Source organism: Candidatus Lariskella endosymbiont of Epinotia ramella (assembly GCF_964019805.1).
Classification (GTDB): Bacteria; Pseudomonadota; Alphaproteobacteria; order Rickettsiales; family Midichloriaceae; genus Lariskella.
In genome coordinates this window covers 1,326,445-1,384,115 of record NZ_OZ026472.1, presented here as the reverse complement: position 1 = coordinate 1,384,115, position 57,671 = coordinate 1,326,445, and the positions used below count along the sequence as shown (strand labels likewise).

Genomic DNA, 57,671 nt, shown 5'->3' with positions numbered 1-57,671 from the left:
ATTATACCAGGATTTTGCTATATGTGGATATCGTTTACTCCATTTCTTATCAAAAGATTCTAGGGCAAGATGCGCTTCATCTTCAGTAGCAGAGCTATAAATAAGCTTTAAATCTGATGCCAATAATTTTCTGTCTTTATATGATACATACTTCAGGCTATTTCTAATTTGATGTACTATACAAAGCTGATGCTCAGTTTTGGGATAACTTGCGCATATAGCTTCAGACATACCAGTCAGGTTATCACTACAGGCAATTAATATATCTTTTAATCCTCGATTCTTCAATTCAGTAAAATTACTAAGCCAGAATTTAGATCCTTCATTCTCACTTATCCATAATCCTAAAATATCTTTCCGGCCCTGTAAATCTATACCCAGCGCAACATATACTGATTTATTAATTATCTGTTTATCTTGCCTTACCTTAACTATTAAACAATCAAAATATACTATAGGATATAATGGTTCAAGAGGTCTACTCTGCCAAATTCTAACCTCATCAATTACATCATCTGTAACCCTACTAATTAAACTCTCACTAACTTCTGCTCCATATAATTCTTGTAATTGGATCTTGATATCAGACAAACTCATCCCCTTGGCATACAGAGATATTATCTTTTGATCTAAACCATCTATTCTTGTTTGATTCTTGGAGACAATTACAGGTGCAAATTTACCTTCTCTATCTCGCGGAATATTTAACTCGATACTGCCATTCTCAGTAATCAAATTCTTATTATAATGACCATTCCTGCAATTCTCAGTTTCAGACCTATCATATTTGTTATAACCTAAGTGTTCAGACATTTCTGCCTGCAAGGCTCTCTCCAAAATACTCTTCGTTAATTCCTTAATCAATCCATCCTGCTTCAGTACTGTCTTTAAATCCGCTCTTCCTTCTATCAGTAAATCTATCGCTTCATTTATTTTCTTATTCTTTTCTGTCTTCATTCTAATTACCTATATTCTTTATTAATTCCAAATATAGGCTCTACTATAATTTACACAATCTTTGATAAAGACTCTCCTTTGCTGCATATTGACCACTACTTTCTGTATATTCAGCGTTGCAAAGAGAAGTAAATGCTTTGTGCATATCAGTACCATGATCTGTATATTGATCGCCCTTTTCAAAGTTGCTGCTGGCTAAAGTTTTAAATACAGTTTTTGCTTCGCCATGCATTGCTTTGTCATACAATTTTCTCTTTGAGCTTTCTATAATTGACTCAAACAATTTGCCAAAATCAATAATGCTTTCTCCTTCTTCTCCTTCCTGTCCCTTTCTCATCACATTTTGTACTAGATCTGCAATTTGCTGATCGAATTTCTGTCCAGAAAATTCATCTTTATCTAGCGCGCTTTCATATGCGCCTTTAAATGCTTTGGAAAAAGTGCCAGCTAGCTCTTTAGCTTTTTGATTCTCGCCTCTGAATGTTGCTTTTGTAGATTTTACAGTGTTAAGCGCGGTTGTAACACCTTGATCTTTAGATAAAACTTCAAACATCCCAAGGAATGATTTGATATCATCAGCCAGTGAACTTGTGCTTGCTATTTTGTATGCGGCTGTTGCATTTTGCATAGACTTTTGCATGAGCGAGTTTATTGACTTGAAGTGCTGAAATGCATCAAAAACTTTTTTGTTAAATTCAACGCTTGCTTCAGCTTCTTGCATTAAATTAGTTTTGCAATGTGAAGAGAGTGGGAAATTTGCTGTTTGTCCATTGCAACTAGGTAAACCTACTTCGTTTTTCATGTCTATATTCTCTTTTTTAGTGTTATGTTGAGTTGAAAATTCTTTTTGTACAGAATTACTTGTAATTTTATCGCTTTTTCTATGATCATCGCTGTATTGTTGCTTAAACTCTTCTGCATCTTTAACGCTGCTAGCTGAATCGCTATTTGTTTCGTTATCGTTATCGTAGCATTGCTCTCTCCGGCTCTCTTGAAGAATGCCACCATTATAGCTAAACATATACTTCTCTAAATTTTATTTATTAATACTACTATTGGCTGCTCTATAATTCTATAGATTGATAATACAAACATTGCCCTGGTAATAGACTTACTACACATCTAATTTTAAATTAAACGAAGCGCATGCTATATTTTGCTGCAAAAATTGCCAATTAAATCAAAATTCGCCGCCAGCTTTTTTGCCAGGCATCGCCATCCACTCTTTTTATCGATTTATCTGATAAATACTGAGAGCTTTAGCCTTAAGTTTGTGGAGAAATCTTTTTAATAAGCAAAAATCGCGATCCCAATGCGAAATTGTAAAGTGAATTATAATACTAAATGCATTAATATTCAAATGATAGAATATGAAGAATACAGAGGAAGCAGTATAAAATCACCATTTTATTGCATAAATATTAACAATATGAATAATCTTCAGAAAAACAAGCGCTAAATTTTTTGTAATTTCTTATTGCGCTGTTAACAAGATAATATGCCCGCAGCATCATAAACATAAATTTTATTTGAATGATAAGCTAAATGATATCGTTTGCAAAGCGAAACAAGTAATTGACTTTTATATGAGTAAAGCAGATAATTAGCACCTGAAAATCATGCGTTCTATGCTGACTCTGCAGTTTTTGCATATTTTTCTCGCTAACGCATATATAGGTATTTAAAGTTAGTTAGCTTCTCAGAAAATTTATGTAATATGTCGCTTTAAACATGTTGCAGTGCTGCGCTTCTAATCATTGCGAATGAATAAGTTTGATAGAGAAAAATGTACTTTCAAGATATAATACTCACTTTGCAGCGTTTTTGGGCTAATAATGGTTGTGTAATCCTGCAGCCATATGATATGGAAGTTGGAGCCGGAACGTCGCATCCTGCAACGACATTGCGTTGTTTAGAAGATAAACCTTGGAATGTGGTATATGCACAACCATGTCGCAGACCAACCGATGGAAGGTATGGTGAAAATCCTAATAGAATGCAGCATTACTATCAACTTCAGGTTATATTAAAGCCATCACCAGAAAATATACAAGAGCTCTGTATAGAGAGTTTAGAGAGCATAGGTCTTTCTAAGCATAAGAATGATATGAGGTTTGTAGAAGATGACTGGAAGAATCCTACAATTGGTGCTTGGGGGCTGGGCTGGGAACTTTGGTGTAATGGTATGGAGGTTCTGCAGTTTACCTATATGCAGCAGATAGGCGGCATAGAGTGTAAATCAATTCCAGCCGAGTTAACTTATGGACTTGAACGTATTGCTATGTATATCCAAGGTATAAATAGCGTTTGGGATCTTGCCTGGAATAATCGCGGTGTGAAGTATTCAGATATCTTTTTGCAATCAGAGAAGGAATACTGTCAATATAACTTTAAAGATGCAAATATAAAAATGCTTTCGTCACATTTTCATGATTATATATCTGAAGCTGAAAGGTTAGCTGGATTGGATCTTGCGCAGCCTGCGTACGATATTTGTCTAAAGGCCTCTCATCTTTTTAATATCCTTGAAGCAAGAGGCGCTCTTAGCATAGTTGAGAGAGAGTCTTTTATGGCAAAGATAAGAAATGTAGCTAAAGCTTGTTGTCAAAATTGGGTTCGAAATTCAACAGCTTCTTAGGATATATATTTTACGCCTTTAAAATGCTCCTTATGTATTTTGTATACACGCGCGCACAATTCTTCCTAGCTCTTTTTGCAGTCTAATTTCGTATGCGCGCAAAAGTTAAAATCAACTCTGCGCCTGCAGTATAGATACGTTGCAGCGCTCACTAAAGTGATAAAATAGTATGCGTTATTAGATAAGTCATTGTGTAAGTTTTTCTGGCCTGATTTTCAAGTATTACTTAGCGTGAGTTGCCAATGAATTGATTGTTGTATGATAGATTTGTAGGGAGCTATATGTTGCTTTATGGTTTTGCAAATGAACAAAAATAACATGTGGAAAAGGTTTTTGCATCAATGTGCTGTTTTTTTGATGATTTTATGAAAGATCTATTTATCTGCATTACCTGCAATTAGTGGCTTAGATGCTTAATTTTTAATTGGCAACTCGCGCTACTCAGTTAATTTCTTTGCAACAATATGTAAAAGTATTAGACGCAGAAATTAACTTGCACTCTAAGATAAAAAATCATGCACTCAAAATCCGCGTGCGCCTACTGATGAAGGTAGCGCCAATATATTCTTCTCTTTGTATTGCAGGAAAATCTGCTGCACACCCGTGTTATTAATCATCAACTCGAGTTTGTTTAAGTAGCCGGTTAATACAATGAAAACCGCAATCACAACCATATTATCGCATTTTGCAATAGACTTCTTCTTTTAAATATTTGCCCCGCACAGCGGCTAATTGCTTTGTCGCATCCTTAGCCTTCAGGATGCTTATGTGCTTCTTTGTGCACTGTACGCTCCATTGTGTTTGTCTCATTGGAACGAGTGTTGAAAGAAGAAGTCTAATACGCAGTACTATTCGATATTATAAATTGCTATCATTTTTGCTTGTTTGAAATTAGCCAGCAATTTTGTTACACTTTGATTTTTTTATAACATATAAGGCGATATAAAGAAGAAATATGCGATATTGGTAAAATATTGCACATCATTGTCATGATGTTATATATATCGCGTGTATAGATTCAGTTCAACGACATTTATATATCGTAATATATAGCCATTAAGATTTCTATAAAATACATAAATATATATTTCTAATAGTTAGTTTGTTATTTACTCCACGCGTTATAATTACTAAACTCTCCTTATAGCTGTGATAAGTTTTAACTATTAATGGGTGATTGCTGTGTTAGGCTTTCTAGGAATGATTTTTACTTTTCTGTGTGTTTTTGGTGTTTATACGATAAGTGGTGGAAGTATAGGAGTTGTTTTAGGATCACTGCCGCATGAGACAATGTTGATTGGAGGTGCTGCGCTAGGCGCGTTTTTGGTTAGTAATAAGTTGACGACAATCAAGAAGACTATGAGTCAAGTACGTAGCAGCTTTAAAGGATCAAAGTGGAAAAAGCAAGATTATACGGATCTTTTATGCCTTCTTTATGCAATTACAAAGACTATAAGAACTCGAGGTATTCTTGCGCTTGAAAATCATATAGAAAATCCTGAAGAAAGCCCATTATTTGGGCAATATCCGAGGATCTTAGAAGATAATATTGCAGTTACGTTTATTTGTGATACATTGCGTCTTATAGGAATGCATCTTGAGGATGTAAACCAAATCGAAGATGCGATAGAGCAAAAACTGACAAAAATGCATCATGAAAAGTTAGCAGTTGCTGAAGCGCTTACCACAGTTGCAGATGGACTTCCAGCTCTTGGTATTGTTGCTGCTGTGCTTGGTGTAATTAAAACTATGTCAAGTGTTGATAAACCGCCACAGATTTTAGGTGGTATGATAGCAGGAGCGCTTGTTGGTACTTTCCTTGGAGTATTTTTGGCATACTGTATTGTTGGGCCCATAGGGAAAAAGCTTGAATCTATCGTCGATGAAGATTATCATTTCTACCTTGTGATTCGTGATGTGATACTTTCACACTTGCGTGACAATCCGCCGCAGATCTCTGTAGAGATAGGTAGGGCTAACGTTCCTACCTGTTATCAACCTACATTTGTAGAGCTTGAATCTGTGGTTAGTACAGTGCAAAACCTCGTTGAAAAAGAAAAAGAGTGATAGAAGGAAATCCCATAAATAGGCTGAAGGCTTTTGTGTCTAAAGACATAAGAGGGGTTGATGAGTACATGATAAATTTAGCAAAAAGCCATGTCACTGACTTGATACCTGATATTATATCATACATAGCAAATTCTGGTGGAAAGAGGCTCAGGCCCATTCTGACACTTGCATGTGCCAAGATTTGTCGTTGCAGTACAGAAGATCACGTTTTGCTTGCGGCAGCAGTTGAGTTTATACATACTGCAACTCTATTGCATGATGATGTCATAGACCAAAGCAAGCTCCGCAGAAATAGAAAGACTGCAAATAATATCTGGGGTGATAAAGCAAGTATATTGGTTGGTGATTATCTGTTTAGTCAAGCTTTCAAATTAATGGTAAAGACAAGTTCTCTTGAAGCTTTGGAAACACTTTCTAATGCGGCTGCTACGATAGCAGAAAGCGAAGTGTGGCAACTTCAATTAATAGAGCAAGTTGGTATTACTCAGCAGGACTACATGAATCTTGTGACATCTAAGACTGCGGCCCTTTTTGCTGCTGCCTGTAAAGTGGGAGGAATAGCGGCAAATGCAGAGCAGGATATAGTATCTGCATTTTATGAATTTGGCCTAAACTTTGGTATTGCGTTTCAGATTATAGATGACTTGTTGGACTATTTTGGAAACTCAAATGAATTTGGTAAAGAAATAGGAAATGACTTTCTTGAGGGAAAGGTGACTCTGCCTATAATACTGGCGTTTAGTGAAGCATGTGATGATGAAAAAGAGTTGCTGCACAGGTCATTTAGTGGAAGCGTGAGAGATATGACGAGCTTTGCAGCTATTATAGAAGTTTTAGTACGTCAAAATATTTTTGAGAAGATTCAAGAGGTTGCAGCATTCTATGCGCAGTCAGCGCTTAGTGCGTTGAACAATATTAGAGAACTGGAGCATGTCTCTTTGCTGCAGGATATAGTTTTATACACGCTGCGCAGGAGAGTTTAATGTTGTTATGAAGTACATATTTGCACCGTAAATTATATGACTTGTTCACAATGGGATTTGGTATTAATAATAATGTAATTAGCGAGTTCATCCGCTAAAAGTTGATTTGCCTGCGCAAATAAATTTTTGTGGAGAAGTGAAATGCGCAAGAATTAGCCCAGGACTTAGTCCCATGCTAATTTTTGGATATATTAATTGGCCCTGCGCCTAAAAAAACACTACTTTCATAAAATCCGTAAGGTTTTTGCGTTTATTATGACATTTTATTACGGATTTAAAGCGCTATTTTGACACTCAGGAGGTCTATTTGCGCACTTTCGAGACTTTTGGCGCATACTAACTTGCGTTTTATAAGAAGCATTTTGACGACATCAATTTTGAAAAGTATGACGAGCGTATAGTAGACGAGATAATTGATGGATCAAAGGTTCTCTTTATGATTTATAGCTTTTTCGAGCAATTTTTCTTTAGAAATGCTAAAGTTGCTGTCTATCCATAATTTCTTTAAGTGTCGCATTGCATCTCCTATCTCTTTTCCTGTCAGCCCTAAATTTTTTATGTCATAACCATCAACTGGAAAGGTTGGGATAATTTGATCTTTCATTAGGTTTATCAATGTATCTAATTTGAGTTGATGATTCAGCACTAAAGTTAAAGATAGCATTTTCTTATATAATTGTTCCCCGAAGATATATAGGCATTTTTTATGTAGCATAATGTCAGAGCTGCAAAGTGCGTTGCCATATGTCATATATTGCTCATATAAAGATATCATAGTCCTTTTCTCATTTTCAGATAGTTTCCATCTATCTGCAATTTTCAGTATATCTATTTTGTGTGAGTCAGAAAGTATAATAAGGGCTGCAATGTCGACCAGTCTATCACCACTAAAGTGTACTCTGCTTAGTAGGTCTATATTGATATCAGCAATACCAATAGCACGATTTACTTTGTGACTAAAAATTAACTTCACCACATCTTTTGCATATTTCGCAGAAAGTATTCTAAAAAATTCAGATCGGATTCTTTCTCCTGATATAGAAGAAAGTTCAAAAGAAAGAGTGGCTGCAGCAGCAAGGCTGGCTTGATCTATATTTGATGTTCCAATATATGCGCAGAATCTAAAATATCTAAGAATTCTTAAGTGGTCTTCTTTGATCCTATTTATAGGATCTCCAACAAATCTAACGATGCGATTTTTTAAGTCTGCAAGTCCATTAAAATAGTCATAAATATTCCACGACAAATCCATAGACATCGCATTTATTGTGAAATCTCTGCGCGCGGCATCTTCTTCCCAGTTATCTATGAACTCTACGTCCGCATGTCTTCCATCACATTTTACATCTTTTCGTAATGTGGTGATTTCACATCTGATATTATCTAGCGTTGCTAGTACAGTCCCGTGTTTCGCACTTATCATGCGTGCTGAGATATTAGAAGAGTGCAATATCTTAATTAAATCACATGGTTTGATTGTGGTGCTCATATCGTAATCCATGTTTGATGTCTGATCTGCTGGAGGATTTTGCTGATTTTTTACTGCTTCATCGGAATGATTGAGCAGTGATTTGCCATCTCTCAAATCGCTTGATTCGTATTGAGCTGCTTTGTTTATGCTTTCAAATATTATATCTCTTACACATCCTCCAACCAGGCGGACTTCTCCATAAGAAGATATCGCATCAAAAATTTTTGCAAGCTGTTTAATTGGCAGCTTTTGTGCGATTTTTCTGGTATATGCCGGTGTCATTGAACAATAAATTTAATTAATGCAAAGTGTGTATATAGTAATCATTTCAAGGAGTTTAAGTCGTGTTATAGTGCTATTTGCGAGAAAAATAATAAAGCTTTAGGAAGATAGAGTCAAACTATCAATGCTCATAATGCTTTTGAAATTAGCGCATTACAGACTAATGCTTACTAACTCTTTTTGAGGTATAGCTGATAAAAAATTATCTGGTGTTAAAGTGAAGTAGTTTTGAGCAAATAAATATCTTTATATAATATAACGAGAATGGCATTCTTTTCTTAAATAAATTATTTTATTAACAGTGCTGTCGTCAAATAGAATTTAGCTGAGTATTAAATGCTATATAATATAGATAAAACTTTAGGTCATGTCGCTGTCAGCGCATTTTGACGCAAAATTTCTGTAATTTTCACTATTTTTCTAAATGTTATTTGGCATCCAAAAAAATAGACTTGCTGCGCAAATAAATTTTTGCGGAAAATAAAATGTACAAAGGTGAGCCTGAAGCCTCTGCTCTGCGCTAATTTTCGGATATACAATTTGTCCTGTCCATAGTAAACGCTACTTAACAAAATCCATAAGGTTTTTGGCAAATTTGCTACTTTTTCTGCTGGAGTTATGTGCGCCATCATTGCTTGCAGGTCAAGATAAATTCTCAGTTTCAGAGTGATGATGCAAGGACTATTTAAAACGAGGATATATTAAAATCACAGATATAATGTTTTATGTATTATCAATGTAATTAGATTCTATTTTGCTAGAAAATTCGTTCAAATGGCAGGTATTATGTTTCAAAATTTTCTAACGTTTTTGGGATTTTATATGCAGTATATAAGCATTAAATAATGGAATAAAGCTAGATTTATGTCTTCTGCATACATAAAATATAATTAGTGTTAACACCGTTTGTGCTGCGCCAGCTTTGAGTAAGTATACTAAATTCCAATCCTTTTATATCTCTGAGCGAAAAGCCCCTAGTTTCTAAATGTTGTACAATTTCAGAGGGTTTTAGGAACTTTTTCCAGGAGTGCGTGCCGCGTGGAACAATGTTTAGCGCATATTCGGCAAAAAATATTGCCTTAACAAAGGAATTCAATGTTCTGCTGATAGTAGATAATATAAATATGCCCCCATCTTTCAATAGCTTAGCTACTGAATCTAAAATTAGTTTGAAATCAGCAACGTGTTCAATGACTTCCATACAAAGCACTATATCGTAAGATCCTATATGTTTTTGAGATTTTGCAAGCTCTTCCGATGTAGTATTGATATAATCTATTGCAATTTTCATATTTTGTGCATGCAAACGTGCAGCTTTTATATTGTCAATTCCAGCATCAATACCAACTATTTCTCCGCCAAGTCTCTTGAGTGGAATGCTGAGTATGCCGCCTCCACACCCAATATCTAGGATTTTATATCCATCAAGCGGAAGATAATCGCAAGATCCTGCTTCAGCTTCTATAATTTGGTAAGAGTTGATTATATCAATACAAGTGTTATCAGGTATTTTGTATTTGTTGTAATACAAAGTGTGGTTTATGCATTGAAGGTATAAAGCTGCACATTCCTTGATATACTCAATTCTCACGGGATTCATTTTATGTAGTAAGCTATATTCTCCGGTTTCATCCCACCATTTTTCTGAGGATTTGTTAAACTTTGCAATCTCTTCCGTGTCAATAGTCGTTTTAATCATCATTATTTCTTCCAGGAAGTTGGTTTTGAATATTGTGGCAGTTTTTGCTATTAGTGAATTATATATCAAAAAGACATATTATATATAGAAATGGATTGTAACATTAGCTAAAATATAAAGCAAAGTATAGATAATTTTTAGGGATTATGTAATAGATGTGTGCACTCACTATATTTAGTGTTAGAGATGTGGTTAAAAGCATGTAAGTATATATCAGTTTGTCGTTAGAGATTTTGAGTTTTTTATGTGTGGCGCGCTATTTATTGCAAATTATTTCTTGTTGAGCTGCATTTGTTAAATTTGCAATTTTCACTACTTAGCCTGATTTTAAAATAGGAACCTTTATGCTAACGAAACCAGATCCAATCATGATTCTAGAAAAAATGTCCGATTTTCAAAAAGAGTCTTTGAATGTGGTGTTTATGCAGATGCTGCGGCATCTGTATCAGTATAATTGTTTAAAGCCATTGATGGATCTGAGTGCGACTAAATGCCAGCAAGAGTTGCTGAGATTCAAAGTGCAAGATAGACAGTTTTTTGATCTTGATGAAGGTAATTGTATGACTATTGAGTCAGTCTCAATAAATAATTTGCTAAATAAATTTAAGCAAAAAAAGAGATATGTAATTACCATCAAAAAACTTGGGTATGATGTGATTATTCATGAGATTGCACATATGTTGGAAAGAGAAGTTGAGCTGCCGCTGCATGATTTTTCAAGTGTTTTATTGAATAACCTAAAAAGAGCAGAGGTGAGTAATATCACACTGAAAGCTACTATAAAAAAAGTCTTATTTGAGGAAGTGTCACATTATCAGAAATCTCATGTTCAATCTGAGTTATTTGCTAGGTATTTTCAAGTCATCGCAATGTCGAAAGATATATCAGGGTTCTCTTCTGTTACTGGATATAGAGTCAAAGATGTGTTAGAAGCATTATGTGATACACAAAAGTGGCTTGAAGAAAATATATATGAGCTTATATCAAGCAAGGTAGATGCTGCAATTGAATGGGCGTCGAGGTGTTATATCAAATCGATTGATGATGTAGAGCATAGGTGGTCTGAACAAAAGGTAGGGTCTATACATGTTGCTGGAAAAGCTTGGAAGAAAACTATTCAATCTATAAAAAATTGATTGTTAATCCAATTTCTCGATATTGCTATTGCGAGTTGCCAATGATTTTATAGAATTTGTGTCTAATACTAGTAAATTATATAGTTCGTCCCCCCAAAAATTTATATACGCAAACAAATCAATTTTTGTGGAGAAGTGAGATGTGCAAAAATTAGCCTAGGATTCGGCGCTGCGCTAATTTTTGGATACATTAATTGGTCCTGCGCCGCGCACAAAAACACTACTTGCACAAAATCCGTAAAGGTTTTTGCACTGACTTATAACCTCTTCTTACGGATTTAAAGCGCTATTCTGACACTCAGGGGCGCTATTTCATGCGCACTTTCGAGACTTTTGGCGCCATACTATATATCCGAAAATTAGCGCATGGCCGCTTCTTTAAGCTAATTTTTCATGGATAGACTACATTGCTCTATCTCTGAAGCCATGGAGAGAAATTATGTCGAATGTTGCTGGTATTTTTCCATCATGCGTTTGATATTGCTCTTTATAAAATTTTTCAGCGGTCTTGAAAAAAGTCTTGGGTGGAATATCATTTGCGCGGTTGTACATACAGTTACTTTGTCTGCTAAATCTAATGTCGTTCAGAAGTTCTTTGATGCTGCTGTAATATACAGTGATGCGGTTATTTTGTATAATGGAATTCGCAAAACCAGATCTTTGCATTAATTCAGCAGCAGACTTCGAGCTTATCATAGGTGAGATTCTAGGAAAAACGCCCCCATAGTATTCTAAATCAGCAAGCCCAAGTGCATTTCTAAGTTCTTGTAGTGTAAAGTCACCAAACAAATTTGCTATAAAAAGACCGCCAGGTTTTAAAGCGTCAAGATAACATGTTAAAACTCCAGGAACATCATTAATAAAATGCAGTGAGAGGTGGGATATTATAAGATCAAATTTTTTGCCATGAAGATTTATATCTTCTTCATCGCATATAATAGACTCCACTATATTGCGCTTAGTTGATTTTGCTTGACATTCAATGAGGTTGTATAATGTTATATTTTTCGCATTTATAAGTGAAGTATTCGTGAAAAAACCATAGATAAGGCAGTCAGAAAAATCTGCGCTTATGTCGTTAAGAAAGTCTAGCGTATTTGCTGAAACTTGATCGAAAAGGAAGGAATGATTTTGAAAGTGCTTTATATTTTTTGAAATAAACTTTTTATGCAAGGCTCTATCAAAAATGGCAGGCAACTTTGTTAGACTAGAATTCACTTTTTACACTATTTTATTTATAGATAGTTCATCCGCTAAAAATTTATTTGCTATGCAAATCAATTTTTGTGGAGAAGTTAAATGTGTAAAAATTAGCACAGGATTCAGCACTGCGCTAATTTCTGTATATATTATTACTCATGTGCCTAAGCAAAACACTGCTTTCACAAAATCCGTAAGTTTTTTGCGTTTATTATAACATTTTCTTACAGATTTAAAGCGCTATTTTGACACTCGTGGCACCATTTCATGTCTCTTCTGAGACTTTTGGCGCACGTACTAGATAAGCAGCTTTGAGCATTATATAATGTTAGATCAGAAACTAAGGCATAGCTAGTTTAAGTTAAAAGATGGTGTGAAAAGTCTAGTGTTAGCGAAAGTTATTCACATAAGGCTTTATTATTTGTTTTCTATCATTATGTTGCAGCACATCATACTCTAAGCCTTCTATGGTTTTTGCATATGTTACGGCTTCATCTTTACTTGAAAATTTCAATCTGACTTGAGATTGTTCCATATCAGAATTAGCATCCCACCCCATCAATGGGTCTTTAAATCTAGTATTTTTAGGTAAAAACTCTAGTATCCAAAAACGTTCCCCGCATAAGCCAGATTGTGTGGCAACTTTTGTGGGCTTATATATTATTGCTTTTGTCATGATGCCGTAATACAAGAATTAATCAATCAGTTGTATAAAGAGAACGATATGGTAATTTGACTTATATAGTATGTAAGCGTAGAATATGTAACTACTTTTTGTCCAATAGTTCCTAAATAATATCATGGCGCAATCTAGTATAAAAGAAAAAGTAAGATCAAAGGGCAATAAGAGCAATGTCTTATCAGATTCTTTAGACCAAGAAGTGTCAAATATGTCATTTGAAAGTGCAATGCAGGAGCTTGAGACTATTGTGGAGATGTTGGAATCAGGAGATATTCCGCTAGATAAAGCTGTGTATATTTTTGAAAGAGCATCTATTCTATACAAATATTGTGAAGAGCAGCTTTCTGCTGCGGAGTTAAAAATATCCAAGGTAAATTTTGATAAGAAAAGTGTATAAGATTTTGCAAACAGATTAATTGTTATTTTCTATTATGTTAAAGTTAAAAGGATATACAGCAGGCATAGTAATGAAACTATTGAATTTATGCTTGTTTACCTGCATGTCTATATTTTCTCTGCATTTATCGTCTAGTATCTCACTAATACAAGCTTTTTTCATAGTTGCATGCATAGCTTGTTTTTTTATGCTGCTATTCTTGCTATATATGTTTTTATTGTATGGCAATAAAGAAATTTTCAAGTTACATGATGTAAAATTAAGTGTGATTAGATCTTTATTTAACGTCATAGGAATGCTTTATTGGCTTGAAGCACTGAGATGTTTGGGAGGGAATGATGCCACTGCAATCGGTTATATGACGCCGATATTCACATTGATTCTTGCATATATCTTCTGTAATGAAATTCCAACTTTTGAAATAGTTGGAGCTATATTAGTTGGGTTTCTTGGCATGTATATAATTGTACAGCCAACTTTAAGTCATATAATCTCATATGGAGCAGCTTTTGGTATTATATCTGCTCTAGGCTTTGCTATGCATGATGTACTCTGTAAAAAACAGACATTAAAAGAGCATTATGCAACTCAAAGTTTCTATCAGTTTTTGAATATTGCAATTATTACAGCGCCGTTTGCGCTATATAACTGGACTACAGTATCATCATCTGATGTATTATATATTACGCTCATGGCGTTTGTTAGTGTTTTTAATGTTATAGTACTGTTCTTTGCATACAAACTGGCTCCAGTAATGGTGTTGATGCCATTTAGCTATTGTAGATTAATATTCATGGCAGTTGCTACGTATGCATTGTTTGGTGATGTTCCATCACAAAACTCGATAGTTGGAGCTGTAATAATATCTATCGCATCTTCATACATTTTTTATACGCAAAGTAAGATGAAAGTAACCAAAGGTATAGTTTCTCAAGAGAATGTATGATGCAATGTGACTTGAGCATATTAGCAAATTAGTTATGACGTTTAGTGGTTTGATAGCAGAAAGCGTTTTTACATAGTATTTGTATGTTCTGCATTATAATCCTATCAGTGTTGCTATGATAGACTTCTTCAAACGCTTGTTCTAGCGGCCAATTGTTTAATCGTATCTTTAGCTTTCAGGGAGATGCTCATGTACTTCTTTGTAGACTTGTGCCTTCCACTAAGCTCCGTATTCTCCTTGCACTTGCCTCACTGGTATTTAAGTTTAAGAAGAAGTCTAATGATGCGTTTCATATTATGGCTATACTAATTTTAATGTTCTATGCCTTGAGATATAAAGATGAAAAAACTCATCACTCCTTTATTAAGTTGCTTACTGCTTTTTGCTTGTACGACTATTTCAACACAAGACGTTTATAAACAAAAGCCAGGGTTTTATTCATATATAATAGGTGATATAGCAAGTAACGAAATTTATGAGGAGCATTTGTCTGCAGCATTTGTTACACCTGCAAGTTGTCAAAAAGTTGTAACATCACTTGTTGCTACCAAGACTCTTGGATCTAACTATAGTTACAAAACAAATTTATCTGTTAAAAAGCGAGGCGAAATTATCGATGATATAATGATTTCGTTTTCTGGAGATCCAACTTTGACATCGATTGATATTGAAGAATTACTCTTGCCCATTAGAGATTCTAATATTTCAGGCCGCATATTCTTGGATGTATCAGCATTTAATATATCTCCTTACTCAAGAAATATACTATTGGATGATTTAGGACGTGCTTATGCTAGACCAATATTTCCAGCAAGTATAGATGAAAATATTATGAAATTAACTATATTTGCTACTAAAGATGGTGAATATGCTGATATATTTGATGAAGATTGGCATAAAATCGGCATACAAAAAGTAAGTAAAAATTTCGGCCCTTATCAAGAGATAGACAATCATCTTCTAACTTCAAATGAAAAATCAAAAATTGAGCTAGAGTGGAATGGAAGTTGTATTGTAATCAGTGGCACTATTAATAATTCTGAAGTTGCAAGAACGTTATATGTGGCACCGATAGATGTAGAGTCCTACGTCATGTATAAAATCAAGAAAATACTCGCAAAATTAAAAATCAAAGGTCGTGTGAAATTTTTTCATAATGATGTTTGCTCAAAAGATGGGTTTTCGCTTGTAAATACTGTAAAATCTAAACCTATCAAAGAGATCATGGTTAGTGCACTTAAAACATCTGATAATTTTGTGTTTGATAGTATATATGTAACAACCTTGAAGTCACAAAAACAATCGAAATATCTAAAGTGGAACGATGGCAATGAAATTATAAAAAATCTTATAGCGCAGCATTTTGATATAGATTTTGGCAATGCAATATTTGTCGATGGCTCTGGTCTGTCGCGTTATAACAGGCTTCAGCCAGCGAAACTTTTGGAATTATTGAAAAAAGGATTTTTTGTAGAAGGATTTGTGGATTCTCTGCCGAAATCTGGTGAGGTTGGTACTACTATGGAAAAAAGAAAGCTAGATATTGACATTGTAGCTAAAACTGGCAATCTATCTGGTATAAGTTGTCTTTGCGGATATAAAAATAACTCAATTGTTTTTGTAATGAGTGTTAGTGGTTTTTGTTCTCCGCAAGGTGAAATGCATGGAAACATGGATAGCTTTCTTAATCATCGTCTTGCAATAGGTAAGAAAAGTTGATTTGCAATACACTTAAGCGCAAGTTATAAGTGTAATTTTATCAAAGTGATGAGCGGTAATATAATTTAATGAATCAGATATTTTTTATGATTAATATATACCTATTTAGTCGCCTGCTTTGTCACTCTTAAAGCAGATGGTTTATGTTGATTGCAGGCAATTATGATATGCCGAAAGTCCAAGAGAAAGAGTGGCAAAATTGTTAAAAATCTTATGGACTTTGTTGGTAATACCTAAGTAGTATTTGCTAGATACAGGATAAATGATATATCAGAAAATTAACGCAGGGCCGCCTCTTTAGGCTAATTTTTGTACATTTAACTTTCGGTAAAAATTGATTTGCGCAGAAAATCAATTTTTACAGACAGACTATCTACTTTAAAATAAAATCTTTGTTTATGTTTATTATTAATTATAGATGTAAAAATATTATGCGATTTGTGTTGCTCATTAATTTTTTATTTTTGTATATCAGTTTTAGTGAAGCAATTGCAAATGAAAAAGCACAACCCAAAGCTTTGACATATGGCAATAAGCCAATAGAAGCATATTGTATTGCAAAGATTTTAGGTGGTACAGATGATGATAGAGTAGATTTAAGACAGTGTTATAAGGAGATAATAAAAGAAAAAATAGAAAGGCAACCTGTGAATACAGATGTGCCAAGTGGATTTCAGGGTTACGATTACAAGAAGGAATACTGCTGTGAATCTATGTATTGGCAGTATTTAGGTTCTCCTTGGCTTAATCACTTTTTAATATATTCGTTTTATAGCGGTGGCGGTAGTGGAAATTTTACGTCAATAAGCATGTTGAAAAGAGAAGGTGACATTCTTATTAAAGAAAGAGTGCTAGATGATGGTGACCGTGCTATGGGTGGGATTAGTGAGCCAATACTCAATGCAAGCAAGCTAACTTATTATAAATCCATTAGTATGCAAGACTTCTTTTTGCTTGGGTTACACCATTTGGGTAATGAATGGGAAAGTTATAAGAGAGATGAAAAAGAATCTATAAATTCTCTGCCGTTTTGTGCTGCTTGCAGCTTTGCCGAAGTTGGTTATCTGATAGACTTCTCTGCTCAAAACCCTGAAGCTAAAATGATCAATGTAATACTACCACAAAATGATGAAAGCTTTCAGGAGAAAGATCAGCAAGAAGAGGTTGAAGAAAAGAGTTTACAAGAATGTATATTAAGTGTTGTGCAGCAATATAATGCAGCTGGTATGAATCAAATGACACAAGATCAATTCAAGGAATTTACTCAAAATGTTATTAGTGTGTTTAGTAAAAATGCCAGTAAATCAAATATAGCTGTACAACAATAAACAATTAAATTATAGTTAAGTTATTAAAAAGCTTGTAAAAGAGGTGGTGTGTTCCTAGCGATAGATGTAGGTAATACTAATACAAATTTTACTATTTTTAGGGCGGAAAACAGCTTAGGTTTGCAGCTGCATTCTGTCGAAAGTTACGGTTGTTCACCTGATGAAAATATGGACCAATCTATAATTGGTACTTTTAAGCTTCAGACTGATTATAAGAGAGAATGTGACGAATATATGGCGTTACTTTCTACGCTTTTTGATAATGCTAAGATTGATTTGAGAAAAATCGATGCGGTTGGGGTTTCGTGCGTAGTTGCGCCTGTATTAGACAAGATTATTACATTTATTAGCAAATATCTAAAAAAAGAGCCATTTATAATATCTGCGCACAATCAGAAGATACTAGATTTATCGCGGTTATGTCATCCTGAGACGCTAGGGGCAGACTTGATTAGCGCTGCGATAGCTTCTGTAATGTTATATAACTCACAATGCATTGTGATAGATTGTGGAACTGCCACTACCATATCTTTAATTTTCAAAACAGATGGTATATGGAGATATGATGGTACAGTAATAACACTAGGGTTAAGTGCTACAGGCAAAGCAATCAAACATTTCATTCCAGCACTCTCAAATATTAATGTCGATTTAAATAGACCTGCTTTGTATGGTAGAGATACGAGAGGGGCGATTGCAGCAGGTTTGTATCACGGCCATATAGGGATGATCAAGCATATTACAACCACATTACAAAATGTATGTTTTCAAGATATTAAGCAGAAGTGTCTGACAATAATCACAGGTGGAGCTGCAAAGATGTTATTACATGAGATAGATTTTGTAGATATATATAATCCACACTTGGTGGAAATTGGGGTAAAGTTTGGATATGAGATGCGATAATAAAGTCTCGCTATTAACTAATCATTTTTGCATCAAACATTGTGATGTAGTATATGTTATAGCTAACTAACCATAAAATACGCATGTTAAACATTTGTCTTGTTGATAAATTTAGTATCCGCTTTTCGTCTGTAATATAGCGACATTACTGCATTGCAAACAAATAAAATTTATCCAAAAAATATAGCGTTTTCATACTCATTTTATGGTTAGTTAGCTATATATACTCATAGGATATCATGATAACGCGAGTTGCTAATTAATTGCTTGGCTGGTGTGGCAGATTTTAGGGCCATATATGTTACTTGAGGGTTTTGCAAATAAACAAAAATAAAATATGAAAAAGGTTGTTGTATCAAGGTACTGTTTTTGATGATTTGATGAAAGATCTATTGATCCGCATTGCCGGTAATTAGTAGCTTAGATGCTGAATATTGATTGGCAACTCGTGCTATGATAATTTTCGAATTTAATTTGATGTATAGCTAAAGCAGCATAAAAAAATCATGCTAAACTTTATCTTTTTGATAAATTTTAAGTTAGCTTTTCGCCTGAAATAGCGGTTATATTACAGATTACAAACGAATAAAAATTTATTCTAAATACTCGCTTGCCATACTTACTTTATAGTACTTTAGCTATATGGCTAAAACAGTATAAAAGAGGTATGATATACGTTAAGATGCTAGTTGTTATGAAAGAAATGAAAACATAAAATGTCCTACTCAATTCAATTCAGAAAGAAGGTGTTAAAATTACAAGAAGCTGGTGAAACATTCATAAAATTGTCGGAACGATTTAAAATATCAACGACAACAATTAGTAAATGGAAGAAGCAACTAATGCCTATCAAGCATAGGAATAAAAAACCAGTAAAAATAGACTATGAAGCTTTAAAAAGAGACATACATGATCATCCTGATTCTTATAGCTATGAAAGGGCATTAAAGCTAGGTGTAAGCGCATCTGGCATTAGATACGCAATAAAGCGTTTGGGTATCAGCTATAAAAAAAACTCTAAATCATCCGAAGGTAGATTGCGTAAAAAGATCTATATTTTGCCAAAGAATAAAGCGCTTACAAAGTGAATGGAACATAATTGCTTGCGTTGATAAGAGTCTTTATCAAAGATTGTGTAAATTATAGTAGAGCCTATATTTGGAATTAATAAAGAATATAGGTAATTAGAATGAAGACAGAAAAGAATAAGAAAATAAATGAAGCGATAGATTTACTGATAGAAGGAGGAGCGGATTTAAAGACAGTACTGAAGCAGGATGGATTGATTAAGGAATTAACGAAGAGTATTTTGGAGAGAGCCTTGCAGGCAGAAATGTCTGAACACTTAGGTTATAACGGGTCTTTCTCATTGATTGTGTAAATTTTTTAGAGCCATTAAAATCTCCCATCAAATTTGATTATAAAATGAGCCATAGCTTCATTCCAGTTAGAGATAGGCATGGTCCATTTTTTGGTAATATAATCAATCGTTAGGTATAAAACCTTGAATACCGAATCATCATTTGGGAAAACACGCTTATTTCTTGTAACTTTTCTCAACTGACTATTCAGCGATTCTATAGCATTTGTAGTGTAAATTATCTTACGGATACTCTCTGGATATTGCAGAAATATTACAAGATTCTCCCAATTATTATACCAGGATTTTGCTATATGTGGATATCGTTTACTCCATTTCTTATCAAAAGATTCTAGGGCAAGATGCGCTTCATCTTCAGTAGCAGAGCTATAAATAAGCTTTAAATCTGATGCCAATAATTTTCTGTCTTTATATGATACATACTTCAGGCTATTTCTAATTTGATGTACTATACAAAGCTGATGCTCAGTTTTGGGATAACTTGCGCATATAGCTTCAGACATACCAGTCAGGTTATCACTACAGGCAATTAATATATCTTTTAATCCTCGATTCTTCAATTCAGTAAAATTACTAAGCCAGAATTTAGATCCTTCATTCTCACTTATCCATAATCCTAAAATATCTTTCCGGCCCTGTAAATCTATACCCAGCGCAACATATACTGATTTATTAATTATCTGTTTATCTTGCCTTACCTTAACTATTAAACAATCAAAATATACTATAGGATATAATGGTTCAAGAGGTCTACTCTGCCAAATTCTAACCTCATCAATTACATCATCTGTAACCCTACTAATTAAACTCTCACTAACTTCTGCTCCATATAATTCTTGTAATTGGATCTTGATATCAGACAAACTCATCCCCTTGGCATACAGAGATATTATCTTTTGATCTAAACCATCTATTCTTGTTTGATTCTTGGAGACAATTACAGGTGCAAATTTACCTTCTCTATCTCGCGGAATATTTAACTCGATACTGCCATTCTCAGTAATCAAATTCTTATTATAATGACCATTCCTGCAATTCTCAGTTTCAGACCTATCATATTTGTTATAACCTAAGTGTTCAGACATTTCTGCCTGCAAGGCTCTCTCCAAAATACTCTTCGTTAATTCCTTAATCAATCCATCCTGCTTCAGTACTGTCTTTAAATCCGCTCCTCCTTCTATCAGTAAATCTATCGCTTCATTTATTTTCTTATTCTTTTCTGTCTTCATTCTAATTACCTATATTCTTTATTAATTCCAAATATAGGCTCTACTATAATTTACACAATCTTTGATAAAGACTCTTATCAGTACATATAAAATCCTAAAGCTTCTTACTTCAAGAAGTTTATCTGCCATTGAAATATCAGCTTTGTTAGTTTATTTAGCAGATAAACTCAAGGATATGCTCTGCGCATTATGCAACAAAGCCGGTCGGACGTTTGCATCTAACGGAGAAATGGAGAATAAAAAGTGAGATTTTTTGGTGGGTGAAATCGGTGATTTTGTGATTCTCTAAGTGCGCATGTTTGGGTGACTAAATCTTACAAAAAGCGCTTCATATCCACCGCTTTTCCTGAGCCAGTTTTGAAATATTTTTCTAAAGCCATTGCCTTTTCTTTGGTTTCAACTGCAACATAACTTTTTAGTTTTGCATGCAAGAATCCAGCAGTTGCAGGCACTTTACCGTCATTATGAGCCTGAAATCGTTGCTTTAGATTGCTACTAAAGCCGACGTAAATATTACTATTTGATAATTCTAAAAATAAACATAATGCATAATTCTGCAGTCTCACTACGCCATCTACCTGCGCTCTACGAGCTTCGGTAGACAAGAAGCTTCGTGAGACACTCCTAGTTTTGACTCACTTCTGGGGGTGCCGCCCGAAGTTCGCAGAACGAAAGCTGGCGGAGAGAGAGGGATTCGAACCCTCGATACGGTTACCCGTATACTTCCTTAGCAGGGAAGCGCCTTCGACCGCTCGGCCATCTCTCCTTTTTTCAAAACAATGAAATGTATATCACATATATATGCTTATGCAAAACAATAATTTAGCAGTGTTATGGTAAATTGAAAAACGTATATTGCAAGATCCTGTAATGATTGAGTGCCTTATGCATCTTTCAAAATGAAAAATTATACCGATACTGCATATTAATACTCATTTTGATATCTTGTCTAGCACACCATTTGCAAAACCGCTTTCTCCATCGTGATTAAAAAGCTTAACTATCTCTATGTAGTCATTAATCAAAAATGCCTTTGCTTCTGCTTCATTAGATAAAATTTCATGTGTTGCTGCGCGCAGTACACACTGCACAACCTTAGCAATTCTATTCATAGACCAATTTGAAGACAGAAATTGCCCAATCTTTTCATCTATAGATTTTTGATTTTGGCAAACACTTTGAACTGTTTTAATGAGATATTGTTGATCTATCCATCGATATACACTAGGTTCTTGAGTTGTATTAATATTTGTAATTATAGAATTTATAATTTCATCGTAATTACAGAAACGTAGTTTTTCTATCGCTTTTGAATGTGCAGAAATTGCATACAGACACTGTACAGCAAGTACTCTAGTGCTATATCTTCCCTTTAGCCGTTTCTTCCACAAAGACTCTTTGTTAGTTTCTGTATTTTGAGTACTGATCATCTTCTATAAAATGCAGTTGGTTCTTTGCTTTGATTAATTGTAAGCAGGAATGTACAGCATCAGTCACAACAGCCTCTAATAATTCTGTTGCTTCCTTTTCATGTTGCGACGCTATTATACCAAAACCTACTGGCAGTACACAATCTAAAGATACATCACTAATACTTCGTAAGCACTCTTTTATGAGAATTTCATTGTAAAAACTACCATAAAATATACAGCCTAGCGCAACTACTCCTTCGAAATTATAAGCTTCTATTGATAGATTGATTGCTGTTGCTATATTTAGAGGATTTGTCACCGAAACAACCATATGCTCTGTATTATTGTGCTGTAGTATATTTTGCGCGACTTCTAGACTACGACTTGCTATTTTTCTGTGTAAAGTAGATTCTACAATCAATATTTTGTTCATTGATCTCAAGTTTTAGCTCCAACAAATAAAATGGGCACCAACAAAAATGGTGCGGATGGAGGGAGTTGAACCCACACGCCACAAGGGCACTAGATCCTAAGTCTAGCGCGTCTGCCGATTCCGCCACATCCGCTAAAATTCTTTACCTATTGTCAGACTTATTATATTACAACATTCGATACTACACACCAATAAAATGGCAGGGATAAATAAAAGCTGAACATATATCATAAAAATACTAGATTATAAGTCTAAGTACATCTTCTAATTCTATTGTATCAACTAAAATTCTTTATCATTGTCAGATCAATGATATTGCAATATTATACCGACTCTTCCATAGTGTTTGCTAATGATTATACAAAACACTATACAGCCCTAAAATCAGCCTGATCAAACTCGTTCCAATCGCACTTGTGATAAACAAAAAGAACCAGTCGGTCGAATCTTTAGGCATGGTAGGAATAAATACACTTTTTATTGTATAAAATCAACAACGAAATGTAATAGAGTACGACTTGATATATGACATACGTAGTAACTGAAAAATGCATAAAATGTAAGTATACTGATTGTGTAGAAGTTTGCCCTGTTGACTGCTTTTATGAAGGGCCTGATATGCTTGTAATAAATCCTGAAGAATGCATAGACTGTGGAGTTTGCGAACCAGAATGTCCCATTGAAGCTATACAATCTGAGGGGGCTATAAAAGATCAAGCTCAGAGAGCCAGCATAGTAGAAATTAACCAGCGCTATTCAAAATTGTGGACAAATATTACAGAAAAAAAAGAACCTCTTCCAAATGCCGAGAGACACAAGGATGAGCCTGGGAAAATGCTCAAGTATTTTAAAGAAGCATTGGATAGAAATTAATGTGTAGTAAAATTTTCTACCATTTCAAATAACGTTAGTTTATTCTGTTAATTGTTGTTGTGCTTTCTTTTACTTACATAAAGCCGTTGATTGTTTTTTTGACTGTCTCAGGCTCAACTCTCGCTTGTACCGATATGATATGGCGATTTAATGTATGTTATGTATAAGGCATTCAATGTTTTGTGTGTGTGTTTCTTATAAGTTTATTAACTCATTTTATAAGATGCGTAGTATTTATATTTTTGCTGCAATAGTCTTTACTATTGTGCTATTTCCGCTAACATCAGATGCAGCCAAGAAAGGGCGGTCACATACTACACATAAAAATCACACAACCAGCAATAGTATTACGCAATCCCCGAGATATGCTGGGCTTGTTGTGAATGCAGACACTGCAGAAATAATATATTCTAAAAATGCGAGAGTTCATAGGTACCCTGCTTCTCTGACGAAAATGATGACAATATACTTGACGTTTGAAGCGCTTAAATATGGTAGAATTAGGATGGATGATATTGTAACAGTTTCTGTTCATGCTGCAGCGCAACCAAGAAGCAATATGAATTTGAAACCAGGCGCAAAAATTAGAGTAAGAGAAGCTATATATGCTCTTTCTGTAAAATCTGCCAATGATGTATCAGTTGCGATCGGTGAGCATATTGCTGGAGATGAATCTAGGTTTGTTGATATGATGAATATTAAAGCTAAGAAACTTGGACTTCGTGACACTAAATTTTGTAATCCTCACGGGCTACATGATGACAAGCAAGTTAGTACTGCTTATGATATTGCGATTTTGACGCTTGCAATGCAGATACATTTTCCGCAGTATTATCATATGCTCTCAAAGACATCATTCACATATAATGGAAGAGTAATAAAGGGACATAATAAAGTACTGGAGCGTTATAAATGGGCAAACGGTGGTAAGACTGGATATTTAAAAGCATCAGGCTATCATGTTGTGACATCAACGAAAAGTCCATATGGCAGGTTAATCGCAGTGGTAATGGGAGGTGAAGCATATGGTGGGAAAGATAGAGATGATCATGCAATTCAACTATTGCAGAGTGCGTATGATATAATGAAAGCAAAAAAAATGAGCCGTTTAAATTCTAAAATTGGATAGTACCGTGCGCCAAAAGTCTCAGAATGGGCATGAAATAATGCTTATAGTGTCAAAATAGTGTTTTAAATCCGTAAGAAAATGTTATAATAAGTTCAAAAAAACTTGCGGATTTTGTGAAAGTAGTGTTTTTAGGCATAGGACAATTAATATATCCGAAAATTAGCATGGGGTCGTTCTAAAAGCTAATTTCTGTACATTTAACTTTCTCCACAAAAATTTATTTACACAGCAAATTAATTTTTGGCGGATAGACTGCATAACACTCTCTTTTTATGCAGCTTCTGAGACTTTTGGCGTGCGTACTACTGAACCCGCCGTGTACGGAAACAAGTATATGCTGTGATGTTGAAGAGACTGTTGTGAAGTCTCTTCCTACCACGATTCATCACTGTTGATCACTAAAACCGAACATTACTTTATCAAACTCATCCATAAACAAAGTTTCATATGATGTATCATTATAGCTAGCTCCGCAAGCAACATGATATTTTGCTACATACGTACATTCTTCCAATCTATCACTCAGCATTGTATAGGCATTTTTTATTGCTATCACTGCTTCTGTGCGAGTTATGCCATTTTTCTCAGCATAAGAAATTGCTTCGCTATATTTTTTGATGCGCTCAAAGAAATTATCTATAATCAATTTATTTCTATTTGTGTCAGTTTGTTCATAATATGAGTTTTCTGGATGGAATTGCACTCCAAGCTGACCAGTTTTGGAAGCTACTGCTTGTACCACCCCTTCTTTAGATACAGCTCCAAGTTTAACATCGCCAAGTTGTTCTTGTACTCCAGAGTATTCATGCGCTCTATACACTGGAAATACAACATCTGAAAATACACATTTCTCTAATGCTTCATTTTGCTCAGCTTTAGTAAGCGCTGCAAAATGTGGGAAAGTACCTTTAATGAATGTTACACGACGATCAAGTTCATGTTTATTAGCTACAACATCTAATTTTCCACCTTTGTTTAGAATAAGATGCTGTGCGCCTGAGCATATGCCAAGGTATGGAATCCCAAATTCATTTGAAACATTCAGCACAGATTGATATAACTTCTCGTTCTCTAGCATCTTCTCCCCTTGTATATCTTGCAGAGTAAATGGTACATTTGGGAAGCTATCGCCTGCTCCAGGATTAATAAATCCACTAAACTCTTTAAGAAATGCTGTGTCATTTTGCTGAGCTTGAGACAATGGTAGTATATGTATACCGTAGTTTGAATGCGCAAATGGTTTTACTGCTTCAAGGACATTTGATGACCACATATCTAGTATGTTTGAGACTCCAAGTAAAATTCCAGAAATTGGAACATTGTCATGAAATAATTCTTGTACAAGATTAGTATCTTGGCGCTGCAACGCACCTCTCATAATTGTCTTATAATCAAAGTCTAACGATATATTGCCTAAAAAACTATTTAAACTTGGTTTTTTCATCATATTGTAAAGCGTATATTCTATACCTTGAGAGCTAGACAAATTACTGAACAATAGCTCAGTTAATTCAGAATTATTATCAAGCGCCGCTTGATACACTGCGGATTCATCTGCTTTAGCGCCGTTTTCAAGTAGCAATTTTAATATTTCAAAGCGATTAGATTCGATAGCATAGTAAACTGCAGAGTGAATAACATTATGCATACTGCCTTCTGTAATTTTCCAGCCATTTTCAATAAGCAACTTAAGAATCTTGATATTTCTATATGCTAATGCATACTTTGCTGCATATTCGCTAATTTTTTCTTCTTTTTTTATAAGAGACTCGAGTTCCTTGTATCCATTATGTCGAACAATAGTTCTGACTATATCTTTGTCAACTTTATCACAGTGTTTTAATAATAGTTTAAGTGCTTTTTTGTGATTTTTAATAAGAGCGATTTCTACAAGACCTGTGTCGACATTTCCACCATTTTTGAGCAGCAATTTTAGTATTGTGATGTTATTAGCACGTACAGCACTCTCCATCACATCTCTGTCAATATTTACGTCATGCTTCAACAAGAGTGCTACGGTTTCGCTATCATTTTGCGATACTGCAATATTTACAGCATATTCACTAACTTTTACACCATTTGCAAGCAGAGCATTCATGTTCTCCATGTTTTTTTGCTTTACCGCAATATCTAAGGAGGTTGTGTTGCTACTCATGTGACTTTTAACTAGCAACCTTAGCGCACTGCTATCTATTTCCTTAATCGTTGAATTTTCTGCGGGGAGATCAGTTGTTGTAAAAAGATCCGTAATTGCAGCAATTATTGCCGACAGTATTGTTGTAAAATCAAGTTTCATATATAATAGACCTCTTGCATAACCATATAAATTGATTAAAATCCTTGATTTTATCAAGGATTTTAATCAATTTATATGGTTATGCAAGAGGTCTAATGTAATCTCTCCTGGATCTTGCTTATTATATTTTTCCGCTAATATTTTCTCTTTTTCTTTTATTATTGACTGTACTTCACCCATAGTAATAGCTGTTATATCTCTTATATAATAATGTTCTGCCAAAACTATAATTATCTTTCTATTGGAGTCTATTCCCAAGGCCGTACGTGCGTGAGGTCGTGTATAAAATTCACTTTGTTTGTTCAAAAGCTCCTCAGAGATTTTACCATGATCGATTAACATGGGGATACCAGATACAAAAGAAATATCTTGGTTTTTATAATTTGCAGGGTCTGATTGATTAATTGTGATGATTCCGTTTTTTATAATAGACCTCTTGCATAACCTATTTAAAGCTCAAAGTTATAGATACCAGCAAGTAAATTAAACCTTAAACCGAATCGTTTTCTTCTGTTCCTATAACGATCAGCGATAATTTTAAATCGTTTGATCATGCCTATGACGTTTTCATTTAAAACACGTTCACTAGACAATTGACGATTTTTCTTTTTATCTTTCCTGCTTAGTGGTCGCTTTTTTGTCTTTTTCTTTGGTAACTCTGAATTATAATGCAACTTATCAATGCCTTGATAACCAGTATCTGTAAGAACTTTAATCTCAGGGTGGATGTGAACTCCGGATTCTTTAAATAACCTGAAATCATGACGCTTGCCATTAGAAAAATTAGTGCAAATGATTTCTTTTTTCCTTTTATCCACAATAAGCTGAGTTTTTAGAGTATGTCGCCTCTTTTTTCCCGAATAAAAGTGCTTCTGTTTTTTTTAGGTCGTTCTATCGGTGTTTCAGTAGCATCAATTAACACAAGTTCGTATTCAGAATCGCTTTTTAGTAATGCTTTACGTCCAGGTAGTGAAAATCGTTTATCTTTAATTAGAGTATCTTCAATCCAACGTATATTACGATAACAGGCACTTTCACTTATTCCATAACTGCGGGAAATATGAAAATATGTCCTGTATTCACGCAAGTACTCAAGCGTCATGAGTAATCGATCTTCTAAAGCCAATTTATTGGGTTTTCCACCTTGAGACTTTAAAATAGCTTCAGCTTCTTTTAATATACTTAGTATAACTTCAAACGTTCCTCGTTTAATGCCAGTAAGCCTGCGAAACTCTTCTGCGTATTCATCTTTGATGTTTTCAAACTTCATGTTATCCTTGATAAAATCAAGGATTTTAATCAATTTATATGGTTATGCAAGAGGTCTAATGACTAATGGTTGTATGAGCTTTTTAAGGCCATATACTTTGCCGTGGATTACTAAACTACGGCTTGCTTTTCCATCGTTTTTACCGCCTATTTCAAAAAAGCCACCATTAATAGCTATATTAGCAGAAGATTTTTGCGCAATAGATGAAACAGTTTCGCGGCCAATATTTCCATTATTCGCTTTAATAATTTCAGCTTCGTATTCAGATTGATCTAAGTGCACTATATGTATCACTTTAGAATTTGCTAACTTTTTCTCATAAGTATAACCTAAAGCGTTGGTTGTAAGTTGTGGTAAGAGCATAGCAATTATTATTAATATGATCTTCATTTTTTTAACTCCCATTTTAATTTTTTTATGAGTTAATTGTTGCTCTCATTAACTCTCTAAAAAATCAACTATATCGATGATGCGATAAAAGTATGAACTTGTTGCAACGGAGTCAGTGACGCCACTTAAATGGAGTAACACTGGTATGCTTGCAAAACCTCTTGGTACTTTCAGCTTTGTTATTTTATCTTGTACTTCGTTGATAATATCGCTATTAACTTCGCGTTTTTTGAATTTAAATTCACAAATAAATAGGTTTTTTGTCACAGTTTGTACAAGATAATCAATCTGACATCCTTGTTGCGTACTGGTTTTCATCTGTCTATATGGGCCGCTAGAGACGATATCTAGAGCATGTATGCCAATTGCTTTGAAAATAAGAGAGCGATTTTGTAAAAGTAGATATTCTAATTGTAGGCCTAAATGAATTTCAAACCCTGGTAATGATTGTAGTGTAACATCTGCATATCCATTAATGGAAATTTTTGCCAGATTCGGCTCTATCATCTTAAGATAAAATCTCATATAAGGATCTGAAATAGCATATAAACTTTGCTTTAATGGCCTGGTTGTTTTGAAAGACCATAAAGATTGTTTGACTATGAAACCTGCAACAATTAGATGCTCCATCATTTGACTTAAAGTGCCGCTATGAGGAAACTTTATTGCTGTGCGAATTTCCGATAAAGTCTTAGCTCCATCTTTGAGGCTATCTAGGATTTTCTTATAAGTGGTGCCTTTACCATCAAATAGATCGTGAAAAATACGATCAAATTCTGTTACTAATAACCCACTTTTCTCAAAAGCAAGTTGTTTGATATTTTCATCAGCTGTGATTTTGGGATTTAATTGTTCCAAGTACCATGGTACGCCACCAATAATACAGAGTAGCTTGTACTTATCATAAGGCGACATTTTGATGCCTGTTTTTCTTAAAAACTGGGCGCTTTCTGTGATCGATAAGGGTTCAAGATTAAGTGTTAGGTTGACTCTGCCGAAGAAGGCTGTGCTTTTTAAAATATTTTCTTCAATCCATGTGGAGACAGATCCGCAAAATACAAGCAGCATATGTGTGGTTTGCTTATCCCACCAAGCTTTAAGTTTTGGAATAAAAGTTGGATCCTTTGAGCCCATCCAAGAAATTTCATCAAATAGGATGATGTCACCTGGATTGATATGTAAGCTCAAATGCTCAAACGCATCACTCCAATCCTGAAATGTTATAGGTGGTACTTTCAGCATTAATGATAATTGCCTTGCAAAATTATCTCTTTGTGCTTGTGGTGATATCCCATCTTGTGGCGCAAGACCTGCAAAACTCCAAAACGTTTGACTATCTATGGTTTTAACAAACTCAAGTATTAGTCTGCTTTTTCCAATTCTTCTGCGTCCTTTAACTACAACTAAGCTTGATGTTTTCTTTTTGTATAAGGCTTGCAGGCGCTCTAATTCAACTCTGCGGCCAATGAAGATAGAATCAGACATAGTGATCTCCTTGTATGCTCAAAATATAATATATAATGTGTTGAGCATTGTATTAAGTCAATAAAAAATGCTCAACGCGACAAATTCTATATTTTGAGCAGAAAAATATGCTCTGCTCTAAAATAGACCTCTTGCATAACTCAATATACGCAAAATTTAGTCAGGATGCTCTTTTTACAATTTGCGAAATATCAAATTTGCTTATTGTGAAAATGTCGATGAAGTTTGAGCAGATACACCATTTGAATCTGTAATGATGAATTTAATCGGAGATTCACTTTGCCCGTCGTGTTTATTAGTTTTCACAAAGATTTTATAAGTTACGTCTGAGTCTTCTGGTGCTGTTATCGTGCAGTTATTTGAATAGTCCTGCATCATGTTTTGCAGTAAAAAAGTTGCATTATAAGCATACTCTAAATTCAGCTCAAGTTTTTGTGTTTGAAGTGTTTTGTTGGATATTTTTAGCAAAAATGTATTTCTGACCATACCATCTGGTGTAATGACAAAAAGCGCACTTCTATCCTTTTGTGCTGTTATGATATAGCGTGATTTATGTGCTAGTGTATAAAGCAGAAGTGAGCAGGATATGATCATAATTAAGCCATAAAATATTGTTTTTGGCCTAAATATATTGCGGTGAAAGAGAATTCCTGATTGCTTTGCGGATGTGCTGTTAATACTATCATATGCTATTAACCCAGTTGGCCTCTTGAGCTTTGTCATCACGCTATCACAAGCATCAATACAGAGTCCACAGCCTATACATGCCATCTGTAATCCATTTCTAATGTCTATACCCATTGGGCAAACTAAGACGCATTTTCCGCAGTCTATACAGTCACCGTGTTTTACGTCTTGAGCGGTACTGGTATGTTTGTCTATAGGATGTCTTGGTTCTCCGCGCCAGTCGTGGTATGTGACAACGGTTGTGTCTGAGTCAAGCATTGCTGATTGAAACCTGCCGTATGGGCACATGTATACACACACTCTGTGTCTCAAAATGGCTGCAAACAAATATGTACTTGCTGTTAGGGATAGAAGCCATCCAACACCGCCATGCGTGACAGATAAGTGAATTACATCATGTAGAAGGTCTGGTGCTTCATAAAAATAGCAGACCCACCCAAATGCAAATAAGAAGCTAAGTAATAGCCAAGAGAGGTGTGTGAGTGATTTTTTTATAACTTTTTCTTTGTTTATGGGGCTAGAATCTAATTTTATCCTTGTATTTCTATCTCCTTGGAAGAATTCTTCTATTTTGACAAATAGATCAACAAAAACTGTTTGCGGGCAAGTATAACCACACCATAACCTGCCGAATAACGAAGTAAATAAAAATAGTCCAAGAGCTGATAAAACAAGTATAGCTGCTATATAATATAGCTCATTTGGCCATATCTCTATGCTAAAGAAGTATCCACGCCTTTCTGGAAGATCAATGAAGAACGCTTGCTTAGGAGCAAAACTGCCTCTATCCCACCTTATCCAAGAAGCACCAAAATATATTAATAAAAGAGCAGCGTTTACCGCATTTTTTATGCTCCTGTATTTTCCAGTTATGCTGGAATGGTAGATTTTATCCATAATTGCGTATCTATTAATACCTATTTTGATGCAATATGTGTTGCAAAACGGCAACTATACTAATTATTTATCATCTTAATATGATTTTAATAATTGACTATACTTGCAATATAATGCTTTATAATTTATTAAGGAATTGTGAATGCGATGTTAAGAAAGCTGTTTCGTATTGCACATCTCTATAATATCAAAAAAGAACTGGTAAGAACATGGTAGATTATAGTAATCCAGCGTTTGTTAAAGCAAGGAATGCAGCGGCAGTGCGAAAAGAAATTGAGTCTTCTGGGCGAAGTTTTGAGACTTTTGCTGCAACAAATCTGACAGATGCAGAAATATTTACTATGACAAATCGGCTGAAGCCATTGTCTATGAATGATATAAAACAAGATATTTGCCAGCAAATTTCCATCATTCCAAATGATTGCAGTTTGTCTGATTTGAATATATTAAATGTTCGGCTTGGAGCAGCATTATCATTGCCAAGTAAAGTTTTGGAGGCATTTGGAGTTAATGATACAAGTTCAGATGTGTTTCAAGGAATAAAGCATGATGTTTATAAACGTGATGCTTTTGATGATACATTTGAAGATCTCACAGGCACTGTCCAGGGAGACAATGTCTATTTTGATGCAGCGCTCTTTGAAGAGGGAGCCAAAAATAAAAAGTTGTTCACGGATAGTTTAAACGAAATTGGCCAGATTGTTAGCGGCACTGCATCTAAAAGAGTGCTGTATCCAGATACTGCTCCTAAAATTGCTTCAGACGTTAGCCAACTTTATGAAGATCAAGTTGCTTCAAATAATATCTTGATAAAGCTTGGAATTACACCAACTGCTGCGAATTCAAACTCTACTTATGTTGCAAATAAAGTGCAGGCTTTAATCGATGCTGAGAAGAATTTTTTCTCAAAAATTGGTATGAATCCTGAGCTCTATGAGAAGTATGAGATATCAGATTTACCAATTAAAGCTGCCTCAATATTAAATCAAATAAGCATTTATCAGAAAGCTAAATTCACAATTGATATAGCATGTAAAAGATATGTTAGTGGTACAGAGTCAATGTCATTAACTGATGCTCAGCAAGAATTTAGAGATGCATGTATTGAGTTTAATTCCGCAACTTCTAAAACAGATATTGGCAATGCACTTTCAAATGTTTGTATGAAAATTTTCGAGGTAAGTGTTACAGGTAATATTGTTGTTGTTATTACTACATCTGAACCTGAATTTGATGTGGTACGGATGGTACCTGCTATGGTCTCCCGTGCTTGCAGTTCTTTTACTGGGGCTCCAACGGTAGATGGGAATGGCGCTATTTATATGCATCTTGATCGTGCCTTTACAGCTGGTTGGACTACTGGTGCATATACTTTTTTCAATTACTTACCAGACAATATCAAATTATTGGATGAGATTATGGCAAGTGATTATCCTTGGCTCACTTTCGATTGATTCTCAATTTTCTTTTATTGAAAGCGTATAAAAAATAACTCTGAGATATTTTTATGAAGATTAAATCATTATTTGTTGCGTGCACTAGAACTTTAAGATTGGTGTGAGAATTTCGTTCTAACTTTTCACGCCTTTAATCTCAGAAATTAATTGAGGAAAAATATGGTTGATGTAATAGCAAATAATCAAGCCTTGCTAAAGATGCAAAAAGCGGCAAAAACAGCTGATATACTGCGGAAATTGGGCCTTGATGTTAATACGTATGATCTTTCAGACACGTCTAGCGAAAACGTGCAATTGATGGAAGATACAAAAGCGAAAATGAGTCTTGCTGAAGCTCATGCAAGTGTTTGTTTGAAGACGGTAGAGAGCTGTGTTCTGAATAAAATAAGTTATGTGCCTCAAGAGGTGAATCAAGTAATAGCGCAGCAAAATGCACTTGCTTCAATGCTTGGATATACTAGACCTCTTGCATAACCATATAAATTGATTAAAATCCTTGATTTTATCAAGGATAACATGAAGTTTGAAAACATCAAAGATGAATACGCAGAAGAGTTTCGCAGGCTTACTGGCATTAAACGAGGAACGTTTGAAGTTATACTAAGTATATTAAAAGAAGCTGAAGCTATTTTAAAGTCTCAAGGTGGAAAACCCAATAAATTGGCTTTAGAAGATCGATTACTCATGACGCTTGAGTACTTGCGTGAATACAGGACATATTTTCATATTTCCCGCAGTTATGGAATAAGTGAAAGTGCCTGTTATCGTAATATACGTTGGATTGAAGATACTCTAATTAAAGATAAACGATTTTCACTACCTGGACGTAAAGCATTACTAAAAAGCGATTCTGAATACGAACTTGTGTTAATTGATGCTACTGAAACACCGATAGAACGACCTAAAAAAAACAGAAGCACTTTTATTCGGGAAAAAAGAGGCGACATACTCTAAAAACTCAGCTTATTGTGGATAAAAGGAAAAAAGAAATCATTTGCACTAATTTTTCTAATGGCAAGCGTCATGATTTCAGGTTATTTAAAGAATCCGGAGTTCACATCCACCCTGAGATTAAAGTTCTTACAGATACTGGTTATCAAGGCATTGATAAGTTGCATTATAATTCAGAGTTACCAAAGAAAAAGACAAAAAAGCGACCACTAAGCAGGAAAGATAAAAAGAAAAATCGTCAATTGTCTAGTGAACGTGTTTTAAATGAAAACGTCATAGGCATGATCAAACGATTTAAAATTATCGCTGATCGTTATAGGAACAGAAGAAAACGATTCGGTTTAAGGTTTAATTTACTTGCTGGTATCTATAACTTTGAGCTTTAAATAGGTTATGCAAGAGGTCTAATAGATGGTTTAGATCAAAAGATAATATCTCTGTATGCCAAGGGGATGAGTTTGTCTGATATCAAGATCCAATTACAAGAATTATATGGAGCAGAAGTTAGTGAGAGTTTAATTAGTAGGGTTACAGATGATGTAATTGATGAGGTTAGAATTTGGCAGAGTAGACCTCTTGAACCATTATATCCTATAGTATATTTTGATTGTTTAATAGTTAAGGTAAGGCAAGATAAACAGATAATTAATAAATCAGTATATGTTGCGCTGGGTATAGATTTACAGGGCCGGAAAGATATTTTAGGATTATGGATAAGTGAGAATGAAGGATCTAAATTCTGGCTTAGTAATTTTACTGAATTGAAGAATCGAGGATTAAAAGATATATTAATTGCCTGTAGTGATAACCTGACTGGTATGTCTGAAGCTATATGCGCAAGTTATCCCAAAACTGAGCATCAGCTTTGTATAGTACATCAAATTAGAAATAGCCTGAAGTATGTATCATATAAAGACAGAAAATTATTGGCATCAGATTTAAAGCTTATTTATAGCTCTGCTACTGAAGATGAAGCGCATCTTGCCCTAGAATCTTTTGATAAGAAATGGAGTAAACGATATCCACATATAGCAAAATCCTGGTATAATAATTGGGAGAATCTTGTAATATTTCTGCAATATCCAGAGAGTATCCGTAAGATAATTTACACTACAAATGCTATAGAATCGCTGAATAGTCAGTTGAGAAAAGTTACAAGAAATAAGCGTGTTTTCCCAAATGATGATTCGGTATTCAAGGTTTTATACCTAACGATTGATTATATTACCAAAAAATGGACCATGCCTATCTCTAACTGGAATGAAGCTATGGCTCATTTTATAATCAAATTTGATGGGAGATTTTAATGGCTCTAAAAAATTTACACAATCAATGAGAAAGACCCAACAAAGCAATTGCCAACTCGAACAAATGTTTCAGAAACAGTCTAGTGAAAATAGCTTCGCAAACAATACACACTACTCTTTTGCAAGAGCGCACCAAAATTTTGTCAAAACTCAAATAGAATTTACTATTCCTAGTATAAACGATTTACAAAAAATAATAGAAAATGGCCATCATAACGCTATTAACATGCTCGATAAAACGAATGAATTACCTAGCAGGATTTATAATAAAGTTAAAATAGGCGTTTATACAAAAGTTGAGGAAATTTTTATTGATATTACAACTGCTATAAACGATACGATCCACAAAAGACAAACCACTACTCTGATAGAAAATGATGAGGAGTTTCAAGGAAAAAATATTGAGAGAGTGTGGAGCGTGAAAAATGGCAAACAATAAGGAAGATTTTGATTGGGCAGATCTAGAAAGGAATTTTTCGATGAAATCACGTGATTTCAGAAGAAGCTTGGCTTATCTAGCACGCTCTGAAATGAACAATATATTCGAAAATAGAGATCTACGATTAGATAAAAAAGAAAATATTTCATCTTTATCTACTACACGTGAAAATGATGATCGTACTAGACAAAGCAGTTCTTTAGATGACACGGTAAATTATGGAGATCCTGAAATATCATTTTCAAGACAGTCAAGTTCTAGCACTACAGAAGAAGATATAGTGAATATAGGCATAGAGTCTTTTCAAGATAGCCAAAGCAGTAGTTTTTTGGAGCATAGTTTTCAAGAAGATAGTGTGGACTTTCCAATACATCAAATTGAATCCGAAAGTAGTTTTGCACAAAAACCATATGAAAATAGTATCAATCTTTCCAAGGATGAATATAGCAAGCATGCAGCAGCATTGAATGACTCACAGAATTTAGATAGAGACGAAGATTTAATTAAAGCATCAGAATTAGATCATAAATACCAAAATAATAGCGTTGTCATTTCAAAATTTAGCAAATCAATAGAAGAAGTTTTTGATATTGGATTTAAAGAATTTATAGGAGATTTTGGGGAAAAAACCAGAGATTATGCAGAAATCATGATAGATAGTTTAGAGAAAGGAAGAGAGAGTAATATGCAGTCAGCAGAAATGAGTGTGATACAAGTTGTGAGTAGTGTGAAACAAAAAATTTCCGCTGCTGAAAGTAGAGCTACTGCATATGCAGAAGCAGAGGAAAACAACAATTCAAGAAACACAGCATCAAAAACTCTCCATGACGATACAAAGAGCAAAGATCCTAGCATTGTCAACAAGGATGTATCATCGGTTAAAATGCTTGATGAGCCGTTTCCAGTAAGAAGACTTGATTATATTGCAAAAGCTGAAAATGAAAGAGTTCAAAACGCATATAGCAATCTTACATCACAACTTCAAAAGCTTGAAAGCATTGAGTCTTTATCAAAGATTGTGTAAATTATAGTAGAGCCTATATTTGGAATTAATAAAGAATATAGGTAATTAGAATGAAGACAGAAAAGAATAAGAAAATAAATGAAGCGATAGACTTACTGATAGAAGGAGGAGCGGATTTAAAGACAGTACTGAAGCAGGATGGATTGATTAAGGAATTAACGAAGAGTATTTTGGAGAGAGCCTTGCAGGCAGAGATGTCTGAACATTTAGGTTATAACAAATATGATAGGTCTGAAACTGAGAATTGCAGGAATGGCAATTATAATAAGCATTTGATTACTGAGAATGGTAGTATCGAGTTAAATATTCCGCGAGATAGAGAAGGTAAATTTGCACCTGTAATTGTATCCAAGAATCAAACAAGAATAGATGGTTTAGATCAAAAGATAATATCTCTGTATGCCAAGGGGATGAGTTTGTCTGATATCAAGATTCAATTACATGAATTATATGGTGCAGAAGTTAGTGAGAGTTTAATTAGTAGGGTTACAGATGATATAATTGATGAGGTTAGAATTTGGCAGAGTAGACCTCTTGAACCATTATATCCTATAGTATATTTTGATTGTTTAATAGTTAAGGTAAGGCAAGATAAACAGATAATTAATAAATCAGTATATGTTGCGCTGGGTATAGATTTACAGGGCCGGAAAGATATTTTAGGATTATGGATAAGTGAGAATGAAGGATCTAAATTCTGGCTTAGTAATTTTACTGAATTGAAGAATCGAGGATTAAAAGATATATTAATTGCCTGTAGTGATAACCTGACTGGTATGTCTGAAGCTATATGCGCAAGTTATCCCAAAACTGAGCATCAGCTTTGTATAGTACATCAAATTAGAAATAGCCTGAAGTATGTATCATATAAAGACAGAAAATTATTGGCATCAGATTTAAAGCTTATTTATAGCTCTGCTACTGAAGATGAAGCGCATCTTGCCCTAGAATCTTTTGATAAGAAATGGAGTAAACGATATCCACATATAGCAAAATCCTGGTATAATAATTGGGAGAATCTTGTAATATTTCTGCAATATCCAGAGAGTATCCGTAAGATAATTTACACTACAAATGCTATAGAATCGCTGAATAGTCAGTTGAGAAAAGTTACAAGAAATAAGCGTGTTTTCCCAAATGATGATTCGGTATTCAAGGTTTTATACCTAACGATTGATTATATTACCAAAAAATGGACCATGCCTATCTCTAACTGGAATGAAGCTATGGCTCATTTTATAATCAAATTTGATGGGAGATTTTAATGGCTCTAAAAAATTTACACAATCAATGAGAAAGACCCAAAGCATTGCACCAGAATTTGCTAAATCTACTAAAGATAATTATCTAAGAGAAACAAAGCATCATTTTAAAAATACTATCGCTGCTATGCATGGACTTACCTCTAGCATAAAAAGCTTCGTCACAGAAGTTGAGAAAGAAGCAGAAAGAGAGTTTTCTAGCGCAAAAGATAGGTTTCTGCTAACAAGGGGAATAAACACAGACAAAGTGCAATCTCACACCCAAGCCAGCGATATGCAGCATACAGCACAAAACAAAGAGCCGTTATTTAGACGAGCAACAGCACTCAAGGAAAATGATGAACATTCATTGCTGCAACGTCACAAAGACAAGCCTATCAAGATACTAGGAAAATATACGCAAGATATTGCAGACGAAAGAAGCTCACAAGCACCCCATACAAAGGGTAAAAGCTAAAATTTCATTAGTACAAACTATAGCGCAGCCTTCATAAGTCACCTGCGCATACCTTTTTGGCCTGATTTTTAAAGTATTACTTCGTTAATTTCTTCACAAATATATATAATATTTGACTCAGAAATTAGTCCATCCCTTGCATTCTAAAACGAAGTGTAACAATCCAAAAAATGATATAAGAATCATTTAAAAACAAACAAAAAGGATTGTCGTAAAAGCAAATAGTATACCCATCTTAATAAATTAGAAAGAGCAAAAATTTTTCTTTTATCGAAACAATCTGGCTTGAGTGCAAGCCAGATTGCTTCGAGTTTGAAACACTCACATTCTACAGCATGTTTCCTGTAAAACAATTACCTGTGATATGGGATCAGAGTTTGCTCATTATGCAAATATTCAGAAGAAATCTAGCCGTAAATTTTACTTCTGTGATCCATATTCTCCTTGGCAGAAAGGTACTAATGAGAATATATAGCCAACTAACTATAAAGTAATTATAGAGAACAGTTCATCAATTGAGCAATTTTTAGACGAAAATCTAATTAATACGACATCTTTTTAACATTTCCTTTTTCCTTCTTTTATAACTATTTTATAGTTAGTTGGCTATAAACGGAAGGATAAGGCGCTTCTTGCCAAGAAATACTGAAATATCAAAACTTACGCAGGCAGACATTGACTTAATATGTAAAAATCTAAATAATACACCAAGGAAAATTCTTAATTTCAGAAAGCCTAGAGAAGATATTCTCCAGGCTGCACGATAGATTGTCGAACTTCAAATTAGAATGCACGCCCATATAACTTAATAACATATCTCTTATTTATTTCACAAATAATATAACATTATCTTTTATTAATTGATAAGAGATATACTACAGTAAAATTTTTTCATTAGACAAATTACTTTCGCAAGGCAGTACCGTATTTAACTACGCTTCCTTAAACGCTCTATGGAAACTATCAAGTATAGGACTGATTAGATACTGCAGGAATGTTCGAGTACCTTTCACTATAAATACTGTCACAGGCATTCCAGGGTATAACTTTATATCAGAATTTATTCTATGTACTGTTTCCTCTTTTATTTCTATTCTTGCTATATAGTGCGAACGACCGGATTTTTCATCAGTAAATCTGTCTGCTGAAACATATATAACTTCTCCTGCTATTCTAGGTACAAGACGGTTTTTATACGCATTCAACTGAATCTTAGCCTCAAGTCCTACTCTTATGCTTTCAATATCTTGAGGGGCAATCATAGCTTCAACTAAAAGCTTATCATCTTGTGGCACTATATCCATTACTCTTCCACCTGGATTTATAACTCCTCCTATAGTGTGGTACTGTAGACCAGTTATGATACCAGCACTTGGTGCTCTTATGATCCTTCTGGAAAGCACATCCAGTACAGCTTGATACTTCTGTTCTGACTGCAATACTGCAGATCTATTTTCTTTATATTCTTGAGCAAGTTTTTGTCTATACTCCGTCTCAGTACGTATTTTGTTAAGAGCTGATTCTGCGATCTGCTCTTCACACTTTGCAATTGCAGATTTAGTAGTATGTACATTGGCTTCAAGTTCTTGTACCCTGTTTTGAAGTGGTATAACTCTAGATTTTAGCTCAAGTCCCTGATCAAATAATTTTTGTGCTGTTGCAAATTGCTCTTTAACCGATAAAAGCTGTGCATTATATGACCTAAGGTTGGCCTCTCCACCTTTTAAATCTTCCTTAAATTGCACAATCCTGTGATCCATAACCTCCAGCGCAGCCCTTAATGCTTTTTTATTTAATTCGAAGAGTGCAGTCTGTGTTTGTATAAATTGTTGCACTTCTTGTTCGTGTGTGTCTAGAACATCATCAGAAAAATCAATGTTATCATCACCTCTTTCTTCAGCAACCAATCTCTTCTCTACACTTTTGACAAGTCTAAGCTGAGAAAGCAATATGTTTGCCTCAGACTTAGCATGAGTGCTGTTTAATATAATAAGTTCCTGTCCAGCTTGAACAGATTGCCCATCTTCTACAAGTATTTGCTCTATAACTCCACCTTCAAGGTGTTGTATTGTTTTATGGTTACCGCTCACCACTATGCTTCCCTCTGCCATTGCGGCACTATCGAGCGGTGCAAGCCCACTCCATACAATAAAAAATCCAACAGTAATAAGTATAACCAAACCACCAAACAATACAGCTGGTCTTATTTGCTGATGCAGTTCTTCTTCTATCTTATGTTGATACTTCGCTTCTTCTGGTGTGATTGCAAACATAAAAGACTTTGCATCAATGAAAAACTTTTTGATCTCACCCCAATCAATTAACTTTGCTTTCTCAGCCTTAGCTTCAATCACTTGTACATTATCCTCGTGATTTTCTTCTATAGTTTTACTTTCTTGTTCATGAATATTTTTAGATGACATAGCACCACATAATAAAAATTAGTATGACCAGCAAAACGCTGACCAATCTTATATATGAATATATTTCTTTTAATATACCTTTTCTTCAAATGTTTATTCCAGCAGCCAATTGCTTTGTTGCATCCTTTAGCCTTCAAATGGAATGCTTATATACTTCTTGTACACTTGCGCTTCCACGTGCTTTCGTATACTCATTGCACTTGCCTCATTGAAACAAATTTGAAGAAAAAGTCTAATAACTAAGAAGTAACAGACATAAAAGACTGCTGACCCTTTTGCATCTTCTGCATTTCTTCTATAACTTGCTTTCTAGGACCAAACATGACGACTGTACCATCTTTCATAACCATAATTTTATCGACAATACTCAATATAGAAGAACGATGTGAGATAATTGTTGATGTAATCTTTTGTTCTTTCGCATATTCAAGTGCACTTGCCAAAGCAGCTTCACCATAACTATCAAGACTAGCGTTTGGTTCATCTAAAACAAGCATCTTTGGAGAACCAAAGAAAGCTCTAGCAAGCCCTATTCTTTGTTTTTGTCCACCAGATAAAGTAGAGCCATCAAAACCTATTTCTGTATCGTATCCTTTTGGTAGTTGCAAGATCATATCATGAACTCCTGCAAGCTGTGCAGCCATTATCACATCCTCATGATGAGCATTTGGATCCATCCTACCAATATTTTCTCTAATAGTTCCGCTGAATAGCTCTATATCCTGTGGGAGATAACCTATGTTTTTGCCTAGCTCCTGTCTATTCCAATCACGTATACTTGCTCCATCTATTCTCACAGTTCCAATTGTCGGGTGAAGCGCTCCAACTATTAATTTTGCAACCGATGTTTTCCCAGAACCGCTCGCTCCTATTATTGCAAGCATTTCTCCAGCTTCTACTGCTATAGAAACACCTTTAACTATATGTTTTTGAGAACCTGGTGGAGCATAATATACACTCTCCATCTCAATTTTACCTTCTGGCTCTGGAAGAGACATCACTGTATTCATAGCAGAATACTTAGAAAATGCTGTATTTAATCTCTGGTACGCTTTTTTGCAGTTAACGTATCCCTTCCATGAAGTGATCGCAACTTCAAACGGTGCTAGAGCTCTGCTAACTAGAGATGAACTTGCTATAATAGATCCGCTAGAGAATGCTCCTTGTTCTTTTACAAATAGATAAGCACCAAGGCCTGTAACTGCGATCTGAAGTATAAGTCTAATAAATTTTGTAACTTCCGTGAAGACGGCCTGTCTTTTAGTAGCAAGAGACTGCATTCTCTGAACATCATTGTTGATATTCTGCCATGATTTATTGACCTTTGGTAAAAGGCCCATCACTTCTATCACTTCTGCATTACGTGTTACTTGATCAACCTGTCTCATGCTTCTAATAAATGTTTCATTAGTTGCTTCAAGAAGTGGTTTTGTTGCTTTATCACCCATAAGTCCGACTATGATAAGCACAACGCCACCTATCACAGCTAGCATACCTATATAAACGTGTAACATAAACAGCACTATTAAGAATATGATAGCCCAAGGAGTATCAAGAATTGCGACAAGGCCAGGACTTGTTAGATAAGTCTTTACTGTTTGCAGATCACGCATTTGTTGGCTATTAGCGTTTGCTTTAGATTCAAGAGCTGTTCTCACAGAATTTGCAAAAACATCATATGATAGTCTTTTCTCAAACCAGCTGCCCATTTTTGTCATCGCAAAAGAACGTGCTGCCTGAATAAGACTCAGCAAAGCAAGTGCTAGTAAGATCACGAGTGTTAGCATGCTTAGCGTATCAAGATTTCCACTTGAAAGTACTCTATCCAAAACTTGCATTGAATAAAGCGGAGTAGTTAGCATAAGAAGGTTAACTACACACCCACATATTAGTATGTATTTCACCATTACCTTGCAAGCTAATAGATTAGCTCTAAGAGGTGTAATACCATTATTCATTTGTTGCATAATTTGACTTCCGTCCCTCTCTGCTTATTTTTACCTGCTAATTGTACATAATTAATCAATTTCCAAAAACAATAATATTTGAGAAATTATTACAATTCTATGCATATATAGTCAACTTATCACTAAGATATATGCTTCGCTAAATATATATATATATGCGCAAAAAATAAAGCAAAATTTCTGTTGTAGGTTTCTTGTAACATACATACACTCAATAGTTGCGAGAAGCACTAGCTTCGCATTTATTAATCCAAATAGGTGAAGAATTCATATGACTACAAATGTTAATGACATGCAAAATGCGCAGGCACATTTTTTGACTGAGAATCTGGTAGATGAGAGTAAAGAGATTGCAGAAAAGCATACAAGCACAGCAGGAGATTCAGCAAAAGATTCTATTGCTCCGCAGATGGATGTGAATCAAAACAGACTTGAAGTTGCGAGGGATAGTATCGAAGCTGCTTCAGCAATTCTAGGTATTGCTAAGAAAGGTGCTCAGATCGTTCTCGAAATGGCACAAAAAATGGAAGAAACAAGAGCTAAATCTGCAAGCGGTGAGATTAGTGATAAGGAAAGAGTATTGCTGGATCAACACTTTCAATCGTTTAAAGCTCAGTTTGAACGTACAGTTGCAAACACAAAATATGGTGATAAGAACCTTCTTGATGGTTCACTTTCTGCTGGCAGTACAGTTGAAACAAATACAGTTGGCATAGAGCCTGGCGCAACTGCTGAGAGCACAATGTCATATGAAATGCCAAAAGTTGATTTGACAGAGCTTTCATTAAACGCCGTTAAGATTAGGATTGATAAAGGTGCTACTGCTAGAACTCCTCAGTCATTCTTTAAAATGCAAACCGAGACTATATCACTTTCTCTTAAAGATGTTAATCCTGCTCTCATTACTAATGCTGCAGCTTCTGCTATTAAGATTGCAGGCGTAGAATTCAAACTCTTAAATGGGGCGGCTGCTGCACCTACAGCTACAGCATATGAGATAGATATGGCAGGTAAAAGCAGCGCCGTTGACATTGCAAATGCTCTTGCAAATGCGATCAACACTGCTGACAGAGCTACATTGACTGGTCTTGCTGGTGTTGAAGCGTCAGTAAATAATGAGGTCTTGAATATAAAACAAGTTGTCAACTCTGCTGCAGACGGCGGTACCGCTCCAACATTTGACGTTGAGATGACAAGTGTTGTTGCTACTGAGCTTGGTGCTAACCTTGTATCTAGTGTGACACAAGGTGGTACTCCTATGAACTATACTCCTGTTGGTGGAACTGCAGCTAAATTTACAACACGTCAAATAATAGACGGAGATGAATACTTTGTTGTTGGTGGTGATGTCGGGCAGGTAGACGGCACAGGACGCCAAAGTGCAGCAAACGACATTGCAAACTTAATACAGAATGCTAATGGCTCTACTATAGTTAAATCACAGCTAACAAGAGATTTACTTGGAGCTCTTTCTGCGACTGTGTCATTTACTCCTGAAACAGTAGCTACTGCTGATGACAGCGCTGTTAAGACTGAATCTAGTGTATTCTCTTCTGATGCAAAAGTAGGTTCTTTAGGCCTCAGCAACACAAGCGCTGGTGGAAGTATTAGTACCAACGCTATATTGCAGGGTCTTGGCACGTCTATCGCAGACTCAGGTTTTGTAGACATTTCTAAAGATCTGTTGGTGGATGGAACTGAGATAAAAATTGGTGGCCGCACTTATGTGCTCAAGGAAAATATATCTGGCTTGCAAAATGCAATCCAAGTTAAAAAACTTGATCCACTTCAAACACTGAATAACATAGCTACCTTCTTAAATACTCAAGCCGATCCATCTGTTGCTAACTTCAATTTTGAAGTCAGTGGTGACAGAACAAAAGATATAAGCCAGCTGCGTTTCTTCGCAAGAGTCCCTGATGATGCTGTGAATTCTGTACAGATGAGCATTAGTAACAAAAGCGTTACAAACAAAGCGCTTCTCACTCTTTCAGGTGGGGATGCTGGTGGTATAGATACAGCTAAAGTTACGAACAATCCAAGCTTCGTTGGTAGAGTTCAAGGCTTTACTGTGACTTCTGTTACAAATAACGAAGTCAAACTACAACTTTCTGTCGGTGGCATTAAATATGAAGGCTTAATTAAAGATACTACACTTCCAAAAGATACACGTGTTATCATGCAGTCTAGTGAAGGTGGTAGCTTTTCAATTAACTTGAAAGCCGGCAAAGGAATGGTAGTTGAGTCTAACAATAAAGAAGCAGAAGCTGCTTTTGCTAAGAAGTTTGATGAAGCATTCTCTCAGGTTAAATTTTATCAAGCGAGAGAAATTGATAGCCTTAAGCCTGCTGAAGGATCTTTGGTTGATAGGACAATTGCTGAGTTTATAGCTGCTGATTACAAAAAAGGTGCTGATATAGAAAAAATAGAGGTAATCGGTTCTGAGAAGACCGGTAAAGCTTCTATCGTGCTCAGTTTGAAAGATGGACGTAAATATCATAGCGAAGATTTTGGTAACAGCATAGGGGAGTCTCAGAAAATTGACTTAATTAAATTTGAAGATCCAATCGAAGGTCAAAACGTTGATTCTAATGAGAAGATCTCTATGCGCTTCGGCCGCAGTGTGGACTTCCCATATGCTACGAAGCAATTCCAAGCTGATTTAATAGCTGCGTTCAAAGCTACTAGCTCGCCTCTTCAATTCCAAGCTGGAACAGAGATTGGTGATAAAATCAGTGCTAGTATTTCAGGCTTTGATTATTCCAAGCTGTTTGCTGACAAAGACTTTAATGTTCAAACAGCTGTAAACGCTGAAAGGCTTGCGGAAGTTATGGATGAAATTATAGCAAAAGCAATCACTGTAAACGCTGAGATTGGTGCTGCTATGAATAAATTCAATTATGATCCAGCAGTAGATTTTCTAGGTCTCAACAGCACTTTATTCTCTACAGATCACGTATTCGCTGTCGCTGACGATTGGCATTTGATTTAGGTTCAAGAGCTGTTCTTACAGAATTTGCAAATACGTCATAAGACAACCTTTTCTAAAAACCAGCTGCTCATTTTTTGTCATTGCGAAGGAATATGCAGCTTGGATAAGACTCAGAGCAGGGCAAGCGCTTATAATTTTACTAGCGCTTGCCTTGCCTGAGTCTGTCCGTCAACAATTTATTTGCACAGCAGATCAATTGTTGCGGAATAATTAAATGTACAAAAATTAGCCCAGAACCTCTGCCAAGCTAATTTTTGTAATTTGTCCTATACTTAGAAAATACTACTTCAGCACTGCTGGTAGAGTCTGACACAATCCATAAGGTTTTTAGCAATTTTGTCACTTTTTCTGCTGTATCAGCATTACTTACAGCTAGTATTAAATCATCCAGTTTTTTTAGAGTGCTGACGCATTCGACTATCAAGGTCTCCACTTGATAAGCACCTATCCAAGACATGCCATGAATAAAGCAGCGTAGTTAACATGAGAGGGTTAACTATACACTAATAGTATGCATTTTCACTATTACCTTTTGCTCCAGTAGGTTAGCTATTAGAGGTGTAATACCATTATTCATTTGTTGCATAATTTGACTTCCGTCCCTCTCTGCTTATTTTTACCTGCTAATTGTACATAATTAATCAATTTCCAAAAACAATAATATTTGAGAAATTATTACAATTCTATGCATATATAGCCAACTTATCACTAAGTGACATATGCTTCGCTAAATATGTATATATGCGCAGAAAATAAAGCAAAATTTCTGTTGCAAGTTGCTTGCAATGTACCTACACTCAATAGTTGTAAGAAGCAGTAGCTTCGCATTATTAATCCAAATAGGTGAAGAATTCATATGACTATAAACATTAATGGTCTGCAAAGTCCACAGTCACGTTTTTTGACTGGGAATCTGGCAGATGAGCGTAAAGACATTAGTATGAGGCTGATTACTGGAAAGCGCGCAAGTCCAGCGGAAGATCCAGCAAAAGATTCTCTTGCATCACAAATGGACGTGAATCAGAGTAGGCTTAAAGTTGCGAGGGACAGTATCGACGCTGGTTCAGCAATTCTAGGTATTGCTGAGAAAGGTGCTCAGATCGTTCTCGAAATGGCACAAAAAATGGAAGAAACAAGAGCTAAATCTGCAAGCGGTGAGATTAGTGATAAGGAAAGAGTATTGCTGGATCAACACTTTCAATCGTTTAAAGCTCAGTTTGAACGTACAGTTGCAAACACAAAATATGGTGATAAGAACCTTCTTGATGGTTCACTTTCTGCTGGCAGTACAGTTGAAACGAATACAGTTGGTATAGAGCCTGGCGCAACTGCTGAGAGCACAATGTCATATGAAATGCCAAAAGTTAATTTGACAGAGCTTTCATTGAACGGTGTTAAGATCAGGATTGATAAAGCTGCTACTGCTGGAACTCCTCAGTCATTCTTTAAACAACAAACCGAAACTATATCACTTTCTTTAAAGGATGTTGCGCCTAATCTCATTACTGCAACTGCAGCTTCTGCTATTAAGATTGCAGGCGTAGAATTCAAACTCTTAAATGGCGCGGCTGCTACACCTACAGCTACAGCATATGAGATAGATATGGCAGGTAAAAGCAGTGCCGTTGATATTGCAAATGCTCTTGCAAATGCGATCAACACTGCTGACAGAGCTACATTGACTGGTCTTGCTGGTGTTGAAGCATCAGTAAGCGGTGGTGTTTTAAGCATTAAACAAGTTGTAAACTCTGCTGCAGACGGCGGTACCGCTCCAACATTTGACGTTGAGATGACAAGTGTTGTTGCTACTGAGCTTGGTGCTAACCTTGTATCTAGTGTGACACAAGGTGGTACTCCTATGAACTATACTCCTGTTGGTGGAACTGCAGCTAAATTTACAACACGTCAAATAATAGACGGAGATGAATACTTTGTTGTTGGCGGTGATGTTGCGCAGGTAGACGGGAAAGGACGCGAAAGTGCAGCAAACGACATTGCAAACTTAATACAGAAGGCTAATGGCTCTACTATAGTTAAATCACAGCTAACAAGAGATTTACTTGGAGCTCTTTCTGCAACTGTGTCATTTATTCCTGAAACAGTAGCTGCTGCTGATGACAGCGTAACTACAATGAAGCTTTCTTCAAAGATGTCTGGCATCGCTGGAGCTTTCTCTTTGATTGAGCGCAGTCCTGGCAGCGCTGTTAAGACTGAATCTAGTGTATTCTCTTCTGATGCAAAAGTAGGTTCTTTAGGCCTCAGCAACACAAGCGCTGGTGGAAGTATTAGTACCGACGCTATATTGCAGGGTCTTGGCACATCTATCGCAGACTCAGGTTTTGTTGATATTTCTAAAGATCTGTTGGTGGATGGAACTGAGATAAAAATTGGTGGCCGCACTTATGTGCTCAAGGAAAATATATCTGGCTTGCAAAATGCAATCCAAGTTAAAAAACTTGATCCACTTCAAACACTGAATAACATAGCTACCTTCTTAAATACTCAAGCTGATCCATCTGTTGCTAACTTCAATTACGAAGTCAATGGTGACAAAACAAAAGATATAAGTCAGCTGCGTTTCTTCGCAAGAGTCCCTGATGATGCTGTGAATTCTGTACAGATGAGCATTAGTAACAAAAGCGTTACAAACAAAGCGCTTCTCACTCTTTCAGGTGGGGATGCTGGTGGTATAGATACAGCTAAAGTTACGAACAATCCAAGCTTCGTTGGTAGAGTTCAAGGCTTTACTGTGACTTCTGTTACAAATAACGAAGTCAAACTACAACTTTCTGTCGGTGGCATTAAATATGAAGGCTTAATTAAAGATACTACACTTCCAAAAGATACACGTGTTATCATGCAGTCTAGTGAAGGTGGTAGCTTTTCAATTAACTTGAAAGCCGGCAAAGGAATGGTAGTTGAGTCTAACAATAAAGAAGCAGAAGCTGCTTTTGCTAAGAAGTTTGATGAAGCATTCTCTCAGGTTAAATTTTATCAAGCGAGAGAAATTGATAGCTTTAAGCCTGCTGAAGGATCTTTGGTTGATAGGACAATTGCTGAGTTTATAGCTGCTGATTACAAAAAAGGTGCTGATATAGAAAAAATAGAGGTCACAGGTTCTGATAAAACTGGCAAAGCTTCTATCGTGCTCAGTTTGAAAGATGGACGTAAATATCGTAGCGTTGATTTTGGTAACAGCATAGAGGAGTCTGAGAAAATCGACTTAATTAAATTTCAAGATCCAATCGAGGGTCAAAACGTTGATTCTAATGAGAAGATCTCTATGCGCTTTGGCCGCAGTGTGAACTTAACAGATCCACATGCTACAAAGCAATTCCAAGCTGATCTAATAGCTGCGTTTAAAGCTACTAGCTCGCCTCTTCAATTCCAAGCTGGAACAGAGATTAGCGATAAGATTAGTGTTAGCATTTCAGGCTTTGATGATAGCTATAACAAAATGTTTGCTGACAAAGACTTTAATGTTCAAACAGCTGCAAACGCTGAAAGGCTTGCGGAAGTTATGGACGAAATTATAGCAAAAGCAATCACTGTAAACGCTGAGATTGGTGCTGCTATGAACTCATTCCAGCAAGTTGCTAAGTCTCTCCAAGCGCAGACTCTTGGATTAATTCCAATCAGCGACGTTCTTGGTAAAGTAGACATGCTAGAACAATTAGCTGCTTTCAATCAAAATAGTACACAGATGGATATCGCTGTTAATTCTATGGCTGAAACAGATCGTTATTCTAGAACGCTCATGCAAAGACTATTCACATTCCAATAATCTAAGCCTACTTAGAAAATTGGAACAATTAAGAAAGGCACCAAAGCTAAACACTTTGGTGCCTTTTTGCTATATATACTGCATATCATTCTCATAGCTTTTTTGAACACTAACTTTGTCTGCGTGAAAGTTAAAAGCAACTCTTCATTTATCAGATATTATATGTATGGTATTCTAGCTTCTAGAAAGAGTGGGATTTTAGAGCTTAGTAAAAGTTTTGCAACTTACTCAAGTAGAATAAGAATGCTACTGCTTAAAGCGTTATTATTTTAATGAACATTATTTCTTTTGTTTGCAGTATTCTGTTATTTTGACATAATATAGTCTACAAGCTTTATATTAAAATGAATCATTTTAGATATGTCTGATTTAGCTAAAACATCTGCAGGTATGAGCTCAGGTCATCAAGAGCAGATGCAAGAAAGTGAATCTGGTACGACACGTAGAGATTTTGTAGTGATGGCTGCAACTGCAGTTGGTTGTGCTGGAGCTGCTGCAGCTACCGTTCCGTTTATCAGATCTATGAGCCCTGATGCTGGAGTGCTTGCGCTTAGCAGCGTAGAAGTAGATGTTTCGAATATGATACCTGGAGAAATGAAAACTGTTATGTGGTCCGGCCGCCCAGTTTTTATATTCAGAAGAACTGAGGAGGCAATAAAAGAAGCAAGGGATGTTGATATTAATACTTTAAAAGATCCTCAATTAGATGAGGATAGAGTAATAAAAGGGAACGATGAGTGGCTGATAGTCGTTGGTATCTGCACACACCTTGGCTGCGTCCCAGTAGGGCATAAGGGAGATTATGATGGTTGGTTTTGTCCTTGCCATGGTTCTCAATATGATACTTCAGGTAGAATAAGAAAGGGGCCTGCGCCTTCAAACTTAGAAGTGCCAAAATATGAATTTATTAGTAAGACGAAAATCAAGATAGGATGATAGGTATTATTGTTTATGGATACTGCACTAGTAAAGGATCACAATCAGAAAGAGTTGCATGACTGCGAGGAAAAATCTCAAGTTGCTGATTTGAGACATGGTTACAAAGGGTTGATCGGTTGGATAGAGGAAAGAATGCCTATTTTTTCTTTTATACAGCATCTAAAGGATTATAGAACGCCTAAAAATCTTAACTATGCCTGGAATTTTGGCTCCATGGCAATGATTATATTAATTCTACAAATAGCGACAGGTTTATTTCTTGCGATGCAATATACGCCGAACGTGAATTTAGCGTTCGATAGTGTAGAAAATATAATGCGTAATGTAAATTATGGGTGGCTACTCAGATATATGCATGCAGTTGGAGCTTCTATGTTTTTTGCTGTCGTATATTTGCATATAGCAAGAGGGCTTTATTACGGATCATATCAGTCACCTAGAGAGCTTTTATGGTTCTTTGGGTTGATAATTTTTGTTGTGATGATGGCAACGGCATTCATGGGTTATGTACTTCCTTGGGGACAAATGAGCTTTTGGGGCGCTAAGGTTATCACTAGTCTGTTTTCTGCTATACCATTTGTTGGAGATGATATAGTAGTGTGGCTTTGGGGCGGATTTTCAGTAGACAATCCTACGTTAAATAGGTTTTTTGCATTACACTTTTTGCTTCCTTTTGTAATAGTTGCTCTTGTTGCAATACATATCATAGCCCTGCATATACATGGCTCTAATAATCCAACTGGAGTAGATGTAAAAACAAAAAAGGATACAATACCATTTCATCCATATTATACTGTGAAGGATTGTTTTGGATTTGGAGTTCTCTTCTTAGTCTTTTTTTCATTTGTTTTCTTTAGTCCAAATAGTCTTGGACATACAGACAATTATATAGAGGCAAACCCTCTCTCTACACCGCTGCATATAGTACCGGAGTGGTACTTTTTACCGTTTTATGCTATACTGAGATCTGTTCCAGATAAATTAGGTGGCGTAATTGCAATGTTTGGAGCAATTTTCATTCTTTTTGCACTGCCTTGGCTTGATGGATCCAGAGTTAGAAGCGCAAATTATAGACCTATTTTTAGACTGTTCACAATTTTATTTATCATTGCATTTATAATTCTTGGTTATATTGGAGGAAAACCGCCTGAAGACCCATACATCACAATTGGTCAATGTTGTACAGCATGGTATTTTCTTCATTTGTTAGTCATTTTGCCTATAGTATCAAGAAAGGAGAAGACACTGACAGAACCAAATTCCATAGATGAACATATGAAGAAAAGTAAGTGCTGATATTTTTATGATATTTATAGGTATCAAGAAGAATATAAAAATTTAGCTCCATGGTAGTTTGAGAGTCTGTACCTAAAAAAATTGATTTGCCGCACAAATAAATTTTTTAGGGACAGTTCAATATACAAAAATTAAAATGTTTGCGCATATATGCTATCATTTTAGTGAGTTGCTATAATTTGTTCAATACTTACAAATACTACTTATGTCTTTATTAGCCGCCGCCTAGCAAAGCCCATAAGGTTTTTAGCAATTTTGCCACTTTTTCTGCTAGACTTTCGGTATATCATAATCGCTTGCAACCAACATAAATACTGCGCTTAAAGGTCATTCTTGGCTCAATTTATGCACATATTTAGACTAGTTATCAATTAATAAAATAATTAGCAACTCACATTATTTAGTTTGATAGAAAAGTACAATATTTGTTCCAATCATCTATCACTAGACTTTTTTCAGAATTATGCTATCTTTGGCTGAGGTTTTTTGTATAGGATTTAGCAGATATATTGTATATACTCATAGTACTTTTCAAAATTGGTGCTTTTAAAATGCTCATTATTATATTTCTACATCACACTCTTCCTAGCTCTTTTTGAAGTCTAACTTCGTATATGGCACTGCTTGTGAAAAAGTGTCAGCGCAAGGGTTTTGAGCGTGATTTTTGGGGATATAAATTAATTTCTGCACTAAAAACAATAAATGCCAACTCTTTATTGACCTGAGGTATATCTTGTAAATCGCATGCAGAACATGAATAAGCAAGTATTGTTGATGATATGTGATACTTGACATAATACCTGTATTGCTACCTCCTTTGGTAGGATAAGTAATTCACTTGGAGAAAATTGATCGAATCTGACCATACTTGCAGTTCATAAGCGTTTGAAGAAGTTTATTCTAACAAAACTTGAATTTCATGATGCATTACCTAGTTTTGCTTAAATATTATGTGACTTTATAAAAGATAAGTGAAACATTACACTGTCAGCCGCATTCTTGCGGCTTAGGCCACTTTCTATTATTTTTCGCCAAGTTCTTATTTGCTTTATATGTTCACGTTTAGCAATTAGCTGTAACGTGATCATTTCTATATATTCTTTTATTTTCATATAATTTATTTATTTTTATAAAATGTCTATTCACGATTACATAAGAAATGAGATAGAGTCAAATGATGTAGTTTTATTTATGAAAGGGTCTGCAAGCCAGCCTGCTTGTGGTTTTTCATCTGCTGTTGTAAGGTTGCTGAATAAATTAAATATAAAGTTTAAAGACATTGATGTAATGACCAGCAGTGAGCTAAGAGAAGGTGTGAAGACATTTGCTAATTGGCCTACAATTCCTCAGCTCTATATTAAAGGGCAGTTTATAGGTGGTTGTGATATAGTACGTCAAATGTATGCAGATGGTGAGTTGCTGCAATTGTTTCGAGCAAATGGTATAGAATTTTCTGAGTAGAAATGTTTGATTTAGTTGTAGGTCTCGGCAACCCTGGCTCAGGTTATGCAACGACGCGACATAATATAGGTTTTATGATAGTGGATGCTATGCATAACGAATATGGAGTGCAAGGTTGGAAAAAAAAATTTAACAGTGAGATTGCAAAAATTACTGTTGAGGATAAACACTTGATGCTAGCAAAGCCCATGGCTTACATGAATAACTCAGGAGATGCAGTTGCGGCTATCATGCGATTTTATAAAATTGCTATAAGTCGTGTACTTGTGATTCATGATGATTTAGACTTGGACTTCTCGCGAATAAAGTTCAAAGTAGGTGGTGGTAGTGGTGGTCACAATGGTATAAAATCTATAGATAAAATATGCGGTAATGGATATGGACGTTTGAGATTTGGAGTATCAAAACCTAGTTATGCAGATGCATCTTCACACGTACTTTCTGGATTTAGTGCGGAGGAAGTGTATATTTTATCTCAGTCTGTGGAGAATATTGTGCGTAACATTGATTTTCTGTTATCAGGACGTTCTGATTCATTCATGAACTTGTACGTTGCTAAAAAATTTGGTGTGGATTTAAAGTAGTTTCTTGACAGCTTCGAATAGATAATCTAAATTCTTCTTGGTGTTATCGCTTTGAGGTGGGCTACTGTATTTCGTTTGCTTTATACCTTTCTGTTTGTGTAATATTAGATTTTAAGAATGAGTTATTGGGTTTTATATGTATCACGGGAGAAGACAGCGTAAGTTTAGTCGTTATAGTGCGCACAGAAAGTCTATGTTGATGAATCTTTCTAGGTCTTTGATTGAGCATGAGCAAATTATGACAACATTGCCTAAAGCTAAAGATATGAGGCCTGTTGTGGAAAAAATTATAACACTTGCGAAAAAAAACAATCTACATGCAAGACGTAGAGCTATGGCGTTCTTTGGAAATAGTGGAGCTCCCATAGTTGCCAAATTATTCAGTGAACTTGCATCTCGTTATAAAGATAGAAATGGTGGGTATACTAGAATCTTGAAAGCTGGTTTTAGGCAGGGTGACTGCGCACCTGTAGCTTATATTTCTTTATTGCCATAACTTTCATTTTATTATTTTAATACTTCTTCACGTATAGCCAGCTTTGCTGGCTTTTTTGTTTTATATGTATTCAGTAGATATACTCTAAAAAATCACGCCCTTAAAATCCGTGTTCGTGCACTTATGAAGGTAGCATCTAATAATCTGAGTGTATTGCAGATTTTTTCAGTAATACAAAGGGGTGCATATATCCACTTTAGTAGCGGCTACAACATATCTAACCTGCACAAATCGTTATTTTATATTTTTGAAAACTTTAGGAAAGGTTGTTCCTGACTCAATTTTTGTGCATATCTGAACAAGTTGCTAATTATAAAATAATTGGCAACTCACATTATAATAAAATAGCAACTCTTTATTTATCAGAGATATATTATAGCTTTATATTTTATCGCATTAGGAAAAATCTATCGCAATAATTCATATATATGAAATTATATGCGACTTCATTTATCAAGTTCTAAGATTTCAATATCTAATTAGCAAATTGTTAATCTAAGCATGTAATTATTTGTATATGAGGGGGCGATTTTGTAAAAATTATTTATGAAATGGTGATTTTTTGATGTACTCTCGCACAAGATGCATTTGTTATATGCATTTTTATAATTTTTAGCGGAGTAATGTTGATAAAATAATTAGCTATAGTACGAAATTTATATTCGTTTGGGTGTTTTATGTGACTTATATATAAGAGTATAATGCATATATAAGAATTCAAGTTTACGTCCTATAAGCAATTTGAATGAAATATTTGTGTTAAATATGAATTAATATGTCTTTAAAAACATGTGATTTGATAATTAATGCACCGTATTTCAATACAATTACACTTCGCATGGAGTATTTCAAAAACTTTGGGAAGGGAATTTTATGTTGAAATTGCAAAGTGATATTGCCTCGTCTAAAGAGGTGGTGCCAGTGATTCTATGTGGTGGAGTAGGAAAACGTGTGTGGCCACTTTCATCTGACAAAATGCCAAAGCAATTCCTCAAAATTGAAAGTGAACATTCTTCGTTACAGGAGACTATAAAACGTTTTACTTCAAACTGTTTTAAAAAACCAATAATAATGACTGCACTTCAATATGAAACATTTGTGGAACAAGATTTATTGGAGCTGGAAGTTGATTATGAAATAATATTTTTGGAAGAGAATCAGAGAAATACTGCTATGCCTAGCATTCTAGCAGCGCTATATATTGAGCTTATTTATGGAGACGCGTTAATGTTGATTGCGCCATCTGATCACTATATATCGCCAAATTTTGCGATGAATAGTGTGATTGAACAGGCCATCTCATTTACAGAAGATAGTATCGTGATATTCGGAATCAAGCCAAATAGTCCAAGTACAGAATATGGCTATATAAGAGTAGGAAATATCATAAAGCATGATATAGCATATGAAGTAAAATCATTTAAAGAAAAGCCAGATATCGAGTCTGCAATATCATATATTCAGTCAGGGGAGTATTTTTGGAATTCTGGATATTTTTTAGTTAAAGCAAGTAAATATTTATCAGTAATTTATGATCTTGAGCCGGAAATATTACGGTATTGTAAAGAAGTATTTGCAGATAAGGTAAAGAACAAAATATATAATTTACGTGCCATAAATACAGAGTATGTTAAGTCTAGTATTAATAGATTGCAGAGAATGAATGTTGCATATGAAAATATAGAATGCTTAGGAACTGCAAGCAATAAGTCGATAGATGAGATTCTCAGTAAATCTAGGTGTGAATTAATGACAATGGTTGAGTTAAAAGAAATAGAGTGGGCAGATTTAGGCTCTTGGAAGTCTCGTTTTGAAGTTAGTAAGAAAGATGCAAAAAATAATTTTATAGCTGGTAAGAGTCTTTATCAAAGATTGTGTAAATTATAGTAGAGCCTATATTTGGAATTAATAAAGAATATAGGTAATTAGAATGAAGACAGAAAAGAATAAGAAAATAAATGAAGCGATAGATTTACTGATAGAAGGAGGAGCGGATTTAAAGACAGTACTGAAGCAGGATGGATTGATTAAGGAATTAACGAAGAGTATTTTGGAGGGTCTTTCTCATTGATTGTGTAAATTTTTTAGAGCCATTAAAATCTCCCATCAAATTTGATTATAAAATGAGCCATAGCTTCATTCCAGTTAGAGATAGGCATGGTCCATTTTTTGGTAATATAATCAATCGTTAGGTATAAAACCTTGAATACCGAATCATCATTTGGGAAAACACGCTTATTTCTTGTAACTTTTCTCAACTGACTATTCAGCGATTCTATAGCATTTGTAGTGTAAATTATCTTACGGATACTCTCTGGATATTGCAGAAATATTACAAGATTCTCCCAATTATTATACCAGGATTTTGCTATATGTGGATATCGTTTACTCCATTTCTTATCAAAAGATTCTAGGGCAAGATGCGCTTCATCTTCAGTAGCAGAGCTATAAATAAGCTTTAAATCTGATGCCAATAATTTTCTGTCTTTATATGATACATACTTCAGGCTATTTCTAATTTGATGTACTATACAAAGCTGATGCTCAGTTTTGGGATAACTTGCGCATATAGCTTCAGACATACCAGTCAGGTTATCACTACAGGCAATTAATATATCTTTTAATCCTCGATTCTTCAATTCAGTAAAATTACTAAGCCAGAATTTAGATCCTTCATTCTCACTTATCCATAATCCTAAAATATCTTTCCGGCCCTGTAAATCTATACCCAGCGCAACATATACTGATTTATTAATTATCTGTTTATCTTGCCTTACCTTAACTATTAAACAATCAAAATATACTATAGGATATAATGGTTCAAGAGGTCTACTCTGCCAAATTCTAACCTCATCAATTACATCATCTGTAACCCTACTAATTAAACTCTCACTAACTTCTGCTCCATATAATTCTTGTAATTGGATCTTGATATC

General features: G+C 35.1%; 50 protein-coding genes, 2 tRNA genes and 1 pseudogene (2 of these 53 only partly in view). 31 read left to right on the top strand and 22 right to left on the bottom strand.

Annotated elements, in window-relative coordinates; genetic code table 11:
* Together AACL20_RS05960 and AACL20_RS05955 are read right to left on the bottom strand one after the other, a co-directional pair.
* Positions 1 to 957 carry the 5' portion of an IS256 family transposase gene (locus AACL20_RS05960; protein ID WP_339052016.1) on the bottom strand. Its footprint begins 258 nt before the window's first position, so 957 of the gene's 1,215 nt are visible here — the first part of the coding sequence; its start codon is at positions 955 to 957; its stop codon lies beyond the left edge, outside the window.
* Positions 958 to 1,000: 43 nt separating this feature from the next.
* Positions 1,001 to 1,978, bottom strand: coding sequence for a hypothetical protein (locus tag AACL20_RS05955; RefSeq protein ID WP_339052015.1), 978 nt, complete (start codon positions 1,976 to 1,978; stop codon positions 1,001 to 1,003).
* Positions 1,979 to 2,743: 765 nt separating this feature from the next.
* Here AACL20_RS05955 and AACL20_RS05950 point away from each other — a divergent pair.
* From AACL20_RS05950 to AACL20_RS05940, 3 genes are all read left to right on the top strand, one after another.
* Entirely contained in the window at positions 2,744 to 3,595 is an 852-nt protein-coding gene (locus AACL20_RS05950; RefSeq protein WP_339052014.1) for a glycine--tRNA ligase subunit alpha, read from the top strand.
* Positions 3,596 to 4,777: 1,182 nt separating this feature from the next.
* Positions 4,778 to 5,662 carry a flagellar motor stator protein MotA gene (gene motA / locus AACL20_RS05945; protein ID WP_339052013.1) on the top strand — a complete coding sequence of 295 codons (885 nt, stop codon included), beginning with the start codon at positions 4,778 to 4,780 and terminating at the stop codon, positions 5,660 to 5,662.
* 35 nt (positions 5,663 to 5,697) lie between these two features.
* The gene (locus AACL20_RS05940; protein WP_339052012.1) at positions 5,698 to 6,648 is read left to right on the top strand and encodes a polyprenyl synthetase family protein; all 951 of its coding nucleotides are present in this window, start codon (positions 5,698 to 5,700) and stop codon (positions 6,646 to 6,648) included.
* A gap of 421 nt (positions 6,649 to 7,069) precedes the next feature.
* On the opposite strand, the gene AACL20_RS05935 is transcribed toward AACL20_RS05940, so the two are convergent.
* Both AACL20_RS05935 and ubiG read right to left on the bottom strand, forming a co-directional pair.
* On the bottom strand, positions 7,070 to 8,401 hold the full coding sequence (locus tag AACL20_RS05935) for a hypothetical protein (RefSeq protein ID WP_339052011.1): 1,332 nt from the start codon (positions 8,399 to 8,401) through the stop codon (positions 7,070 to 7,072).
* A gap of 862 nt (positions 8,402 to 9,263) precedes the next feature.
* Complete coding sequence (ubiG, locus tag AACL20_RS05930; RefSeq protein ID WP_339052010.1) at positions 9,264 to 10,169, bottom strand: bifunctional 2-polyprenyl-6-hydroxyphenol methylase/3-demethylubiquinol 3-O-methyltransferase UbiG; 906 nt, start codon at positions 10,167 to 10,169, stop codon at positions 9,264 to 9,266.
* A gap of 353 nt (positions 10,170 to 10,522) precedes the next feature.
* Between ubiG and AACL20_RS05925 the strand changes: the two genes are divergently transcribed.
* A complete protein-coding gene (locus AACL20_RS05925; RefSeq protein WP_339052009.1) occupies positions 10,523 to 11,236 on the top strand; it encodes a hypothetical protein in 714 nt (237 codons plus the stop codon).
* Between the two features lie 402 nt (positions 11,237 to 11,638).
* On the opposite strand, the gene AACL20_RS05920 is transcribed toward AACL20_RS05925, so the two are convergent.
* The gene (locus AACL20_RS05920; RefSeq protein ID WP_339052008.1) at positions 11,639 to 12,409 is read right to left on the bottom strand and encodes a methyltransferase domain-containing protein; all 771 of its coding nucleotides are present in this window, start codon (positions 12,407 to 12,409) and stop codon (positions 11,639 to 11,641) included.
* Positions 12,410 to 12,824: 415 nt separating this feature from the next.
* Positions 12,825 to 13,112 carry an NADH dehydrogenase ubiquinone Fe-S protein 4 gene (locus AACL20_RS05915; RefSeq protein WP_339052007.1) on the bottom strand — a complete coding sequence of 96 codons (288 nt, stop codon included), beginning with the start codon at positions 13,110 to 13,112 and terminating at the stop codon, positions 12,825 to 12,827.
* A 124-nt stretch (positions 13,113 to 13,236) separates the two neighbouring features.
* Here AACL20_RS05915 and xseB point away from each other — a divergent pair, with 124 nt between their 5' ends.
* From xseB to AACL20_RS05880, 7 genes are all read left to right on the top strand, one after another.
* Positions 13,237 to 13,515 (top strand): exodeoxyribonuclease VII small subunit, encoded by a 279-nt coding sequence (gene xseB / locus AACL20_RS05910; RefSeq protein WP_339052006.1) that lies wholly within the window; start codon positions 13,237 to 13,239, stop codon positions 13,513 to 13,515.
* A gap of 34 nt (positions 13,516 to 13,549) precedes the next feature.
* Positions 13,550 to 14,461, top strand: coding sequence for a DMT family transporter (locus tag AACL20_RS05905; RefSeq protein WP_339052005.1), 912 nt, complete (start codon positions 13,550 to 13,552; stop codon positions 14,459 to 14,461).
* 339 nt (positions 14,462 to 14,800) lie between these two features.
* On the top strand, positions 14,801 to 16,180 hold the full coding sequence (gene dacB / locus AACL20_RS05900) for a D-alanyl-D-alanine carboxypeptidase/D-alanyl-D-alanine-endopeptidase (protein ID WP_339052004.1): 1,380 nt from the start codon (positions 14,801 to 14,803) through the stop codon (positions 16,178 to 16,180).
* A gap of 431 nt (positions 16,181 to 16,611) precedes the next feature.
* A complete protein-coding gene (locus tag AACL20_RS05895; protein ID WP_339052003.1) occupies positions 16,612 to 17,508 on the top strand; it encodes a hypothetical protein in 897 nt (298 codons plus the stop codon).
* 48 nt (positions 17,509 to 17,556) lie between these two features.
* On the top strand, positions 17,557 to 18,414 hold the full coding sequence (locus AACL20_RS05890) for a type III pantothenate kinase (protein ID WP_339052002.1): 858 nt from the start codon (positions 17,557 to 17,559) through the stop codon (positions 18,412 to 18,414).
* A 716-nt stretch (positions 18,415 to 19,130) separates the two neighbouring features.
* Entirely contained in the window at positions 19,131 to 19,502 is a 372-nt protein-coding gene (locus AACL20_RS05885) for an IS630 transposase-related protein (protein WP_339052001.1), read from the top strand.
* Positions 19,503 to 19,603: 101 nt separating this feature from the next.
* Positions 19,604 to 19,795: a hypothetical protein gene (locus AACL20_RS05880; RefSeq protein WP_339052000.1), complete on the top strand. Its 192-nt coding sequence runs from the start codon at positions 19,604 to 19,606 to the stop codon at positions 19,793 to 19,795.
* A gap of 14 nt (positions 19,796 to 19,809) precedes the next feature.
* On the opposite strand, the gene AACL20_RS05875 is transcribed toward AACL20_RS05880, so the two are convergent.
* The 6 genes from AACL20_RS05875 to AACL20_RS05850 all read right to left on the bottom strand — a co-directional run bounded on the left by AACL20_RS05875 (position 19,810) and on the right by AACL20_RS05850 (position 23,002).
* A complete protein-coding gene (locus AACL20_RS05875) occupies positions 19,810 to 21,024 on the bottom strand; it encodes an IS256 family transposase (RefSeq protein ID WP_339051785.1) in 1,215 nt (404 codons plus the stop codon).
* A gap of 314 nt (positions 21,025 to 21,338) precedes the next feature.
* A complete protein-coding gene (locus tag AACL20_RS05870; RefSeq protein ID WP_339051999.1) occupies positions 21,339 to 21,629 on the bottom strand; it encodes a GIY-YIG nuclease family protein in 291 nt (96 codons plus the stop codon).
* A gap of 71 nt (positions 21,630 to 21,700) precedes the next feature.
* Positions 21,701 to 21,790: transfer RNA gene (locus tag AACL20_RS05865), tRNA-Ser, on the bottom strand.
* A 166-nt stretch (positions 21,791 to 21,956) separates the two neighbouring features.
* A complete protein-coding gene (gene nusB / locus AACL20_RS05860; RefSeq protein WP_339041587.1) occupies positions 21,957 to 22,454 on the bottom strand; it encodes a transcription antitermination factor NusB in 498 nt (165 codons plus the stop codon).
* The gene (locus AACL20_RS05855; RefSeq protein WP_339041589.1) at positions 22,426 to 22,869 is read right to left on the bottom strand and encodes a 6,7-dimethyl-8-ribityllumazine synthase; all 444 of its coding nucleotides are present in this window, start codon (positions 22,867 to 22,869) and stop codon (positions 22,426 to 22,428) included. Before AACL20_RS05855 ends, nusB begins: the two co-directional genes overlap by 29 nt.
* 47 nt (positions 22,870 to 22,916) lie before the next feature.
* A tRNA-Leu gene (locus AACL20_RS05850) sits at positions 22,917 to 23,002 on the bottom strand.
* Positions 23,003 to 23,394: 392 nt separating this feature from the next.
* On the opposite strand from AACL20_RS05850, the gene fdxA reads away from it, so the two are divergent.
* On the top strand, positions 23,395 to 23,742 hold the full coding sequence (gene fdxA / locus AACL20_RS05845; RefSeq protein WP_339041592.1) for a ferredoxin FdxA: 348 nt from the start codon (positions 23,395 to 23,397) through the stop codon (positions 23,740 to 23,742).
* A 223-nt stretch (positions 23,743 to 23,965) separates the two neighbouring features.
* Positions 23,966 to 24,871, top strand: a complete 906-nt coding sequence (locus AACL20_RS05840; protein WP_339051998.1) for a D-alanyl-D-alanine carboxypeptidase family protein — start codon at positions 23,966 to 23,968, stop codon at positions 24,869 to 24,871.
* Between the two features lie 385 nt (positions 24,872 to 25,256).
* Here the strand turns inward: AACL20_RS05840 and AACL20_RS05835 are convergent, their stop codons facing one another.
* The 6 genes from AACL20_RS05835 to ccoG form a co-directional block, all read right to left on the bottom strand.
* Positions 25,257 to 27,167, bottom strand: coding sequence for an ankyrin repeat domain-containing protein (locus AACL20_RS05835; RefSeq protein ID WP_339051997.1), 1,911 nt, complete (start codon positions 27,165 to 27,167; stop codon positions 25,257 to 25,259).
* A gap of 66 nt (positions 27,168 to 27,233) precedes the next feature.
* The gene (locus tag AACL20_RS05830) at positions 27,234 to 27,578 is read right to left on the bottom strand and encodes a phosphodiester glycosidase family protein (protein WP_339052695.1); all 345 of its coding nucleotides are present in this window, start codon (positions 27,576 to 27,578) and stop codon (positions 27,234 to 27,236) included.
* A gap of 38 nt (positions 27,579 to 27,616) precedes the next feature.
* Positions 27,617 to 28,437 (bottom strand): IS5 family transposase gene (locus AACL20_RS05825; protein WP_339051669.1). Its coding sequence is split into 2 segments (ribosomal slippage): positions 27,617 to 28,050 and positions 28,050 to 28,437, totalling 822 coding nucleotides; the frame shifts between segments, so codons are not numbered across the junction.
* Between the two features lie 42 nt (positions 28,438 to 28,479).
* A complete protein-coding gene (locus tag AACL20_RS05820; protein ID WP_339051996.1) occupies positions 28,480 to 28,842 on the bottom strand; it encodes a hypothetical protein in 363 nt (120 codons plus the stop codon).
* A gap of 33 nt (positions 28,843 to 28,875) precedes the next feature.
* Positions 28,876 to 30,312 carry an ATP-binding protein gene (locus tag AACL20_RS05815; protein ID WP_339051995.1) on the bottom strand — a complete coding sequence of 479 codons (1,437 nt, stop codon included), beginning with the start codon at positions 30,310 to 30,312 and terminating at the stop codon, positions 28,876 to 28,878.
* Between the two features lie 201 nt (positions 30,313 to 30,513).
* Positions 30,514 to 31,896 carry a cytochrome c oxidase accessory protein CcoG gene (ccoG, locus tag AACL20_RS05810; RefSeq protein WP_339051994.1) on the bottom strand — a complete coding sequence of 461 codons (1,383 nt, stop codon included), beginning with the start codon at positions 31,894 to 31,896 and terminating at the stop codon, positions 30,514 to 30,516.
* Positions 31,897 to 32,105: 209 nt separating this feature from the next.
* Between ccoG and AACL20_RS05805 the strand changes: the two genes are divergently transcribed.
* From AACL20_RS05805 to AACL20_RS05765, 9 genes and pseudogenes are all read left to right on the top strand, one after another.
* Positions 32,106 to 33,350 carry a hypothetical protein gene (locus AACL20_RS05805; RefSeq protein ID WP_339051993.1) on the top strand — a complete coding sequence of 415 codons (1,245 nt, stop codon included), beginning with the start codon at positions 32,106 to 32,108 and terminating at the stop codon, positions 33,348 to 33,350.
* A gap of 162 nt (positions 33,351 to 33,512) precedes the next feature.
* On the top strand, positions 33,513 to 33,827 hold the full coding sequence (locus tag AACL20_RS05800; protein ID WP_339051992.1) for a hypothetical protein: 315 nt from the start codon (positions 33,513 to 33,515) through the stop codon (positions 33,825 to 33,827).
* A gap of 42 nt (positions 33,828 to 33,869) precedes the next feature.
* A protein-coding gene (locus tag AACL20_RS05795) for an IS5 family transposase (RefSeq protein WP_339051669.1) occupies positions 33,870 to 34,690 on the top strand; the annotation gives its coding sequence in 2 pieces (ribosomal slippage) (positions 33,870 to 34,257 and positions 34,257 to 34,690; 822 coding nt in all).
* A complete protein-coding gene (locus AACL20_RS05790) occupies positions 34,691 to 35,611 on the top strand; it encodes an IS256 family transposase (RefSeq protein WP_339052694.1) in 921 nt (306 codons plus the stop codon).
* The gene (locus tag AACL20_RS05785) at positions 35,598 to 36,050 is read left to right on the top strand and encodes a hypothetical protein (RefSeq protein WP_339051991.1); all 453 of its coding nucleotides are present in this window, start codon (positions 35,598 to 35,600) and stop codon (positions 36,048 to 36,050) included. Before AACL20_RS05790 ends, AACL20_RS05785 begins: the two co-directional genes overlap by 14 nt.
* The gene (locus AACL20_RS05780) at positions 36,037 to 37,074 is read left to right on the top strand and encodes a hypothetical protein (protein WP_339051990.1); all 1,038 of its coding nucleotides are present in this window, start codon (positions 36,037 to 36,039) and stop codon (positions 37,072 to 37,074) included. Before AACL20_RS05785 ends, AACL20_RS05780 begins: the two co-directional genes overlap by 14 nt.
* A gap of 50 nt (positions 37,075 to 37,124) precedes the next feature.
* The gene (locus AACL20_RS05775; RefSeq protein ID WP_339051699.1) at positions 37,125 to 38,339 is read left to right on the top strand and encodes an IS256 family transposase; all 1,215 of its coding nucleotides are present in this window, start codon (positions 37,125 to 37,127) and stop codon (positions 38,337 to 38,339) included.
* Positions 38,326 to 38,793 (top strand): hypothetical protein, encoded by a 468-nt coding sequence (locus tag AACL20_RS05770; RefSeq protein WP_339051989.1) that lies wholly within the window; start codon positions 38,326 to 38,328, stop codon positions 38,791 to 38,793. Before AACL20_RS05775 ends, AACL20_RS05770 begins: the two co-directional genes overlap by 14 nt.
* A gap of 346 nt (positions 38,794 to 39,139) precedes the next feature.
* Positions 39,140 to 39,262, top strand: a pseudogene (locus AACL20_RS05765) (IS30 family transposase); the annotation flags it as partial.
* A gap of 463 nt (positions 39,263 to 39,725) precedes the next feature.
* On the opposite strand, the gene AACL20_RS05760 reads toward AACL20_RS05765, so the two are convergent.
* Together AACL20_RS05760 and AACL20_RS05755 are read right to left on the bottom strand one after the other, a co-directional pair.
* Positions 39,726 to 41,216 carry an HlyD family type I secretion periplasmic adaptor subunit gene (locus tag AACL20_RS05760; protein WP_339051988.1) on the bottom strand — a complete coding sequence of 497 codons (1,491 nt, stop codon included), beginning with the start codon at positions 41,214 to 41,216 and terminating at the stop codon, positions 39,726 to 39,728.
* Between the two features lie 239 nt (positions 41,217 to 41,455).
* Positions 41,456 to 43,183, bottom strand: coding sequence for a type I secretion system permease/ATPase (locus AACL20_RS05755; protein ID WP_339051987.1), 1,728 nt, complete (start codon positions 43,181 to 43,183; stop codon positions 41,456 to 41,458).
* A gap of 271 nt (positions 43,184 to 43,454) precedes the next feature.
* Between AACL20_RS05755 and AACL20_RS05750 the strand changes: the two genes are divergently transcribed.
* Positions 43,455 to 46,175 (top strand): hypothetical protein, encoded by a 2,721-nt coding sequence (locus AACL20_RS05750; RefSeq protein WP_339051986.1) that lies wholly within the window; start codon positions 43,455 to 43,457, stop codon positions 46,173 to 46,175.
* Positions 46,176 to 46,422: 247 nt separating this feature from the next.
* On the opposite strand, the gene AACL20_RS05745 is transcribed toward AACL20_RS05750, so the two are convergent.
* The gene (locus AACL20_RS05745) at positions 46,423 to 46,608 is read right to left on the bottom strand and encodes a hypothetical protein (protein ID WP_339051985.1); all 186 of its coding nucleotides are present in this window, start codon (positions 46,606 to 46,608) and stop codon (positions 46,423 to 46,425) included.
* Positions 46,609 to 47,031: 423 nt separating this feature from the next.
* On the opposite strand from AACL20_RS05745, the gene AACL20_RS05740 reads away from it, so the two are divergent.
* From AACL20_RS05740 to AACL20_RS05705, 8 genes are all read left to right on the top strand, one after another.
* Positions 47,032 to 49,959, top strand: a complete 2,928-nt coding sequence (locus tag AACL20_RS05740) for a hypothetical protein (RefSeq protein ID WP_339051984.1) — start codon at positions 47,032 to 47,034, stop codon at positions 49,957 to 49,959.
* Positions 49,960 to 50,373: 414 nt separating this feature from the next.
* On the top strand, positions 50,374 to 50,895 hold the full coding sequence (petA, locus tag AACL20_RS05735; protein ID WP_339052693.1) for a ubiquinol-cytochrome c reductase iron-sulfur subunit: 522 nt from the start codon (positions 50,374 to 50,376) through the stop codon (positions 50,893 to 50,895).
* 135 nt (positions 50,896 to 51,030) lie between these two features.
* Positions 51,031 to 52,194, top strand: a complete 1,164-nt coding sequence (locus AACL20_RS05730) for a cytochrome b (RefSeq protein WP_339052692.1) — start codon at positions 51,031 to 51,033, stop codon at positions 52,192 to 52,194.
* A 1,134-nt stretch (positions 52,195 to 53,328) separates the two neighbouring features.
* Positions 53,329 to 53,655 (top strand): Grx4 family monothiol glutaredoxin, encoded by a 327-nt coding sequence (gene grxD, locus AACL20_RS05725; RefSeq protein WP_339051983.1) that lies wholly within the window; start codon positions 53,329 to 53,331, stop codon positions 53,653 to 53,655.
* A gap of 2 nt (positions 53,656 to 53,657) precedes the next feature.
* Positions 53,658 to 54,239: an aminoacyl-tRNA hydrolase gene (gene pth, locus AACL20_RS05720; RefSeq protein ID WP_339051982.1), complete on the top strand. Its 582-nt coding sequence runs from the start codon at positions 53,658 to 53,660 to the stop codon at positions 54,237 to 54,239.
* A 136-nt stretch (positions 54,240 to 54,375) separates the two neighbouring features.
* A complete protein-coding gene (rplQ, locus tag AACL20_RS05715) occupies positions 54,376 to 54,735 on the top strand; it encodes a 50S ribosomal protein L17 (protein ID WP_339041494.1) in 360 nt (119 codons plus the stop codon).
* A gap of 873 nt (positions 54,736 to 55,608) precedes the next feature.
* Complete coding sequence (locus tag AACL20_RS05710) at positions 55,609 to 56,622, top strand: sugar phosphate nucleotidyltransferase (protein ID WP_339051981.1); 1,014 nt, start codon at positions 55,609 to 55,611, stop codon at positions 56,620 to 56,622.
* A 43-nt stretch (positions 56,623 to 56,665) separates the two neighbouring features.
* The gene (locus tag AACL20_RS05705) at positions 56,666 to 56,806 is read left to right on the top strand and encodes a hypothetical protein (RefSeq protein ID WP_339051980.1); all 141 of its coding nucleotides are present in this window, start codon (positions 56,666 to 56,668) and stop codon (positions 56,804 to 56,806) included.
* A gap of 22 nt (positions 56,807 to 56,828) precedes the next feature.
* Here AACL20_RS05705 and AACL20_RS05700 read toward each other — a convergent pair whose 3' ends face one another.
* Positions 56,829 to 57,671 carry the 3' portion of an IS256 family transposase gene (locus tag AACL20_RS05700; protein WP_339052691.1) on the bottom strand. 267 nt of this gene lie beyond the right edge of the window, so only the last 843 of its 1,110 coding nucleotides appear in the window; the start codon falls outside the window, past its right edge; its stop codon occupies positions 56,829 to 56,831.

What these genes read in the sequence shown, in the direction of transcription:
- pth (WP_339051982.1), top strand. Translation starts at nt 53,658, where the DNA reads ATGTTTGATTTAGTTGTAGGTCTCGGCAACCCTGGCTCAGGTTATGCA.
- AACL20_RS05730 (WP_339052692.1), top strand. Translation starts at nt 51,031, where the DNA reads ATGCCTATTTTTTCTTTTATACAGCATCTAAAGGATTATAGAACGCCT.
- AACL20_RS05805 (WP_339051993.1), top strand. Translation starts at nt 32,106, where the DNA reads ATGGTAGATTATAGTAATCCAGCGTTTGTTAAAGCAAGGAATGCAGCG.
- AACL20_RS05880 (WP_339052000.1), top strand. Translation starts at nt 19,604, where the DNA reads ATGAAGACAGAAAAGAATAAGAAAATAAATGAAGCGATAGATTTACTG.
- xseB (WP_339052006.1), top strand. Translation starts at nt 13,237, where the DNA reads ATGGCGCAATCTAGTATAAAAGAAAAAGTAAGATCAAAGGGCAATAAG.
- AACL20_RS05915 (WP_339052007.1), bottom strand. Translation starts at nt 13,112, where the DNA reads ATGACAAAAGCAATAATATATAAGCCCACAAAAGTTGCCACACAATCT.
- AACL20_RS05780 (WP_339051990.1), top strand. Translation starts at nt 36,037, where the DNA reads ATGGCAAACAATAAGGAAGATTTTGATTGGGCAGATCTAGAAAGGAAT.
- AACL20_RS05710 (WP_339051981.1), top strand. Translation starts at nt 55,609, where the DNA reads ATGTTGAAATTGCAAAGTGATATTGCCTCGTCTAAAGAGGTGGTGCCA.
- AACL20_RS05840 (WP_339051998.1), top strand. Translation starts at nt 23,966, where the DNA reads ATGCGTAGTATTTATATTTTTGCTGCAATAGTCTTTACTATTGTGCTA.
- AACL20_RS05955 (WP_339052015.1), bottom strand. Translation starts at nt 1,978, where the DNA reads ATGTTTAGCTATAATGGTGGCATTCTTCAAGAGAGCCGGAGAGAGCAA.
- AACL20_RS05800 (WP_339051992.1), top strand. Translation starts at nt 33,513, where the DNA reads ATGGTTGATGTAATAGCAAATAATCAAGCCTTGCTAAAGATGCAAAAA.
- rplQ (WP_339041494.1), top strand. Translation starts at nt 54,376, where the DNA reads ATGTATCACGGGAGAAGACAGCGTAAGTTTAGTCGTTATAGTGCGCAC.
- AACL20_RS05775 (WP_339051699.1), top strand. Translation starts at nt 37,125, where the DNA reads ATGAAGACAGAAAAGAATAAGAAAATAAATGAAGCGATAGACTTACTG.
- fdxA (WP_339041592.1), top strand. Translation starts at nt 23,395, where the DNA reads ATGACATACGTAGTAACTGAAAAATGCATAAAATGTAAGTATACTGAT.
- AACL20_RS05950 (WP_339052014.1), top strand. Translation starts at nt 2,744, where the DNA reads ATGTACTTTCAAGATATAATACTCACTTTGCAGCGTTTTTGGGCTAAT.
- AACL20_RS05820 (WP_339051996.1), bottom strand. Translation starts at nt 28,842, where the DNA reads ATGGGAGTTAAAAAAATGAAGATCATATTAATAATAATTGCTATGCTC.
- AACL20_RS05895 (WP_339052003.1), top strand. Translation starts at nt 16,612, where the DNA reads ATGCGATTTGTGTTGCTCATTAATTTTTTATTTTTGTATATCAGTTTT.
- AACL20_RS05755 (WP_339051987.1), bottom strand. Translation starts at nt 43,183, where the DNA reads ATGCAACAAATGAATAATGGTATTACACCTCTTAGAGCTAATCTATTA.
- AACL20_RS05925 (WP_339052009.1), top strand. Translation starts at nt 10,523, where the DNA reads ATGCAGATGCTGCGGCATCTGTATCAGTATAATTGTTTAAAGCCATTG.
- AACL20_RS05905 (WP_339052005.1), top strand. Translation starts at nt 13,550, where the DNA reads ATGTTAAAGTTAAAAGGATATACAGCAGGCATAGTAATGAAACTATTG.
- grxD (WP_339051983.1), top strand. Translation starts at nt 53,329, where the DNA reads ATGTCTATTCACGATTACATAAGAAATGAGATAGAGTCAAATGATGTA.
- AACL20_RS05835 (WP_339051997.1), bottom strand. Translation starts at nt 27,167, where the DNA reads ATGAAACTTGATTTTACAACAATACTGTCGGCAATAATTGCTGCAATT.
- AACL20_RS05855 (WP_339041589.1), bottom strand. Translation starts at nt 22,869, where the DNA reads ATGAACAAAATATTGATTGTAGAATCTACTTTACACAGAAAAATAGCA.
- AACL20_RS05815 (WP_339051995.1), bottom strand. Translation starts at nt 30,312, where the DNA reads ATGTCTGATTCTATCTTCATTGGCCGCAGAGTTGAATTAGAGCGCCTG.
- dacB (WP_339052004.1), top strand. Translation starts at nt 14,801, where the DNA reads ATGAAAAAACTCATCACTCCTTTATTAAGTTGCTTACTGCTTTTTGCT.
- AACL20_RS05770 (WP_339051989.1), top strand. Translation starts at nt 38,326, where the DNA reads ATGGGAGATTTTAATGGCTCTAAAAAATTTACACAATCAATGAGAAAG.
- AACL20_RS05760 (WP_339051988.1), bottom strand. Translation starts at nt 41,216, where the DNA reads ATGTCATCTAAAAATATTCATGAACAAGAAAGTAAAACTATAGAAGAA.
- ccoG (WP_339051994.1), bottom strand. Translation starts at nt 31,896, where the DNA reads ATGGATAAAATCTACCATTCCAGCATAACTGGAAAATACAGGAGCATA.
- AACL20_RS05740 (WP_339051984.1), top strand. Translation starts at nt 47,032, where the DNA reads ATGACTATAAACATTAATGGTCTGCAAAGTCCACAGTCACGTTTTTTG.
- AACL20_RS05705 (WP_339051980.1), top strand. Translation starts at nt 56,666, where the DNA reads ATGAAGACAGAAAAGAATAAGAAAATAAATGAAGCGATAGATTTACTG.
- AACL20_RS05885 (WP_339052001.1), top strand. Translation starts at nt 19,131, where the DNA reads ATGTCCTACTCAATTCAATTCAGAAAGAAGGTGTTAAAATTACAAGAA.
- petA (WP_339052693.1), top strand. Translation starts at nt 50,374, where the DNA reads ATGCAAGAAAGTGAATCTGGTACGACACGTAGAGATTTTGTAGTGATG.
- nusB (WP_339041587.1), bottom strand. Translation starts at nt 22,454, where the DNA reads ATGATCAGTACTCAAAATACAGAAACTAACAAAGAGTCTTTGTGGAAG.
- AACL20_RS05935 (WP_339052011.1), bottom strand. Translation starts at nt 8,401, where the DNA reads ATGACACCGGCATATACCAGAAAAATCGCACAAAAGCTGCCAATTAAA.
- AACL20_RS05750 (WP_339051986.1), top strand. Translation starts at nt 43,455, where the DNA reads ATGACTACAAATGTTAATGACATGCAAAATGCGCAGGCACATTTTTTG.
- AACL20_RS05875 (WP_339051785.1), bottom strand. Translation starts at nt 21,024, where the DNA reads ATGAAGACAGAAAAGAATAAGAAAATAAATGAAGCGATAGATTTACTG.
- AACL20_RS05785 (WP_339051991.1), top strand. Translation starts at nt 35,598, where the DNA reads ATGGGAGATTTTAATGGCTCTAAAAAATTTACACAATCAATGAGAAAG.